Here is a 55,051-nt window from a genome sequence, read left to right on the forward strand (position 1 = left end):
ATCCGGCGCTGACGGGGTATAATCCGCGCCCTTTCGCCGGACGCGTATAGGGCAGTAGCTCAATTGGTAGAGCGGCGGTCTCCAAAACCGCAGGTTGGGGGTTCGAGACCCTCCTGCCCTGCCATCCGACGGTTGGCTGGCCCTGACACTGGATCTCAATGAGTTCGAACGAAACAACATCCGGTTCTGCGCTGGATAACGTGCTGATTTTGCTTGCCGTTCTTGTGCTCGGCGGCGCCATCGGCGCGTTCTACTATTTTGAAACGCAGTTCAACGTTGCGATCCGAGTGGGTGGGCTGCTGCTCGCCATCGGCGCAGCCGTGGGCATTCTGATGCAGACCCGGGCGGGTCGCACCATGTGGGCCTACGTGCGCGGCTCGCGTGTCGAGCTCCGTAAGGTGGTATGGCCGACGCGCCGCGAAAGCATTCAGACCACGCTGCTGATTCTCGTCGTTGTGCTAATCCTCGGTGCCTTTCTTTATGGCGTTGATGCCGTCCTGCTGTGGGGCGTCAAGGCTCTCACCGGCCGGGGGGCCTAAGCCATGAGCAAGAAATGGTACGTGGTTCACGCCTATTCTCAGTATGAGAATCATGTTCGCAAAGCGCTGATCGATCGCATCGAGCGCGCTGGCTTGACCGATTTCTTCGGCGACATTCTGGTCCCGACCGAAGAGGTGGTCGAGATTCGCGAAGGTCAGAAGCGCACAACCGAGCGCAAGTTCTTCCCGGGTTACGTTCTGGTCCAGATGGAGATGAACGACGAGACCTGGCATCTGGTGAAGTCAGTGCCGAAGGTGCTCGGGTTCATTGGCGGCACCAGCGACCGCCCGGCTCCGATCTCCGATCGCGAGGCTGACCAGATTTTGAACCGTGTCGAAGAGAGCGTCGACAAGCCCAAGCCAAAGACATTGTTCGAGGCGGGCGAAGGTGTCCGCGTGACCGACGGGCCGTTTGCCGATTTCAACGGTGTGGTCGAAGAAGTCAACTACGAGAAGAACCGCTTGCGGGTCTCCGTGCTGATCTTTGGCCGCTCCACGCCGGTCGAATTGGAATTCGGGCAGGTCGAAAAAGCTTAAGCGGTTAGCCGTGAGCGCAGGTCAGGACGATTCGATGGTCCTGGTCTTTGTGATTCGCGGGTGACCTTAATCCCGGGGAGGCAGCGGCGCTGCCGATTGGACCCGCCTTGAAAAAGAGGTAGAACACCATGGCCAAGAAGATTACGGCCTACATCAAGCTGCAGGTACCTGCAGGTAAGGCAAACCCGTCTCCGCCGGTCGGTCCTGCACTGGGCCAGCATGGCGTGAACATCATGGAATTCTGCAAGGCGTTTAACGCCCAGACGCAGAGCGTCGAGCCAGGCTTGCCGACGCCCGTGGTGATCACGGTTTACGCCGATCGCAGCTTCACCTTCATCACGAAGACGCCGCCTGCATCGATCCTGATCAAGAAAGCCGTCGGCATCAAGTCTGGCAGCCCGACCCCGAACACCAAGAAGGTCGGCAAGATCACGCGCGAGCAGCTTGAAGAGATTGCCAAGACCAAGTGGCCGGATCTCAACGCAGCTGACATGGACGCAGCGGTCCGCACGATCGCCGGTTCGGCGCGTGCGATGGGCATTGAGTCGGAGGGCGTTTAAGTCATGGCGAAACTGACCAAGAAGCGCAAGCTCATTCTCGATAAGGTCGAGCCGGGCAAGGTGTATCCCCTGGATGACGCGCTGGATATCCTGCGCGAACTGGCAACTGCCCGTTTCAGCGAATCCGTGGATGTGTCCGTCAACCTGGGCATTGATGCGCGTAAGTCTGACCAGGCTGTGCGTGGATCGACGATTCTCCCGAGCGGAACCGGTAAAGACGTTCGCGTCGCCGTGTTCACGCAGGGTGCCAACGCCGAAGCCGCCAAGGAAGCCGGTGCCGATGCCGTCGGCATGGACGACCTGGCCGAAGCGATGAAGGGTGGCGAGATGAACTACGACGTGGTCATCGCCAGCCCCGATGCCATGCGCGTTGTCGGTGCCCTGGGCCCGGTGTTGGGTCCGCGTGGCCTGATGCCGAACCCGAAGACCGGTACCGTGACGCCGGATGTGGCGACTGCGGTGAAGAATGCCAAGTCGGGTCAGGCGCGTTACCGCACCGATAAGGCGGGCATTATTCACTGCGCCATTGGTTCGGTGAAGTTCGATAACGCCGCGTTGACGGAGAACCTGAAGGCGCTGATGCGTGACTTGCGCAAGGCCAAGCCCTCGGCGTCCAAGGGCGTGTACTTCAAGAAGGTCACCCTGTCGACGACCATGGGTCCCGGCGTGGCGATCGATCATTCGGGTCTGTCCGACTGATCCAGTTAGAACGGTCCCGGCGGGCAGCCCGCCGGGATCGACCAATTTTGATGGCGACACCTGCAGAAGTCGTGCAGGTGGATCCGTCAAAGACCGTGACGTGTCCCTGTAACGGGACTTAATGGGGAGACCCGGCGCACGCAGACGGTGTTGCCTGACGCTAGTGATAGCGGAAAGGCCACCGAACGGGTTGCGAAGTCTGCAACCCATTAGGGCCGACACCACAACCGTGGTGTCGGGAGTTCGATGCAACCAGGAGTGTGTTCCAAGTGGCACTAAGACTGGAAGACAAAAAGGCCCTGGTCGCAGAGGTCAACGAGGTTGCCAGCAAGGCGTTTTCCGCCGTGGTGGCAGAGTACCGTGGACTGACTGCCGGTGAGATGGACGAACTGCGCAAGAACGCCCGTGAGGGTGGTTCGTACTTGCGTGTCGTCAAGAACACCTTGGCAAAGCGCGCGTTGGCAGGCACTGAGTTTGAGTGCCTCAACGACACGCTGGTCGGCCCGCTGGTATTGGGTTTCTCGCTGGAAGATCCGGGTGCCGCCGCGCGCGTCATCAAGGACTTCAGCAAGGGACACGACAAGCTCAAGGTCACGGCGGTTTCCGTCGGCGGCCAGAGCCTGCCGGCCTCTGATCTCGCCCGTTTGGCGGACCTGCCCACTCGCGAGCAAGCCCTCGGCATGCTGGCTGGTGTTCTCCAGGCTCCGATTGCGAAGTTCGTTCGTACCCTGGCCGAGCCGCAGGCGAAGCTGGCACGTACGTTCGCAGCTGTTCGCGATGCCAAACAGGCTGCCTGAGCCTTTTCACGACCCACTAGTATCAACGTTTTAGGTAACGACAATGGCAGTTAGCAAAGAAGACATCCTCGAAACCATTGCCAACATGTCCGTGATGGATGTGGTGGAACTGATTTCCGCGATGGAAGAAAAGTTCGGCGTGTCCGCCGCCGCCCCGGTTGCCGTGGCCGCTGGCCCGGCTGCTGGTGGTGACGCCGCCGCTGAGGAAGAAAAGGACGAGTTCGACGTCGTCATGACCAGCTTCGGTGACAACAAGGTCGGCGCCATTAAGGCTGTCCGTGCCATCACCGGTCTTGGCCTCAAGGAAGCCAAGGAAATGGTTGAAGGCGCTCCGGCGACCGTCAAGGAAGGCGCGTCCAAGGACGAAGCCGAAACCATCAAGAAGCAGCTGGAAGAAGCTGGCGCCAAGGTCGAGCTCAAGTAGTGAGTTTGACGCCAAGCGTCATGGCCACTTCGAGCTTCGCTTCGATAGTTGGTCAGTCTGCGATTGGCTAGGCCCTCGGTCTAGTGGTCGTAGCCGGCAAAGGCTGGTGGCCTTAGGGTCACCGGCCTTTCGCCGTTGAATTTCATCCGTTGCGCATGGCGCGTAGCGGATGCGGCGGGGCAGGTGGTCTGCCCGGCTGCAAAGAGGTGACCACGCAAAGCGGTTTGTGTGGCACAACCGGGTCCGTTAGTCGAGGTAACGCATGGCTTACTCGTTCACCGAGAAGAAGCGAATTCGCAAGGATTTCCGCAAGCTGGAATCCACGCTGGAAGTCCCCTTCCTGCTCGCGACGCTGATCGATTCCTATCGTCAGTTCCTGCAGGTTGAACTGCCGCCGGAGCAGCGGCAGGCCACCGGGCTGCACGCAGCCTTTAATTCCATCTTCCCGATGACGAGCTATTCGGGCAGTGCTGCGCTCGAGTATGTGAGCTATCGGCTCGGCAACCCTGTGTTTGATGAGCAGGAATGCCGTATCCGTGGCATGACCTATTCCGCGCCGCTGCGCGTGGTCGTTCGCCTGGTCATCTACGATAAGGATTCCAAGACGAAGACCGTCAAGGATGTCCGTGAGCAAGAGGTCTACATGGGCGAACTGCCGCTCATGACCGACCACGGCACGTTCATCATTAACGGCACGGAGCGCGTGATTGTCTCGCAGCTGCACCGTTCGCCGGGCGTGTTCTTCGATCACGACAAGGGCAAGTCCCACAGCTCGGGCAAGTTGCTCTACTCCGCACGGGTCATTCCGTACCGTGGCTCCTGGCTGGACTTCGAGTTCGATCCGAAGGACAACCTGTACGTTCGGATCGACCGTCGTCGTAAGCTGCCAGCCACGATCCTGTTCCGTGCGCTGGGTTACGACAACCAGCAGATGCTGGAGATCTTCCACGAAACAGCGCTGTTCCACCTGTCGAAAGATGGCGCTGAGCTGGAGCTGGTGCCTGAGCGTCTGCGTGGCGAAACCGCCGCGTTTGATATCAAGGCCGGCAAGGAAGTGATCGTCGAGGAAGGCCGTCGCATCACGGCGCGCCACATCAAGCTGCTCAAGGATGCAGGCGTCGATCGTCTGGAAGTCCCCGAGGAGTATCTGATCGGTCGCACCGTGGCCCGTCACGTCATCGATCCGGAAACCGGTGAGGTGCTGGTCGAGGCCAATGCCGAGATCATTCCGGAGACGCTGGAGACCCTGCGTGGTGCCGGCGTGACCGACCTGCCGGTGCTGTACACCAACGAAATCGACAACGGTCCGTATATCTCCACGACGCTGCGGGTGGATCCGTCTTCCACGCAGCTTGAAGCATTGGTGGAAATCTACCGGATGATGCGTCCGGGTGAGCCGCCGACCAAGGATGCGGCCGAGAGCCTGTTCGACAACCTGTTCTTCAACCCCGAGCGCTACGACATCTCCGCCGTTGGCCGGATGAAGTTCAACCGCCGTTTGGGGCGCGACGAAGTCACCGGCTCGCCGGTGCTGTATGACGCGCAGTACTTCGAGGGCAAGAAGGACCAGTTCTCCAAGGATCTGGCCGAACAGCTGGGCAACACCTCCGATGTCATCGACGTGGCCAAGGAGATCATTGCCATCCGTAATGGCAAGGGTCAGACGGATGACATCGACCACCTGGGTAACCGTCGTATTCGTTCGGTGGGTGAGATGGCCGAAAACGCGTTCCGCACGGGCTTGGTCCGTGTCGAGCGTGCTGTGCGCGAGCGTCTGGCGTTGGCCGAATCTGAAGGCCTGATGCCGCAGGAGCTGATCAACGCCAAGCCGGTTGCGGCGGCGATCAAGGAGTTCTTCGGCTCCTCACAGCTCTCCCAGTTCATGGATCAGAACAATCCGCTGTCGGAAGTCACGCATAAGCGTCGCGTGTCGGCCCTCGGCCCGGGTGGTCTGACCCGCGAACGTGCAGGCTTTGAAGTCCGCGACGTGCACCCGACCCACTACGGTCGTATTTGCCCGATTGAAACGCCGGAAGGCCCGAACATCGGTCTGATCAACTCCTTGGCCGTGTATGCGCGGACCAACGAATACGGCTTCCTCGAAACGCCTTACCGCAAGGTCGTCGACGGCGTGGTGACGGATGAGATCGAGTATCTATCGGCCATTGAAGAAGGTCGTTACGTCATCGCCCAGGCGAACTCGATTCTGAGCGAGGACAAGACGTTTGTTGCGGATCTGGTGTCTTGCCGATTCCAGAATGAGTTCACGCTCATGGCGCCCGAGAAGGTCCAGTACCTGGACGTCTCGCCGCGTCAGATCGTGTCGGTCGCCGCGGCATTGATTCCGTTCCTTGAGCATGACGACGCCAACCGCGCGCTCATGGGCTCGAACATGCAACGCCAAGCCGTTCCGTGTCTGCGTGCAGAGAAGCCGCTGGTCGGCACCGGTATCGAGCGCCGTGTGGCCGTTGACTCCGGCGTGGCCATCACCGCGCGTCGTGGCGGTGTGGTCGATAAGGTCGATGCGTCGCGCATCGTGATTCGTGTGAATGATGACGAAACCATCCCGGGCGAACCGGGTGTCGACATCTACAACATGATCAAGTACCAGCGTTCCAACCAGAACACCTGCATCAACCAGCGTCCGCTGGTGAAGCCGGGTGACAAGCTGGAGCGTGGCGATGTGGTGGCCGACGGCCCATCAACCGACCTGGGCGAGCTGGCGTTGGGCCAGAACCTGCAGGTCGCGTTCATGCCGTGGAATGGTTACAACTTCGAGGACTCCATCCTCGTCTCCGAGCGCCTGGTCGAGGAAGACCGCTTCACCTCGATTCATATCGAGGAGCTGACCTGCGTTGCCCGTGAGACCAAGCTTGGGCCCGAGGAGATCACCGAGGATATCCCGAACGTCAACGAAGCCGCGCTGCGTAAGTTGGATCAGGCCGGCGTTGTGCACATCGGCGCCGAGGTCAAGGGTGGCGACATTCTGGTCGGCAAGGTGACGCCCAAGGGCGAGACCCAGCTGACACCGGAAGAAAAGCTGCTGCGCGCCATCTTCGGCGAGAAAGCCTCCGACGTGAAGGACACGTCCCTGCGTGTGCCGCCGAGCGTCGACGGCACGGTGATCGACGTCCGCGTCTTCACCCGAGAGGGCGTGGACAAGGATTCGCGTGCACTGTCGATCGAAGCCGAAGAGCTGGCGCAGGTTCGTAAGGATCTGAATGACCAACTGCGAATCTTCGAGGACGACATCTACGCCCGTATCCGTACCACGCTGGTCGGTGCCAAGGCAGATGGTGGCCCCTCCAAGCTGAAGAAGGGTTCCGAGATCACCGAGGCCTACCTGGACGGTCTGGAGCGCGAGAAGTGGTTTGACATTCGCCTGGCCGATGAAGACGCCCAGGCGCAGCTGGAATCGGCTGCCAAGCAGGTCGAGGAACAGCGTGTCGAATTCGACAAGCGTTTCGAGTCCAAGAAGACCAAGATCACGGCGGGCGATGAACTGGCCCCGGGCGTGCTCAAGATGGTCAAGGTCTACCTGGCTGTGAAGCGTCGCATCCAGCCGGGTGACAAGATGGCCGGCCGTCACGGTAACAAGGGTGTGATCTCGCAGATCGTGCCGGTTGAGGACATGCCGTTTGGTGAAGATGGCACGCCGGTCGATATCGTGCTGAACCCGCTGGGCGTGCCCTCGCGCATGAACATCGGTCAGATCCTGGAAACCCACCTGGGTTGGGCAGCCAAGGGTGTCGGCCTGAAGATCGGTCGCATGCTTGAGGCGGCCAACGCCACCCAGGAACTGCGTAAGTTCCTCGGCGAGGTTTATGCCAGCAAGGGCGCTCAGATCGTGGACATGGACGAGTTCACGGACGAGGAAGTCCTGCAGATGGCCAAGAACCTGTCCAAGGGTGTTCCTACTGCCACGCCGGTGTTCGACGGTGCGGCCGAAGAGGAAATCAAGGACCTGCTCAAGTTGGCTGATCTCCCTGAAACAGGGCAGTGCAAGCTGATCGACGGGCGGACCGGTGATGCATTCGCTCGACCGGTAACGGTGGGTTACATGTACATGCTCAAGCTCAACCACCTGGTGGATGACAAGATGCATGCCCGGTCCACCGGTCCGTACTCGCTGGTCACACAGCAGCCGCTGGGTGGTAAGGCGCAGTTCGGTGGTCAGCGCTTTGGGGAGATGGAGGTCTGGGCACTGGAAGCCTACGGTGCCGCCTATACCCTGCAGGAAATGCTGACGGTGAAGTCCGACGACACCACCGGCCGTACGCGGATGTACAAGAACATCGTGGACGGCGACCACCGCATGGAGGCCGGCATGCCCGAGTCCTTCAACGTGTTGGTCAAGGAAATCCGGTCGCTGGGCCTCAACATCGAGCTGGAAGAGGACAACTGATGGAAGGCCGGGCCTGCAGTTTTGACTGCGGGTCCGGCGTCCCCGGTACCCAAAGATGGTCAGCCGGGTCGTTGCTCAGAGTCACTGAGTCCGATCCAGAGCGATTGCTAACCACAGTTGTGGAGCTGTTATGAAAGATTTGCTGAGTCTGCTTCGCCAACCCGATCAGATGGACGATTTCGACGCCATCAAGATCGGCCTGTCATCTCCCGAGACCATTCGTTCCTGGTCGTTCGGTGAGGTCAAGAAGCCTGAAACTATCAACTACCGCACGTTCAAGCCGGAGCGTGACGGGCTGTTCTGCGCCAAGATCTTTGGTCCGATCAAGGACTACGAATGCTTGTGCGGTAAGTACAAGCGACTGAAGCATCGCGGTGTGATCTGCGAAAAGTGCGGTGTTGAAGTCACGCTGGCCAAGGTGCGTCGCGAACGCATGGGGCATATCGAACTGGCATCGCCAGTTGCCCACATCTGGTTCCTCAAGTCGCTGCCGTCGCGGATCGGCCTGCTGCTGGATATGCCGTTGCGGGCCATCGAGCGTGTGCTGTACTTCGAGGCGCATGTTGTGATCGATCCCGGCCTGACTCCCATGGAGCGGGGCCAGATCTTGACCGAAGAGGAATACCTCACGGCGGTCGAGGAGCATGGCGATGAGTTCACGGCGAAGATGGGTGCGGAAGCCGTGCTGGATCTGCTGGGTGGAATCGATCTGCCGACCGAAGCCGCCAAGCTGCGCGAAGACATCAGCGCCACCGGTTCCGAGACCAAGATCAAACGTTTGGGCAAGCGCCTGAAGCTGATCGAATCCTTCATCGCCTCGGCCAACAAGCCTGAGTGGATGATTCTTGACGTGCTGCCGGTGCTGCCGCCGGATCTGCGTCCGCTGGTGCCGTTGGATGGCGGCCGGTTTGCGACCTCGGATCTCAACGATCTGTACCGTCGTGTGATCAACCGGAACAACCGTCTCAAGCGTCTGCTTGAGCTGGCCGCGCCGGACATCATCGTGCGCAACGAAAAGCGCATGCTGCAGGAGTCGGTTGACGCGCTCATCGACAACGGTCGTCGCGGTCGTGCCATCACGGGCTCGAACAAGCGTCCGCTGAAATCCTTGGCCGACATGATCAAGGGCAAGCAAGGCCGCTTCCGTCAGAACCTGCTGGGTAAGCGTGTCGACTACTCGGGCCGTTCGGTCATCGTGGTTGGCCCGACGCTCAAGCTGCAGCAGTGTGGTCTGCCGAAGAAGATGGCGCTGGAGCTGTTCAAGCCATTTGTGTTCTCGCGTCTGCAGCGGTTGGAGATGGCTTCGACCATCAAGGCCGCCAAGAAGATGGTGGAGCGCGAAGAAGCAGAGGTCTGGGACATCCTGGAAGACTGCATTCGCGAACACCCGGTCATGCTGAACCGTGCGCCGACGCTGCATCGACTCGGCATCCAGGCTTTTGAGCCGGTGTTGATCGAAGGTAAGGCCATCCAGCTGCATCCGCTGGTTTGCACCGCCTTCAACGCCGACTTCGATGGCGACCAGATGGCCGTGCACGTCCCGCTGTCGCTGGAAGCCCAGCTCGAAGCGCGCGTGCTGATGATGTCGACCAACAACATCCTGTCGCCAGCCAACGGTGACCCGATCATCGTGCCGTCGCAGGACGTGGTGCTGGGTCTGTACTGGATGAGCCGCGAGCGCATCAACGCCAAGGGCGAGGGCATGACCTTTGCCGACCCGGCTGAAGTCCGTCGCGCCTTTGACCATGGCATCGTCGACCTGCAGGCCAAGATCAAGGTCCGCATGGATGACTGGATCGATCAGGAAGACGGCACCGTCAAAGCCAAGCGCCACGTGGTCGACACCACGGCGGGCCGTGCGCTGCTGTCCGAGATTCTTCCGGAGGGCATGCCCTTCGAGATGATCAATAAGGCGATGACCAAGAAGGCCATCTCCGCGGTCATCAATGCCTGCTACCGTCGTTGTGGCACCAAGGAATCCGTGGTCTTCGCCGACCAGCTGATGTACACGGGCTTCTCGATGTCCACGAAGGCCGGTATCTCCATCGCTGTGGGTGACATGATCATCCCCGAGGAGAAAGAGGTCATCCTCGGTAAGGCTGCCGACGAGGTGAAGGCGATTGATGACGAGTACACCTCGGGTCTGGTGACCGGGGGTGAGCGTTACAACCGCGTGGTTGACGTTTGGTCGCGTGCCAACGAGCAGGTGGCGCGCGCGATGATGGACAAGATCGGTAACGACATCGTGACCGATAGCGAGGGCAACGAGGTCAAGACCCCGTCCTTCAACTCCATCTTCATGATGGCCGATTCTGGCGCCCGTGGTTCAGCGGCTCAGATTCGTCAGCTGGCAGGGATGCGTGGCCTGATGGCCAAGCCGGATGGGTCCATCATCGAAACGCCGATTACGGCGAACTTCCGTGAAGGCCTGAACATCCTGCAGTACTTCATCTCGACTCACGGAGCACGTAAGGGTCTGGCTGATACGGCGCTGAAGACCGCAAACTCGGGCTACCTGACCCGTCGCCTGGTCGACGTCGCCCAGGATGTGGTCGTGACTGAGCAGGATTGCGGCACCGAGCATGGTGTCATCATGACGCCGCTGGTCGAAGGCGGCGATGTTGTCGAGCCGCTGAGCGAGCGCGTGCTGGGTCGTACGGTCGCGCGCGACGTGATCGATCCGTCCAACAACGAAGTGATTGCGGCTGCCGGTACGCTGCTTGATGAGCGTTGGGTCGACTTGCTGGAAGCCAAGTCCGTGGATGAGGTCATCGTCCGCTCGGCCATCACCTGCCAGACGGAGTTCGGCGTGTGTGCGTCCTGCTACGGCCGTGATCTGGCCCGTGGTCACCGCGTGAACATTGGTGAATCGGTCGGCGTCATCGCCGCCCAGTCCATCGGTGAGCCGGGTACCCAGCTGACCATGCGGACCTTCCACGTGGGCGGTGCTGCGTCGCGAGCCGCTGCCACCGACGGTGTGGAAGCCAAGTTCGACGGTAAGGCCAAGCTGCACAACATCAAGACGGTACAGCATGCCGACGGTCATCTGGTCGCCGTGTCGCGATCGGGCGAGGTGGGCGTGATGGACGCACATGGTCGCGAGCGTGAGCGCTACAAGATTCCGTACGGCGCCACCATTCTCGTGGATGAGGGCGACGCGGTGGAATCCGGTGCCCAGCTGGCCAAGTGGGACCCGCATACCCATCCGATCGTGACCGAGCTGGCGGGGACGGTGAAGTTCGCCGATTTCGAAGACGGGTTGACCGTCCAGCGCGAGGTCGACGAAATGACCGGCATCTCCACGCTGGTGGTAACGGATCCCAAGTCGCGTGGTTCCGCCGGTAAGGACCTGCGTCCGATGATTCAGCTCATCGGAGAAGACGGTGAGCCGATGGTGTTCCCGGGAACCGACATCCCGGCCCAGTACTCGCTGCCGCCGAAGGCCATTGTGGTCGTCGAAGACGGCCAGCAGGTCGTGATCGGTGACGTGCTGTCGCGCATTCCGCAGGAAGCGTCCAAGTCTCGCGACATTACTGGTGGTCTGCCGCGTGTGGCCGACCTGTTCGAAGCGCGTAAGCCGAAGGATCCGGCGGTGCTGGCAGAAGCCACAGGCACCATTCGCTTCGGCCAGGGCACCAAGGGCAAGCAGCGCATCAAGATCGTCACCAGTGGCGGCGACGAAGTCGACATGCTGGTGCCGAAGTGGCAGCAGATCAACGTGTTCGAAGGTGAGCACGTCGAGAAGGGTGAAGTGATTTCCGATGGCGAACCCAGCGGACACGACATCCTGCGTCTGCGCGGCGTTGCGGCCCTGTCGGATTACCTGGTGAAGGAGATCCAGGACGTTTATCGCCTGCAGGGTGTGGCCATCAACGACAAGCACATCGAGGTGATCATTCGCCAGATGCTGCGCAAGGTTGAGGTGGCCGATCCGGGTGAGACGAAACTGCTCCAGGGCGAGCAGCTCGAGCTCTCCACAGTGCTCGACGCGAACCGCAAGGCGGAATCCGAAGACATGGTGGCGGCCAAGTACGAGCGTCTGCTCTTGGGCATTACCAAGGCCAGCCTGTCGACGGAGTCGTTCATCTCGGCAGCTTCGTTCCAGGAGACCACGCGAGTACTCACCGAAGCTTCGGTGCGTGGTGCACGCGACGACCTGCGCGGGCTGAAGGAAAACGTCATCGTCGGCCGCCTGATTCCGGCTGGTACCGGATTGGCACATCACAAGGCTCGCCGTGACCGCCGCAACCTGGTCATGGGCTTTGAAGATGCTGCGGCTGTCGAGGCGGCAGAGGCGGAAGCCGCTGCAGCAGCAGCCAGTGCCGACTCCGGCGACTCGGAGGGTGAACAGGCCTAATGGGCCGGGCTGCCGACGACGCGTTCTGCGCCCGTCGGCAGCCCAAGCAAAACGGGCGTTTTCGTCTTGACACTCAATGGGTGTCTCTGTACGATTCGCGCCCTCTCGAAGACGGGACGGAGACTCCGTTCCGTCAATTTTTTGGCCTTTTTTCGGACATCCAGACTGTGCCAACGATTAATCAGCTAGTGCGCAAAGGGCGGAAAGAGAAGCCCGTTAAGAACGCGGTTCCGGCCCTTCAGGCCAGCCCGCAGAAACGTGGCGTCTGCACGCGCGTATACACCACAACCCCGAAGAAGCCGAACTCGGCGCTGCGTAAAGTCGCGCGTGTTCGCCTGACCAACGGGTTCGAAGTGACCAGCTACATCGGTGGTGAAGGTCATAACCTGCAGGAACACTCGGTCGTGCTGATTCGCGGCGGTCGTGTAAAGGACTTGCCGGGTGTTCGCTACCACACCGTGCGCGGTGCGCTGGACACCAGTGGTGTCGAGGCGCGTCGTCAGGGTCGTTCCAAGTACGGCGCCAAGCGTCCGAAGAACTAAGGAGTCAGGCGCATGTCACGTCGTCGTACCCCCGAAAAACGGGTCATCCTTCCGGATCCGAAGTACAAGAGCGAGCTGCTGTCCAAGTTCATCAACATGATTATGGTTGATGGCAAGAAGTCGACGGCGGAAAGCATTGTTTATGGCGCATTGGATCAGCTGAATAACGCTGAGCCGATGGGTGTGCTCGAGCAGGCGCTGGAGAATGTGCGTCCGCTGGTCGAGGTTAAGTCTCGTCGCGTTGGTGGTGCGACTTACCAGGTGCCTGTCGAAGTGCGTGCCATCCGTCGTAACACCCTGGCAATGCGCTGGCTAATCGACGCGGCGCGGCGCCGTGGCGAAAAAGACATGGCCTCCCGCCTCGCGGGTGAATTGTCGGATGCCTCCGAGAGTCGTGGTGCAGCCGTCAAGAAGCGTGAAGACACGCATCGCATGGCCGAAGCCAACCGCGCGTTCTCGCACTTCCGCTGGTAGTCGGCTGAGCGCGATCTGCTCCCATGGCTAGAAAGCACCCCATCGGTCGGTACCGTAACTTCGGCATCATGGCGCATATTGATGCCGGCAAGACCACCACGACCGAGCGCATCCTGTTTTACACGGGTGTGTCTCACAAGATGGGTGAAGTCCATGATGGCGCAGCCACCATGGACTGGATGGAGCAAGAGCAAGAGCGCGGCATCACGATTACCTCGGCAGCCACGACTTGCTTCTGGCAGGGGATGGAGAAGCAGTTCGAGGAGCACCGGCTCAACATTATCGATACGCCGGGGCATGTCGATTTCACCATCGAAGTTGAGCGCTCGCTGCGTGTATTAGATAGCGCGGTTTGCGTGCTTGACGCGAATGCCGGCGTGGAGCCGCAGACGGAGACGGTCTGGCGGCAGGCGAATAAGTACCGCGTGCCTCGGCTGGTGTTCGTCAACAAAATGGACAAGATCGGTGCCGACTACGGGCGTTGCCTGTCGATGCTCAAGGAGCGTCTTGGCGCGGTGGCGGTGCCGATTCAGCTGCCGATAGGCGCTGAAGACCATTTCGAAGGTGTCGTCGACCTTCTGCGCATGCAGGCGATCTACTGGAATCAGGAAGACCTCGGCATGACGTTCGAGGAGCGTCCGATTCCGGATGCGCTGCAGGCGCAGGCGCAGGCTGCGCGGGAAGCCTTGGTTGAGGCCGCGGCAGAAGCGGACGAAGAGTTGATGGACAAGTACCTGGAAACAGGTGACTTGTCGCTTGATGAGATCAAGCGGGGTTTGCGGGCGCGAGTGATCGCGACCGATATTGTGCTGACGCTCTGTGGTACCGCGTTTAAGAACAAGGGTGTCCAGGCGCTGCTGGATGCGGTGGTCGAGTTTATGCCATCGCCGGTCGAAGTGCCGGCGATCAAGGGCGTCGATCCCGATGATGAAAGCAAGGTGATCGTTCGGGAGTCCACCGACGATGCGCCGTTTTCTGGGCTGGCGTTCAAGATTGCGACGGATCCCTATGTTGGGACGTTGACCTTTGTTCGGGTGTATTCGGGCGTGTTGTCCTCGGGCGATACCGTGTACAACCCGATCGAGCGGAAGAAGGAGCGTATCGGCCGTTTGTTGCAGATGCACTCCAATTCACGAGAAGAATTGAAGGAAGTCCGTGCTGGCGATATCTGTGCCATCGTGGGCCTGAAAAATGTAACCACCGGAACCACGCTGTGCAGCATGGATCAGCCGGTGATTCTTGAGCGGATGGATTTTCCGGACCCGGTGATCTCGATCGCCGTCGAGCCGAAGACCAAGGCCGACCAGGAAAAAATGGGCGTTGCCTTGGGCAAGCTGGCGCAGGAAGACCCTTCATTCCGAGTGCATACGGATGAAGAGTCGGGTCAGACGATTATCTCCGGGATGGGTGAGTTGCATCTGGAGATCATCGTCGACCGCATGCGACGCGAGTTCAACGTGGAGTCCAACGTCGGGCGGCCGCAGGTGGCCTACCGGGAGACCATCCGCAAGACGGTCGAGCAGGAAGGTAAGTTTGTTCGTCAGTCCGGCGGGCGGGGCCAGTACGGCCATGTTTGGATTCGGTTGGAACCGCGTGAAGCGGGTGCCGGTTTCGAGTTCGTGAACGAAATCGTGGGTGGCGTCGTGCCGCGGGAATTCATTCCGGCGGTAGGCAAAGGGGTCGAAGAAGCGCTGCAAAATGGCGTGGTTCTCGGGTATCCCGTCGTCGACGTGAAGGCCACCTTGTTTGATGGTTCGTATCACGAGGTTGACTCCAGCGAAACGGCGTTTAAGATTGCCGCCTCCATGGCCCTCCGTGACGGTGCAGCCAAGGCCGATCCGGTCTTGCTGGAGCCGATCATGGCGGTCAGCGTGGTGACGCCCGAAGAATACATGGGTGACGTGATGGGTGATTTGAACCGTCGTCGCGGACTCGTGCAAGGGATGGAAGAAACGCCATCCGGTAAAACCGTATCGGCAGAAGTGCCGTTATCCGAGATGTTCGGATATGCGACCGATCTCCGCTCCATGAGTCAGGGTCGGGCGACTTACACCATGCAGTTTAAGAAGTACTCAGAAGCACCTTCGAATGTGACCGAAGGTCTGAAGAAAGCTTCGTAATCTCTACTATCAGATTCGAGAAAGAAGGGACCGACTCATGTCGAAGGAAAAGTTCGAGCGTACCAAGCCGCACGTGAACGTCGGCACCATCGGTCACGTTGACCATGGTAAGACCACGTTGACCGCGGCATTGACGATTTGCCAGGCCAAGAAGTTTGGCGGTGAGCAGCGTGCATACGATCAGATCGATAACGCGCCGGAAGAAAAGGCTCGCGGTATCACGATCGCCACGGCTCACGTGGAATATGAGTCGGATGCGCGCCACTACGCCCACGTGGATTGCCCGGGGCACGCTGACTACGTCAAGAACATGATCACCGGTGCTGCGCAGATGGATGGCGCGATCCTGGTCGTGTCCGCTGCTGACGGCCCGATGCCGCAGACCCGTGAGCACATCCTGCTGGCTCGCCAGGTTGGCGTGCCGTACATCGTCGTGTTCCTGAACAAGGCCGACATGGTCGATGATCCGGAGCTGCTTGAGCTCGTCGAAATGGAAGTCCGCGAACTGCTGGACGCCTACGAGTTCCCGGGTGACGACACCCCGATCATCACCGGTTCGGCCCTGAAGGCCGTTGAGGGCGATGAGTCCGAAATCGGTTCGCAGGCAATTGACAAGCTGATTGCTGCTCTGGACGAGTACATTCCGGAGCCGGAGCGTGCCATTGACGGTACCTTCCTGATGCCTGTGGAAGACGTGTTCTCGATCTCCGGTCGCGGCACCGTGGCAACGGGTCGTGTTGAGCGCGGCATTGTTAAGGTCGGTGAAGAAATTGAAATCGTCGGCATCAAGGCGACCGCCAAGACGACGGTGACCGGCGTGGAAATGTTCCGCAAGCTGCTGGACGAAGGTCGTGCAGGCGACAACGTCGGTGTGCTGCTTCGTGGCACCAAGCGTGAAGAAATCGAGCGTGGCCAGGTGCTGGCCAAGCCGGGTTCGATCACGCCGCACACCAAGTTCGAGGCCGAGGTCTACATCCTGAAGAAGGAAGAGGGTGGTCGTCATACCCCGTTCTTCCAGGGTTATCGCCCGCAGTTCTACTTCCGTACCACTGACGTCACCGGTGCTTGCACCCTGGCTGAAGGTACCGAGATGGTCATGCCGGGTGACAACGTCAACCTGAACGTTGAGCTGATTGCTCCGATCGCCATGGAAGACGGCCTGCGCTTCGCTATTCGCGAAGGTGGTCGTACCGTTGGTGCCGGCGTCGTCGTCAAGATCATCGAGTAAGGAGGCGTTGCCGGAAACCTAACGCCGGAAGCCGAGTGTAAACGCGGGCCACCAATGCGGTGGCCCGCGGTTTTCGGTTCACGGGTTTAGCCAACGTCAACGATGTAAAGCACCATGGCTCAGAATCAAAACATTCGTATTCGTCTCAAGGCTTTCGATCATCGACTGATCGACAAGTCCGCTCGTGAGATCGTGGAAACTGCCAAGCGCACCGGCGCCATGGTTCGTGGTCCGATCCCCTTGCCTACTCGCAAGGAAAAATTTACAATACTCATCTCGCCGCATGTGAATAAGGATGCGCGCGATCAGTATGAAGTCCGCACCCACAAGCGCCTTATGGAGATTGTGGACCCCACCGAGAAAACGGTCGACGCGCTGATGAAGCTCGACCTCGCGGCGGGTGTGGATGTGCAAATCAAGCTGAACTAATGCTTTGGCCTTCGGGCTAAGCAGGTACAGCACGCCCGGGCGATCCGGGTGAGGGCGCGGCAAGCGCCCGTTTCAAGCGCCACGGCGCTTGATTCGGCTTGCTGAAGAGGTATCGAGTACGTCGCCTAGGCGAAACGGCTCGGGTTCCAGGCGAGTTGAGCTTGAAGTCGAAACTGCTCCGGCAGCAAAGCTTCACGTAACAGATCATTGAGCGTGTGTTCGCAAATGGCGGGCAGGCGCTCGTGTCGCTCTAATTGTTTGTTGGGCGTGCGGCTCTGGTCGTGCGCACTGCTGAGGAAACGGCAATGTCTTTCGGACTGGTCGGAAAAAAACGAGGCATGACGCGCCTGTTCACCGAAGCTGGTGCTTCCGTGCCCGTCACCGTGATTGAGGTTGAGCCGAATCGGATCACCCAGATCAAGCGCGATGACGTGGACGGATACACGGCTGTGCAGGTGACTGTGGGTACGCGTCGTGCCAGCCGGGTGACCAAGGCGATGGCTGGTCACTTTAAGAAGGCGGGCACCGAAGCCGGTCGAGGCGTCTGGGAATTCCGTGCCAGCACGGAGCAGCTGGACGGGCTCGAGCCGGGTGGCGAAATCAAGGTTGACCAGTTTGAAGCTGGCCAAACTGTAGACGTCACTGGCGTGTCCATTGGTAAAGGCTTCGCGGGCACGATTAAGCGTCACAATTTTCATCACCAGCGCAATACGCACGGTAACTCGCTTTCGCATCGCGCGCCGGGTTCCATCGGCCAGAACCAGACCCCGGGTCGCGTGTTCAAGGGCAAGAAGATGGCCGGCCAGATGGGCAACAAGCGTGTCACCGTCCAGAACCTTGAAGTGGTTCGCGTCGATGCCGAGCGGAATTTGCTGATGATCAAAGGTGGCATCCCCGGCGCGACCGGTGTCGATGTCTTGGTTCGCCCGGCGGTGAAGGGCTAAGCATGGATCTTCAAATTCATAATGGCTCGACCGTGTCCGTCTCGGATGCCGTGTTCGGGGCCGAGTTTAATGAATCGCTGGTTCACCAGGTGGTTGTTGCGTATCTCGCAGGCGGCCGCGCTGGAACCAAGGCTCAGAAAGGGCGCTCCGACGTTCGTGGCGGCGGGCGTAAGCCTTGGCGCCAGAAGGGTACGGGCCGTGCACGTGCCGGCACCATTCGCAGCCCGATCTTCACCGGTGGCGGTAAGGTCTTCGCGGCGACGCCGCGGGATTTCTCGCAGAAAGTGAACCGCAAGATGTACCGCGGCGGTCTGCGCGCCATTCTGTCGGAGCTGCAGCGCCAGGAACGACTGATTGTCGTGGATGACCTGTCGCTGGAGGCGCCTAAGACGAAGGCGCTGATCGGCAAGCTGGCCGAGTTGAATGCGCCGCGTGCATTGGTCGTGCTGAATGAAGTCAGCGAATCGCTTTATCTGGCCTCGCGCAATATTCCTTATGTCGATGTCATCGACACGGCTGCATTGAATCCTGCTGCCCTGGTGGGCGCGGACAAAGTGGTCATCAGTGTGGCTGCCATCGAGCGTGTTCAGGAGTGGCTGGCATGAATCAGGAACGTCTGATGAACATTCTCCGCGCACCGATTGTGTCGGAGAAAAGCACCAACGTGGCCGAGCGTCACAACCAGGCGGTGTTCGAAGTTGCGACTGACGCGACCAAGATCGAGATCAAGCAGGCGGTTGAGTTGCTGTTCAAGGTTGAAGTCGACTCGGTGCGCACGGTGGTCGTCAAGGGCAAGCGCAAGCGTTTTGGCCGTGTCGAAGGGCGCCGTAAAGACACCAAGAAGGCCTATGTCCAGTTGGGCGAAGGTCAAGAAATCGACTTCGTCGGCCTGAGCTAAGCGGAGCGGATCCATGGCATTGAAGAAAGCGAAGCCGACGTCAGCCGGGCGACGATTTGTCGTTCAGGTGCATAACGCCGACCTCCACAAAGGTCAGCCGCATGCGGCGTTGGTCGAAAAGAAAACCAAGTCGGGTGGGCGTAATAACGCCGGTCGTATCACCACGCGGCACCGCGGCGGTGGTCACAAGCAGCGTTATCGCATCATCGACTTCAGGCGGAACAAGGATGGCGTCCCGGGTCGTGTTGAGCGACTGGAATACGATCCCAACCGCTCCGCTCACATCGCGCTGATTCTGTTCGCTGACGGTGAGCGTCGCTACATTATCGCTCCGAAGAACCTGTCCGTCGGTGACAAGGTTCAGTCGGGCTTTGATGCGCCGATCAAGCCGGGCAATGCCCTGCCGCTGCGCAATATCCCGGTCGGTACCCAGGTGCACTGCATCGAGATGCGCCCTGGCAAGGGTGCGCAGATTGCACGGAGCGCCGGCGGTACGGCGCAGCTGGTGGCGCGTGAAGGTGAATACGCCACGCTGCGGCTGCGCTCCGGTGAAATGCGCAAGGTGCATTCTGCCTGCCGCGCCACGATCGGCGAGGTGGGTAACTCGGAACACAGCCTGCGCTCTCTGGGCAAGGCTGGCGCAACGCGCTGGAAGGGCATCCGCCCGACCGTGCGTGGTGTTGCGATGAACCCGGTGGATCATCCGCATGGTGGTGGTGAAGGCCGCACCTCGGGTGGTCGTCATCCTGTGTCGCCTTGGGGTGTGAAGACCAAGGGCAAGAAGACACGTAAGAACAAGCGGACGGACGCCATGATTGTGCGCCGTCGTAACAAGCGCTAGGAGGTTAGGCCGTGCCGCGCTCATTAAAGAAGGGCCCGTTTGTTGACGGGCATCTGGCCAAGAAAGTGGCCGCGACGCAAGACGCCCGCGTCAAGCGTCCGATCAAGACCTGGTCACGCCGTTCAATGGTGACGCCAGACATGGTCGGCCTGACGATTGCTGTCCACAACGGCCGCCAGCACGTGCCGGTGTTCGTGACGGACAACATGGTGGGTCACAAGCTCGGAGAATTTTCGCCGACGCGGACCTTCAAGGGGCATCTCGCTGACAGGAAGGCGAAGTAAGATGCAAACGCAAGCCACTCTCCGTTACGCACGACTCTCACCGCAGAAGGCCGCCCTGGTCGCCGATCAGGTGCGCGGATTGCCGGTCGAGAAGGCGCTGAACCTGCTGGCCTACAGCCCGAAGAAGGCCGCTCACATCATTCGCAAGGTGCTCGAATCTGCGATTGCCAACGCCGAGAACAACGACGGCGCCGATGTGGATGAGCTGAAGGTGTCGGCCATCTGGGTCAACCAGGCGCCGGTGTTCAAGCGCGTCAAGCCGCGTGCACGTGGCCGGGCAGACCGGATCACCAAGCGCAATAGCCATATCACTGTCCAGGTTGGGGACGAGTAATCATGGGTCAGAAAGTACATCCCGTCGGTTTTCGCCTCGGCATCACGAGTGAGTGGAAGTCGCGTTGGTATGCCGAGCGCAAGGCCTACGCCGACACGCTCGCGACCGATCTCGAAGTGCGTGATTTCCTTAAGAAGAAGCTGTCGCACGCATCGGTGAGCCGCATCCAGATCGACCGTCCTGCTCGGACCGCGCGAATCACGATTCACACGGCACGACCGGGCATCGTGATTGGTAAGAAGGGCGAGGACATTGAACGTCTGCGCACCGAGTGTGCCCGCATGATGAACGTGCCGGTTCACGTCAACGTCGAAGAGATTCGCAAGCCAGAGCTGGACGCCACGCTGGTCGCTGAGTCTGTCGCACAGCAGCTGGAACGTCGAATCATGTTCCGGCGTGCGATGAAGCGCGCGGTTGGTAATGCCATGCGTCTGGGTGCCGGTGGTATCCGGATCCAGGTGGGTGGTCGTCTCAACGGCGCGGAAATCGCACGGACCGAGTGGTATCGCGAAGGCCGTGTGCCGCTGCACACGCTGCGCGCAGATGTGGATTACGGTACAGCCGAAGCCCACACGACCTACGGTGTCATCGGCATCAAGGTCTGGGTGTTCAAGGGCGAAGTGTTCAACAAGCCGGACGAATCGACCAACGAGTCGGCGGCTGCGTAACAAGGAACCGACGTCATGATGCAACCGAAACGGACGAAGTTCCGGAAACAGCACAAGGGTCGCAACCGTGGGTTGGCGATCAACGGCAACAAGGTGAGCTTCGGCGAATACGGCCTCAAGGCTGTGGGTCGCGGACGTATCACCGCCCGCCAGATCGAGGCCGCTCGCCGCGCCATGACCCGCCACGTCAAGCGTGGCGGCAAGATCTGGATCCGGATTTTCCCGGATGTGCCGGTCACGAAGAAGCCCATCGAAGTGCGTATGGGTAAGGGTAAGGGCAATGTCGAGTACTGGGTCGCGAAGATTCAGCCAGGCAAAATGCTCTATGAAATGGAAGGGGTGCCGGAAGACATCGCACGTGAGGCGTTTCGCCTGGCGGCTGCGAAACTGCCCGTGCAAACCCAGTTTGTCTCTCGGACGGTGCTCTGATCATGAAGGCTGCTGAATACAACAAATCGTTGGCTGCCAAGAGCGACGCCGAGTTGCAGGACGAGTTGCTCTCGCTGGCGCGTGAGCATTTCAACCTGCGCATGCAGATGGCGACTGGTCAGCTGACCCAGGTCCATCAGATTCGTGAAGTGAAGCGGAACATTGCGCGGGTCAAGACCGCGATCAGTGCCCGCTCCATTCTTGAGCAGGCTGGTTAGTGATGACTGAAGCGACACAGAACAAGGTCGAACACGCTGCGGTAGGCCGTGTGGTCTCCGATAAGGGTGACAAGACCATCACGGTGCTGATTGAGCGTCGTGAAAAGCATCCGCTGTACGGCAAGTACATCCGTCGCAGCACCAAGATTCACGCGCACGACGCTGACAACACAGCGAAGTCGGGTGATCTGGTGCGCGTGGTGTCCTGTCGTCCGATCTCCAAGCAGAAGACCTGGCGACTTGTTGAAGTCGTCGAGTCGGCTGTCGTCGTCTAACGAGGCGCAAGCGATGATTCAGACAGAAAGTATGCTGAATGCCGCTGACAACAGCGGCGCCCGTCGCGTGATGTGCGTGAAGGTGCTCGGCGGTTCTCACCGTCGCTACGCCCAGATCGGCGACATCATCAAGGTGACGGTTAAAGACGCCATCCCTCGCGGCAAGGTCAAGAAAGGTGAGGTGCACAACGCGGTTGTGGTTCGCACCCGTCGTGGCGTTCGTCGCCCCGATGGCTCTGTGATCCGCTTTGATACCAACGCAGCCGTGTTGCTGAACCAGAAGCTCGAGCCGATTGGCACGCGCATCTTCGGCCCTGTGACCCGCGAACTGCGCGAAAAGTACATGCGCATCATCTCGCTCGCTCCGGAGGTGCTGTGATGCAGCGTTTAAAAACAGGTGACGACGTCATTGTCATTGCCGGCAAGGACAAGGGTCGTCGCGGCTCGGTGTCCCGCATCGTGTCCGAAGACCGCATTGTGGTCGAGGGCATCAACATGGCGAAGAAGCACGTCAAGCCGAACCCGAATGCGGGTGTGGCCGGCGGCATCGTCGAGCAGGAAATGCCGATTCACGTATCCAACGTGATGCTCTACAACCCCGAAACGGGCAAGGGTGATCGCGTCGGCTTCCGCTGGGTCGGAGAAGGTGATGCGCGCCAGAAGGAGCGCTTCTTCAAGTCAACCGACAAGGCCGTTGAGGTCTAACGAGAGACGGTCATGACTACACTGGCAAGTCGATACAACGAGACGATCCGCCCCGAGCTGATGAAGAAGCTCGACTGCGGTGTCATGGAAGCTCCTCGCTTGGTCAAGATCACCCTGAACATGGGCCTGGGCGAAGCGGTTGCTGACAAGAAAATCATGGAGCATGCGGTTGCAGACATGGCGAAAATTGCCGGTCAAAAGCCGATCGTGACGTATGCACGTAAATCTGTCGCCGGTTTTAAGATCCGCGAGGGTTGGCCAATCGGTGCCAAGGTGACGCTGCGTCGTGCGCACATGTATGAGTTTCTTGAGCGCCTGGTACACGTGGCCTTGCCGCGTATCCGTGACTTCCGAGGCTTGAATCCCAAGTCCTTTGATGGTCGCGGTAACTACACCATGGGTGTGAACGAACAGATCATCTTCCCCGAAATCGAGTACGACAAGGTCGACGCGCTTCGGGGCATGGATATCACCATTACGACAACGGCTCGGAACGATGAAGAAGGTCGAGCGCTGCTCGATGCGTTCGAGTTCCCATTCCGCAATTAAGGACGGTTAGGACCTTATGGCGAAGAAGAGCATGATCGCGCGTGAAGTCAAGCGCGCAAAACTGGTCGAGAAGTACGCTGAGAAGCGGGCCGCACTCAAGGCCAAGATCAGTGATCCAGAGACCAGTTTCGAGGAGCGGTATGCCGCTGTGCAGGCATTGCAGGCACTCCCTCGCGACGCGAGCCCCGTGCGCATGCGGAATCGTTGCAATGTCACGGGACGGCCGCGCGGTTATTACCGCAAGTTCGGTCTTGCTCGGAACAAGCTGCGTCAGGCAGCAATGAACGGCGAAGTCCCCGGACTCGTCAAGTCTAGTTGGTAAACGGGATATCGGTGTTGCTATGAGCATGACTGATCCGATCTCCGACATGCTGACCCGCATCCGCAACGGCCAGGCCGCGCGGAAAAAGGAAGTTCGCATGCCGGCGTCGAAAGTGAAAAAAGCGATCGCTGAAGTGTTGAAAGAAGAAGGCTTTATTGCCGACTTCAATAGCACCGAGGTGGATGGAAAGCCGACCCTGGTTGTCGCGCTCAAGTACTTCGAGGGCAAGGGTGTCATCGAGCATTTGCAGCGTGTCAGCAAGCCGTCACTGCGGATCTACCGCGGTAAGGACAGCTTGCCGGAAGTGCTGGGTGGGCTGGGTATTGCCATTGTGTCGACCTCCGCTGGGGTGATCTCCGATCGCCGTGCGCGTGAGCTCGGCCAGGGTGGCGAAGTGCTTTGCACGGTGGCCTGATATGAGTCGCGTAGCCAAGAATCCAATCACTCTGCCGGCTGGTGTCGAAGTCAAATTCGCAGATGGCCGCGTCATGGTGAAAGGCAAGAACGGCCAGCTGGATATGGATGTTCCCGCCGGTATCGAGCTGTCCGTCGAAGACGGGCTGGTTCGAGTGTCCGACGAATCCATTGCCCAGAACACGTCGATGTCCGGCACCATGCGTGCGCTCGTCAACAACATGGTTGTGGGCGTGAGCACCGGGTTTGAGCGTCGTCTGCAGCTCGTCGGCGTGGGTTACCGCGCACAGGCGCAGGGCAACAAGCTCAACCTGGCCCTGGGCTTTTCGCATCCCATTGATTACCCGGTGCCGGAAGGCATCACGATCGAAACGCCGTCCCAGACGGAGATCGTAGTTAAGGGTGCGAACAAGCAGGTCGTTGGACAAGTGGCCGCTGAAATCCGCGCGTTCCGTCCGCCCGAGCCTTACAAGGGCAAGGGCGTGCGTTACTCGGATGAGCGGGTCCTTCGGAAAGAAGCGAAGAAGAAGTAAGCCATGGCCGACAAGACAAAACGCATTCGCCGCGCCCGCAAGACGCGCGCAAAGATCTCCGAGCTGCGCGTGCCGCGCCTGTGCGTCCATCGCACGCCGCGCCACATCTACGCTCAGATCATTGCAGCCGAAGGCGGCAAGACGCTGGCATCCGCTTCGACCATCGACAAGTCGGTTCGCGACGACGTCAATGGCCACGGCGGCAACATCGAAGCTGCGGCGCTGGTTGGCCGTACCGTGGCCGAACGTGCCAAGGCGGCCGGTATCGAAACCGTTGCCTTTGATCGTTCCGGCTTCCGCTACCACGGCCGGGTCAAAGCGCTCGCCGACGCCGCTCGCGAGGGCGGCCTCAAGTTCTAGGGCACTGAGATGGCAAGAAACGACAACAACAACGGGCAGGGTGATCTGCTCGAGAAGCTGGTCACGGTTAACCGTGTCGCCAAGGTGGTCAAGGGCGGTCGGCAGTTTGGTTTTACTGCATTGACCGTAGTTGGCGACGGCGATGGGCGCGTGGGCTTTGGCTATGGCAAGGCACGCGAAGTGCCGCTCGCCATTCAGAAGGCTATGGAGCAGGCACGCAAGAACATGGTGTCTGTCCCGCTGACGTCCGGCACGTTGCAGCACCCAATTCAGGGTCGCCACGGCGCGACGCGCGTGATCATGCGTCCGGCGTCTGATGGTACGGGTGTCATCGCCGGCGGTGCGATGCGTGCCGTCTTTGAAGTGGCCGGTGTTCAGAACGTGCTGGCAAAGAGCTATGGCTCACGTAACCCCGTGAACCTGGTTCGTGCCACTGTCAATGCCCTGACCAACATGCATGACCCGGAATACATCGCGGCCAAGCGTGGCAAGGCCGTCGAAGAGATTCGCGCGTAAGCGGAGCACCACCTGATGAGCAGCGAAAAGACTATCCGCGTGACCCTAGTGAGAAGCCTGAGCGGGCGTCTCAAGGCACACCAGGCCTGCGCACGCGGCCTGGGACTCCGTCGCATGCACCAGACCGTCGACGTCATCACGACGCCGGAAAACATGGGCATGGTTCGCAAGATCGACTACTTGCTTCGCGTTGAAGAAGCGGTTGAGGGCTAAGCAAATGCAGCTGAACGATCTCAAGCCGGCCCAAGGGTCGAAGAAACTCCGTAATCGCGTTGGTCGAGGTCATTCCTCGGGTAACGGCAAGACCTGTGGCCGCGGTATCAAGGGTCAGAAGTCTCGTAGTGGCGGCATGCCCAAGCCCGGTTTCGAGGGTGGTCAGATGCCGTTGCAGCGCCGTCTGCCGAAGCGCGGTTTCCGGTCGCGGACCTCTCCGTTGGTGGCCGAACTGCGTCTGGATACGCTGGACAAGAGCGGTCTGGATACGGTCGATTTGGCCAGCCTGAAAGCGGCCGGCCTGCTCAATGGCAACACGATTGATTGCAAGATCATCGGATCGGGCGAGATCACTCGTGCCGTGAAGATTGTGGGTCTTCGCACGACGGCAAGTGCCGCGAAGGCGATCGAAGCAGCTGGCGGTAGCGTCGGAAGCGAATAATGGCTCGACAAGGTGCCAATCCAGCCGCCGGCGGCATGATGCCGGACCTGTCCAAGCTTGGAGAGGTCCGCAGTCGCCTGCTGTTTCTGCTTGGAGCATTGATCGTTTACCGCATCGGATCGTTTATTCCGGTGCCTGGTATCGATCCTCAGCAGCTCGCAGCGCTCTTTGAAGCTCAGCGTGGAACCATCCTGGACATGTTCAACATGTTTTCGGGTGGCGCGCTGGAGCGTCTCAGCCTGTTCGCGCTCGGCATCATGCCGTACATCTCGGCGAGCATCATCATTCAGCTCATGACCGCGGTATACGAGCCGTTGAAAGAGTTGAAGAAGGAAGGCGAGGCCGGTCGACGCAAAATCACGCAGTACACGCGCTACGGCACCTTGGGGCTGGCGACGTTCCAGTCCATTGGTGCGGCGGTGGCCTTGCAGAACAGCGGAGTGGCGATCAACCCGGGCATGCCGTTTATCTTTACGGCAGCGGTTTCCTTGGTCACCGGCACCATCTTCTTGATGTGGTTGGGCGAGCAGGTAACGGAGCGCGGGATTGGCAACGGTATTTCGATGATCATCTTTGCGAGCATCGTTGCCGGTTTACCCACGGCGTTGGGTGCAACAGCTCAGCTGGTCAGCGAAGGCTCGATGGCGTCTTGGCAAGTCGTACTGCTGTTTGCTCTGGCGATTGGGGTGACGTGGTTCGTGGTGTTTGTTGAGCGCGCTCAGCGCCGGATTCCGGTGCACCATGCGCGTCGGCAGCAAGGCCGCAAAATGTTTGCAGCGCAGACGCAGCACCTGCCCTTGAAGCTGAATATGAGTGGTGTGATTCCGCCGATCTTCGCATCGTCGATCATCCTGTTCCCAGCGTCGATCGTGCGGTTCTTTGGCGAAGGGGGCCCCGGCTTCCTGCAGTCCATCGCCAATGCGCTGTCGCCTGGTCAGCCGCTGTATGTGCTGTTGTACGCGTTGATGATCGTGTTCTTCTGCTTCTTCTACACGGCACTGGTCTTTGACTCACGCGAGACCGCTGACAACCTGAAGAAGTCGGGCGCGTTTATTCCAGGCGTGCGTCCAGGGGCGCAAACAGCCCGCTACATAGACAACGTGTTGACGAAACTCACGGTGGCTGGGGCGGCGTACATCACGCTGGTCTGTCTGCTGCCCGAGTTCCTGATTCTTGAGTGGAATGTGCCGTTCTACTTTGGCGGTACCAGCCTGCTCATCATCGTGGTTGTGGTCATGGATTTCATGGCGCAGCTGCAAGCACATCTGATGTCCCACCAGTACGAGGGACTGATGAAGAAAGCGAATTTGCGGGCACCGGGCGGTGCCGGCGTGACACGGTAACAAGAGGATCGACGCATGAAAGTTCGAGCGTCTGTTAAGAAGATCTGCCGCAACTGCAAGATCATTCGTCGGCACGGTACCGTGCGCGTGATTTGCACGGACCCGCGGCATAAGCAGCGTCAGGGTTGATCGATGGAAGGTGCCGCCAATCAGCTGCACCTTGTCATCAGTCAAGTTTTTCGGTAAATTCGCGCGCCTTTTTCGGGCCGCGCAGGCAGTTCACAGGAGTTAGAGCATGGCGCGTATTGCAGGCGTCAACGTACCAGCCAACAAGCATGCAGTGATCGCACTGCAGGCGATTTATGGCATCGGCCCGACTCGCGCCAAGGCGATTTGTGACGAGGCCGGTGTGGCACCGGACGTCAAAGTCAAAGAGCTGGCCGAGCCGGAAATTGACGGGCTGCGTGCAGCCGTAGCCAAGTTCACGGTCGAAGGTGATCTTCGTCGTGAAATCAGCATGAACATCAAGCGCTTGATGGATCTGGGCTGCTACCGCGGGATTCGCCATCGTCGCGGCCTGCCGGTTCATGGTCAGCGCACTCGTACCAACGCACGCACCCGTAAGGGCCCGCGTCGTCCGATTCGTAAGTAGGTTAGTCAGACATGGCCAAGGCTCAAGCGCGTCCGCGGAAGCGGGTCAAAAAGAATATTGCAGACGGCATTGCGCACGTCCACGCAACATTCAATAACACCATCATCACGATCACCGATCGCCAGGGCAATGCGTTGTCCTGGGCGACCGCTGGTGGCAGCGGCTTCAAGGGCTCTCGCAAGTCCACGCCGTTCGCTGCGCAGATCGCCGCCGAAAAAGCGGGCAACGCTGCCGCCGAACACGGGGTCAAGAACCTCGAAGTTCGCGTGAAGGGCCCTGGGCCGGGTCGCGAGTCGGCCGTGCGGGCGTTGAACAACGTCGGCTTCCGCATCACCAATATCGCAGACGTCACGCCGATTCCGCATAACGGCTGCCGTCCTCCGAAGAAGCGTCGGGTTTAAGACATGGCGAAGTACACAGGACCCAAGTGCAAGCAGTCGCGTCGTTCCGGAACGGATTTGTTCCTGAAGGGGCGCGGTCGCTCGATTGAAACCAAGTGCCGCATTGACACGCCGCCTGGCATGCACGGCAGCCGCCGTCAGCGCCTGTCGGACTATGCGCTGCAGTTGCACGAGAAGCAGAAGCTCAAGCACATGTATGGTGTGCTGGAACGTCAGTTCCGCAACTACTACAAGAAGGCTGCGTCCCAGAAGGGCTCGACCGGCCTGCTGTTGCTCCAGATGCTGGAATGCCGCCTGGACAACGTCGTGTATCGCATGGGCTTTGGATCGACCCGCGCCGAAGCGCGTCAGCTGGTCAACCACAAGTGCATCGTTGTGAACGGCCAGGTCGTGAATATTCCCTCTTTCCAGGTGAGCCCTGGGGATGTGGTGGAAATTCGCGAGAAGGCACGCAAGCAGACGCGGATTCAGGCCGCGCTTGAAGTCGCTTCTCAGCTCGGTTTCCCCGAGTGGATGGAAGTTGACGAAAAGAAGCTCACCGGTACGTTTAAGACGCGTCCTGATCGTGATCAGATCCTGCCGGACATCAACGAGAATCTCGTCGTCGAGCTCTACTCGAAGTAATACATCTTGGTGTCGGCGTCAGGTCATGGCGCCGCGCCCCATAGTCGGGCCCTCGGGCCCGCTTTGTGTTGGTTAGTGAGGTACGTTACCTATGACCGGTCCCTCAAAAGACTTGCTGAAACCTCGTCGTGTAGACGTCGATCAGGTTTCTGACACGCGCGCCCGCGTGGCGATCGAGCCGCTGGAGCGTGGCTACGGCCACACGTTGGGTAATGCGCTGCGCCGCATCTTGCTGTCTTCAATCCCCGGTGCGGCGATTGTGGAAGCAGAAATCGAAGGTGTGCTGCACGAGTACACCACCATCGAGGGTGTCCAGGAAGATGTCATGGACATCCTGCTGAACCTCAAGGGCGTTGCCGTGCGATTGAACGCACGCGAAACGGCCGAGCTTCGTCTGTCCAAGGACGGCGAGGGTGTTGTGACCGCAGGTGACATCACGATTGATCACGATGTCGAGATCGTGAATCCGGATCACGTGATCGCGAACCTCACCGGCGGTAAGCTTTCGATGGTGCTCAAGATTGCGTCCGGTCGTGGCTATCAGCCGGCTGCCAGCGTAGCCAAGGTCAGTGAAGAAGAAGGGTCCGGTGTCGGTCGCCTTCGTCTCGATGCCTCGTTCTCTCCGGTGCGTCGCGTCAGCTACGCGGTTGAACGTGCCCGTGTGGAGCAGCGAACCGATCTGGACAAGCTGATTCTGGATATCGAAACCAACGGCAGTGTTGATGCCGGTGATGCCGTGCAGACGGCTGCGCAGATCCTGCGTGACCAGGTGGCGGTGTTTGTTGATCTGGATGCCGAAGCTGCCGCAGCGGTCGAGGAGCCTCAGGAAGTCATCAATCCGATGCTGCTGAAGCCGATTGATGAGTTGGATCTGACGGTGCGCTCGGCGAACTGCCTGAAGGCAGAGAACGTGTACTTTATTGGTGACCTGGTGCAGCGCACCGAGACGGAACTGATGAAGACGCCGAACCTCGGCAAGAAGTCACTGAACGAGATCAAGGAAGTGCTGGAAGGCCACGGCCTGGGTCTGGGTATGGAACTGGACAGCTGGACGCCCCCGAAAGTGGGCGCCGGCGAGTCGGCCTAGTAGGCCGGGACTGGAGATAGAGAGCCATGCGGCATCGTAACGCTGGAACCAATTTCGGACGTGAGCAGGGTCATCGCAAGTCGATGATGCAGAACCTGGCTAACTCGCTGTTCGAGCATGAAATGATTCGCACCACCTTGCCCAAGGCCAAGGAACTGCGTCGTTTCGCTGAACCGCTGATCACGCGGGCCAAGGAAGACTCCGTGCACAACCGCCGGATCACTTTCGACCGCCTGCGTGACAAGAAGACCGTCGGCAAGCTGTTCACCGATCTCGGCCCGCGCTACAAGGAGCGCCCGGGGGGCTACATCCGCATTCTCAAGTGCGGTTTCCGTCCCGGCGACAACGCGCCGATGGCCTACGTAGAACTGGTCGATCGTCCCGTCGGAGCATCAGAAGGCGAGACAGACGCCTCCTAAGCAAGGCGTTAACAAGGCATAATGACATCGGGCGCTTCGGCGCCCGATGTCGTTTCTGGGGGCGCAGTGTAGTGCGTCCCCATCAGGGGAGGCTGGTTTGGAAACCATTGCTGTTGTCGGCCTAGGCTATGTCGGGCTGCCGCTGGCGCTCGCGTTTGGGCAGCTGACGCGAACCATTGGTATTGACACCGACGTTGCGCGCATAAAGGCGCTCGAATCAGGTCAGGATCCGACCGGGGAATCACCCTCAAACGCGTTTGAAGCCGCGCAGCATGTCGTGTTTACGGGTGACGCGGGGCTGCTGCGCGATGCAGACTTCGTGATCATTACCGTCCCCACACCGGTTACAGACGCGCGACAGCCCGATTTAGGGCCATTAAAAAGCGCGGCTAGCAGTGTGGGACAGCATTTAAAGAAAGGCGCAGTGGTTGTCCTGGAGTCCACGGTCTACCCCGGACTTACAGATGAAGTGCTGGCTCCGCTGATCGAGCAGGCGTCTGGCCTTAAACGCGGTGAAGATTTCAAACTCGCCTACTCGCCAGAGCGGATTAATCCCGGAGATCGGGAGCATTCACTTCGTACGACAGTCAAGGTGGTTTCGGCGGAAGATCCACAAACGCTCGATCGGGTGGCCGCCCTCTACGAACGAGTCGTGGAGGCGGGGGTGTATCGCGCCAAATCGATCAAGGTTGCGGAGGCCGCCAAGGTCATCGAGAACACCCAGCGGGATCTAAATATTGCGCTCATGAATGAGCTGGCGATTATTTTTCATCGTCTGGGAATCGATACGCTCGATGTCCTAGAAACAGCCGGCACTAAGTGGAATTTCTTACCGTTCAGGCCTGGGCTGGTCGGGGGGCATTGTATAGGCGTTGATCCGTATTATCTGACGTACAAGGCGGAGACGGTCGGTTATCACCCTGAGGTGATTCTCGCCGGCCGCCGCATCAACGATACGTTTGGTCAATACGTTGCTTCTAGACTCGTTAAGCAATTGATTCGAGCAGGTTTTGTGGTCCAGGGCGCGCGCGTCGCAGTCTTGGGAATAGCCTTCAAGGCGGACTGTCCGGATACACGTAATTCTCGGGTGTTCGACATTCTTTCAGAGTTGAGTGAGTACGGTATTCAACCCTTGGTTGTCGATCCGGTGGTGGATGCGCAAAAGCTTTCCTCGGAGTTTGGTGTGTCCCTCGTTGGGCTTGAAGACCTTACTGACGTTGCCGGGACGCTTGTGGCCGTTGGTCATCGTGATTTCAGTGAGATCGACACGCCGAGCTTGGAAGCTTGGCTATTACCCGGCGGAGTCGTTTTAGATTTACCGGGCTTACTTCCGAATGTCGCCGAAGGGGGGCTGCATGTCGAGCGGCTCTAGGTGTCGTGATCCTCAGGCTGGCAGCCGAGGGATTCGATGAAGGTTCTTGCTGACATCGGACATCCGGCACATGTTCACTTTTATAAGAATGCTTGGAAGTGTTTGATCGAAGCAGGCCATGAAGTCGTGGTCAGCAGTCGGGCAAAAGAATGCGCAGTCGACCTACTCGATGCCTTGGGCGTGGAGCATCGGTGTCTTTCGCGACAGAACGACGGGCGACCCCAGGGAATGGGTCGGGAGTACGTCTCTCGTTTGCGGAACCTTGTGGGGCTAGTCCACGCTGAACGGCCCGACGTACTGACGGGTGTAGGAGGCATTTTTGCTGCGCATGCGGGCGTCTTGTGCCGCCGACCGTCCGTGGTGTTCTACGACACCGAAAACGCGACCTTGCAGAACGCACTGACCTATCCAGTCGCCACCCGCCTGTATGTGCCTGATTGCTACAAGGGGTGGACGCCGAATCGTAGAACCGTGCGTTACCCGGGGTATCATGAGCTGGCCTACCTGCGTCCGAAATATTTCGTACCCAATCGTGAGCTGGCGTTGCTGCACTGCGGTTTAGCTCCTTTTGGGGATACGTTTCTGGTTCGAGTTGTATCTTGGCAAGCCAACCATGATCTCGGTGAGAAAGGCTGGTCCGAAACCACGCTACGAGCGGTGGTCCATAAGCTTGAAGAACTTGGCCGGGTCGTCATTTCTACAGAAACGCCCCTACCTCCAGACTTGGCACGCTACGTGTACCAAGGACCTCCGGAACACCTACATCATCTGCTGGCGTTTTGTCGCGCGTGTATAGGCGAAAGCGCAACGTTGGTTTCCGAGAGCGCAGTACTTGGAGTACCGGCTCTGTATGCAGCGGAGACATCGCGTGGCTATCTGGAAGACCTCCAGGATCAATACGGACTTGTTACGGTATTGCGTTCAACTGAGCCGAAGGCCGTTTGTCAGGGAATTAGCCGCATGTTGGATGCTCCGCTCAGCGACGTCCGGGATCGACATGCGCGCCTGCTTGAAAACAGCTGCGATGTAACAGAAACGATCTATGGCGCTCTCACCGCCGAGACGTTGTGACAGATACCAACCAGAGCGGCAGTGGCCTCATTTCAGCCGCCAAGTTGCGCAGAGTAATCGATGAAGTGCTGCAGGCCGTCGCAGAGCGCGGGTACCGTGACCCTGACTTCCAATTAGTGGTCAGGCTCTTTCTATTCGAGTCGTTGCGGCGCAAGGGAGAACAAAAAAGATTGCCCGTCATGACGGCCTGTCGATTTGGGCTAGAGCAGCTAATTTTCTTGTTGCCCAATCTAGTGCGAATGTGGGGTGCCAGTCCCGCTCACCTGGTCGTGGTGCCGGCTTCTCATCGTGTCGGGCAACCTGTTCGCACCCGGGGAGTCAGCAAGCACGCCGATAGCGTGGTGTCAGCATTGCTACTTAGATCCAATCAGGTGATGGTTTTTGAAACTGGAGTGGGGCCCGCATCGTATCGGGGTCCAAGTGGCGAGAGGGTTGTCAATATCAGTTTGGTCGTCTGGATCCTGCAGCGCCTTATAGGGGTGTTCAGCCGGACTTCGAAGGCACCCGCCGAGTTAGTGGTGCATGCGCTTGAACAACTCAATGCGCGCCCAGACCGCGTGAGCAAAAAGCGGTTCTCCCGCCGGCTTCAGCGCCATTTGGATCGTTCCAAATGGCTGATCCGAATTTACTCGCGTCTCCTGCGACTAGAGCCTCACTGTCAGGTAGTGACTATTGTCTACTACACCCTGGATGCGATGGCGGTCACTGCAGTCGCGCGGCGGATTGGCTGTCGTACCGTCGAGTACCAGCACGGGATTCAGAATGACGACCATCCGATGTATGCATTGGGGCAGGTGCCGGCCAATCTGGGTAAGGCGGCGACCCTTCCAAGAGCGTTTCATGTATGGGACGACGTGGCCGGCCGCCGTGCAATGCGCTGGATGTCGAACTATCCAAATGCCGGGTTCCGGTGCCAGGTCATAGGCAATCTCTGGCTGGAGCAGGTGATCGGGACTGATAGGGACCGGGACGTGGCCGGCGCATCCAGACGCATTCTCGTTGCCCTTCAGGAATGGCCGATGACTTTCAACATGGGTCTGATCGCAGCGCTGGAGTGCCTGGACGCAGCGACTGAGGTCATCATACGGCCGCACCCGCGCGATTCTGTTGCTTTAGAGGCAATTCGAAGCACCTTCGCGCAAGCGTCCTTTTCGGGCACGTTTGTAATACAGCTGCCGGGGGATGCGGCCATTGAGGCTGCGCTCGCTCGCAGTTCGCTGTGTATCACGGGGTTTTCCACTGTGGGGGTCGAGGCGCTTCGATTGGGAAGCTACTGCCTGTTTACGCACCCGAACGCAAAAAATGGCCTAGCAGACTACATAGACGGGTCACGTTGTTTTTACGCTGATTCGGAGGCAGGTATTCGCTCCGTGCTTATGAGCTGGCAGCAGGCAATGCGCACCCAACAGGCCGCAGGAGTTCAGGTATGACCATAAGCGATCTGCCCCGGCAGACTTGGTGTCTGAGAACTCGTCCGGCGCGGTTCATGCTCGAGCAGGCGGCGACCGTTCGAGCCGCTGCAACCCGATTTGCAGATGGCCAAGTTAATACAGTATTCGCAGTCAACGAGGCGGGTGCCTGTGTCGGCAGTTTCAGTCGTGGCGATCTGATTCGCGCAGTCGCTGCTGATGTCCCCGCGGATGCCACTATCCGGTGGAATGCTTCCTTCGAACGTCTTCACATCGGAGACGATTATGCTCAGCACCTAGCCAAGTTCGACAAGCAACTAGGTAATGTGATTCCCGTTCTGGATCACCACGGACGTTGTCGACGCGTGTTCGAACGCACACGTGAAAGCGGTTTAGAGATCGCGGGCAAACGATATGTCCCGGGTGGAAAGCCCCTGGTGATTGCCGAAATCGGGAACAATCACAACGGTTCACCTGATACGGCACGCCAACTCGTCGATGCTGCGGCCGCTGCAGGTGCGGATGCAGTCAAGTTCCAGGCGCGTAGTTTGTCTGAACTCTACGTGTCGCTTGACGAGGCCTACCTTCGCGAGACGGACTACGCGACGGCATACACAATTCGGCAGCTTGCTCGATTCAACCTGTCGCATGAGCAGCTCTCGGGGTTGATGGACTACGCACGTCAGCTCGGCTTGGCCGCTATCTGTACCCCGTTTGACGAACCCAGTTTGGAATGGCTGCTCGATTATGAGCCCGACGGGCTCAAGATTGCATCGGCTGATTTTTCGAATCTCAGCCTGCACCGCAAGCTCATCGATGCCGATATGCCCGTGTTGATGTCCACAGGCATGAACACGGTCAGTGATATTGAATACGTTGCCGGTCTGTTACGCCGTGCCTACGTCGACTGCACGTTTCTTCATACCAACTCAACTTACCCAACGGCCTTCTCTGATGTCCAATTGGACTTCGTGGATACCCTGCGCCGTCTCTCTCCTAGTGGATTGGTCGGCTACTCCGGGCACGAGCGCGGTACTCATATACCGTTGATCGCAGCGAGCCGTGGCTGCGTGGTCATCGAGAAGCATCTCACGCTCGATCGATCTCAAGAGGGGATGGACCACTCGGCTTCATTGCTGCCACAGGAGCTCGCACAATTATGTGCTCAACTGAGCGATGCCGCCGAAGCTCTTCAGGGGGATAGCGGTCTCACGCGCAGGGTCTCTCAGGGGGAGGTGCTCAATGCCGTGGCGTTGGAAAAAGGGATTTATTTAGCGTGCGACAAGCGTGCGGGCGAGCTGGTCCAGCCTGGAGATGTGATCGTGCGTTCGCCGCGTGTGGGCCTTTCGCCGCTCGAGTGGGAGAGGGACTTATCCGGTCGGCCGTTGACCCGGGATCGAGCCCGTCACGCTCCTCTGATGGCGGCTGATTTCAGTGGCTTGGCGGCAGGGCGGGGTATGCGTCCGGAATTTCTAGGTCGCTTCGGTCTGCCCGTCCGGCAGCGAGACGCCGTAGCGGTGCAGGACCGTTTTGCTCCTGCATTTGTGGAGTATCACCTGTTCGCAACAGACCTCGAGGAGCCGGCAGCTCAAGTTGCGCAAGTACTCCGTGGCCGCGACGTCGCATTCCACGCACCTGAACAGTTCGCTCATGAGTTTGTGTTGGATCTGGTGTCAGACGATCCGGAGGTGCGTGCCCGATCAGAGCACCTGCTACTTGAGACCGTGACATGGTGCCTGCGTGTAGCGGAGGCCGCCCGAAGTGATCAGCGACCGTATCTGATCGTCAACGTTGGAGGAGCCGTTGGGCGTAGTCAGGCTTCTGGCCATGTGCCACCGCTCAATCGTGTGGAAGCTTTTGACCGGGTCGTTGCTGCACGCAACAGGTTATGGGATGCAGGTGTTCATATGCTGCCGCAGACGATGCCTCCTTTCCCATGGCATTTTGGTGGCCAGGGGCGACATCGGTTGTTTGTTTCGCCAGATGATCTAATGGCGATTCAGAGTCATGGTCGCGTGGAATTCTGTCTGGACCTCAGCCACTCGTACCTAGCCTGCGATTACCTTCATCGAGATTTCTACGATGATCTCGACCAGATTGCGGATGTGGTCGGATACTGTCATGTCGCGGATGCGAGGCCGCCGAACGGTGAGGGGTTGCAGATCGGCGACGGACAAATTGACATGCGTAGGGTGAACACAGCGCTCGGGCTGTCCGGAGGGCAGCGGCCCTGGATCGCCGAAGTTTGGAATGGCCACATGAACGATATGGAAGGATTTGGGATCGCGCTGGATCGATTGACGGAGGCTTTCAGTGCACAAGCTTAGTGTCGTTGTTCCCGCTCGAAGCGGGTCCAAGCGCCTGGAAGGGAAGAATGTCCGGCCGTTGGCTGGTGAACCGCTCGTTTTCCATACATTGCGAGCCTGCCTTGGGCACGACGCAGTGGAGCACGTGATCTTCACGACGGACTCTCAAGACTATCTTGATCTCGTCAACTCGACCTTCGGGAACCATGTGACGACCGTGCTTCGCCCTGCAGCCACTGCGGGTGACACATCCAAGGTGACGGATGAAATTCATCGATTGCTGTCTGCTTCACCAGAACTATTCCCCGGTGATTGGTTCGGTGTGTGTTTGCCGACTGCGCCTTTGCGGACGCAAGCAGTCATGCGTCGTGCACTGGCGCAATGGCAGGCGTCCGGGCAAGCATTGTTTTCCGCTATGCCCTACGAGTTCCCCATTCAGTTCGCATTCAGGGTGGCGCGGGGCGGTGATTGGGAGCCTGTCTTCGGTGATGCCAGTCCCATGGTGACTGGGCAGACCCGTTCACAGGACATTGAGACGCTCTACCGGCCGAATGGAGCAATCTATTTCCAACGAATTGACGAATTCTTGCAGGCAGGCACGTTCTATAGCGGTGCTAGGCCGTTTCTAATGAGCGTCGAGGAAAGTTTGGACGTCGATACTGATCTGGATTTCACTATGGCGGAGCTGGTGCTGGAGCGCATGCGATGAATCGACTTCATGGCATTGCATTCTCGATCCCGATGTTCTTTCGTGCGGACGAAGCCATCGACTGGGCGGCGCTTGAGGGGTATCTCGACCGAATCGTTCCTAATGCCGGCGTTGCCTGCCTGTACGCCATGGCATTCAACACCCGCTATCTGCAATTGTCCGTGGATGAGATCCACTCCGTGAACCGGCTGACCTGCGAGGCAGCGCGGAGCAAAGGCATTCCTGCGATCGTAGGGCATCCGATTGGCCAACGACAGGCCGATCTTGAGCGATTCTGCGAGCGAGCCGCGCGTGACTATCAGCCGGACGCGATTTCCGTGCTATTTCCAGAGCGTTACTTCGGTGAGGATGCGCCTGTGCTGTCGTATCTGGAGGCGCCAATTCGCGCGGGTCTGCCGTGTTTTATTCATCAGATGAAACTGGTCAGCGGATTCGACGGCAGCCTCGTGGACTGGCCGGGGCGCTTGCTCGACCAGGCGCTTGGCCTGCCAGGGGTCGTCGGGATGAAGGAGGATTCCAAGGACGACGCGCTCGCACGTAGCCTGTTGGCACGCTACGGTGAGACGCACAATATTGTTATTGCGGGTGGGGGCAAACGACGGGCTGCTGAACTGGCAGAAACGGGACGGCTTCGGAGTTGGCTGAATGGGTCGCTAATGTTGGACTCAAGGCCCGCCGCATCAATCTACGAAGCGATAATCGGGCAAGACACACCGACAGTGCAGCGTTATTTGCAGAACATCGAGCGCCCGTATTTTGACGAGGTCGTGGGGCCTCTCGGGTGGCACGTTGCACATAAACTGGCACTGGAAGTGGCCGGGTATGGTTTGCGCTATGAGCGGTTGCCCATGACGACTGCAACAGTCGCGGACTGTGCTCGACAGGTGCAGATCATCCAGCGTGTGCTTGAGGCGTTGAGAGACTTCTCCGTTCCAGAATGACAGCGAGTGTCCTCTCAAGCGAGGTCGAGAGCGCTCTGGAAGGTCGGGTCATCATGCTGGGTGACTCGCATGTCAGGGCATTTGCGACTCACGCGGCCGTTATTCCAATCTTCCTCGGTCCGGGGAAACAACTAAATTTCCTTTCCGAAGCTAATGCCATCTCCACTCGCAGGCGTGTTGAGAGAGCCATCTGCTGCTGTCCAGTCACAGCCCAGCCGGTGGTGTCGTTTGGCGAAGCGGTTTGCAGATACCTGTTGGGTCGCGGGTGGCACCTTGAACGTGTGGGTCACACTCCAGCTCGTGTAGAGGCCACGCTGATGAGTGAGGCTAGGCAGTTGGTTGACCTGCTGTCCTCACTGGCCAACGACCACGACCGGGGGATCGACCTTTTACTGCCGCCTGCCTCATTGCGGCGCCAGCAAACTGAGCTACATAGAACGTTTAACGATTACGTGAAGCACGCTTGCAGAAACACGCGCCTCCGGGCACTTGATCCTTTCGTTATGGGCGACTGGGGACAGACAGGGCCGCGTGACTGGTACATTGATGCGATTCATTGCGGGGATCGCTTCGCTGAGATGGCGACACGCAACTTTTGGGCTGAGAAGGCCTGGCCCGCGATTCACGCTGACGCTGATCTATGGCCTGCCGAGCTTCCTGGCTGCGACTGGTTGGAGCCTGATTCGCTTTTTCGCTGCTATCGACTACGTGAATGGGGTGAGGGCTTGCCGACAGGCTTTCGTGAGCGTTTCGTTCGTAGGTGGAGACGGGTGTTCAGGGTTTAGTGATGTCACTCTCTACGGCGGACGTCTGCAAATCTGTAATGGGATCTTTGGCATGACCGGCGTGGTTGAATGCGCGCCGGATGACTACACGGTTGAACCCGAAGCCGCCACGGTGGTTTCGTGTCTGAGATCATCAGGCGTAGCTGTGCTCAGGCGGCCTGATGCCATAGGAGATTGTGCGGCACGGTTCGACGCGCTGATTCAACGCCTGGTCGCACGGGCAGGGTCGCTCGGGCCGCATCAACTTCAGTACCACCCGCATCCCGCCAACCCGACTGGGCAGGTGTTGCGGGTGCATGACCTGGGTCTGCTAGAAGACGAGCAGGTCTATAACCAGTTGGCGTCACAAATCGAATTGTTCTCCGAAGTGTGCCGGCTTTACCTAGGGGAGCCCGTTAGGTGCCCCTCATCTGTTTTCCTGACCTCAGACGAGGCTTCTCCAGATGTCCTGCTCCCGTGGCATTTTGATCGGCAGCACAGTCTCAAACTCTACGTTCTTGCGTCTGCAGTCGGGGAGGGTGATGGCGGGCTGTTGGTGTCGCCTGGCACCCATCTCTGGGGGCGTGCGTTGGCGGACCGTCATGTCCTGTTAGGGGGGCAGCTCGGTGCGCTAAGCAACGATGTGCCGCCTGCGTTAGTGCAACAACAGTACAAATTTACCGGAATGCCCGGTGACATGATCATTTTTGATTCCGACTGCTTTCACATGGCGCAGCAGGTCCGGCCTGGCCAGGTTCGACGCGTTGTTCGTCTCCATGCACATCGTCTTCCCGTTCACAAATACGCTGATGCGGTTAGCGGCGCCGGCATGGTCGCGGGATTTCTGCTCCGGCTGCTGCGTCCATGGCTTCGTAAGCGAGTGCGACAGTTGGGTCCGGCGGCGCAGCCCGCATTCGTCAGGACTCGGCCGGCCAACCGGCGAACCGCCACTCTCCACAGCGGCGGGGCGAAGTGACATGAGGTCTGCGTCTGCATGCTCAGGATTCCCGGCAAAATTGGGTGTGTGCATGTGAAACAGGTGGTTCTCTTGCTCCTAATTGCTGGGCTGGGCAAGGGGCTGTCAGTTATTTCAATCCCGTTGTTCGCGTTAGTGCTGTCAGCATCGGAGATGGGGGCGGCCACCGTATTCATCTCAGCGCTGCTTGTGATTGCCGGTTCGATTGGGTTTGGTGCCAACACTCTGGTCATGCGCGAACGAGCTCACCTCTCGGCGATAGCCTATGCGGCGTTTTTGGCTCATGTTGCAAGTTTCGTGATGCTGGTGTGGATTGGGGTCGGGTCGGTTCTTCAGGTCTTGCTCCCTGGATTTCTTTTGCAGTTTGGCTTTTCACTGCAGGCATCGGTGTTCGTCCTGGTCGGGGCGCTTTTTTCGGCTTTAGTGGAGCTCGCGCAGAAAGCATCTCTGGCGCGTGAAGAGATTCGAAGGTTCGGTTTGGTGGAGGTCGCTCGCAGCGTCCTGCTTCTTGTTGCTGCGTTCGCATTGATTGGACTTGGTGTCGAGCCGTTAGTTGGGCGAACCGTTGGCTATGTTCTGGCGCTGGGTATCACGGCGGTTATTGCACTGCGCCATCTCGGGGCCAGGTGGCCTCGACGGGGGCAATGGAGCGCCACGACATTCCGGCGGATCATTTCCTTCTCCTTGCGCAGCACCCCGCAGGTGGTTGCCCAGTGGATTCGCTTGGGTCTTGACCGAATCCTACTGGCCTATGTCATTGGTGTAACAGAACTGGGCGTCTACACGGTGGCGTTCGCACTGTCTTCTGGCGTTCTTGTCGTTACAACCGCGCTGAACAATCACTTTACGCCCAAGTCCCTCGGGCTCTATCAGAGTGGGAACTGCACTAAGGTGCGCGACCTAAGACGTTGGCTACTGCTGGCGGCGATTGCCGCAGCGACTCTGACCTACGTAGCAGGCACGCTGATTTATCGGTACCTGACCGGGGCAGAGTACGGTGGGGGTATGGTCTATTTGCCGATTCTGCTGGTTTCACACTGGCTCCACTTCGCTTATCTCTTGCACGCGAAATACTTCGTGCACGCAGATCGTGTTGGGCGACTTGGTATGCTGAATCTGTTGAGCGTGGGCACTTATGTGGTGCTTCTCTTGCTACTGCCGGATCGGGTCGAAGCGGGTGCGGCCTGGGCGCATGCAGGCGGTAGCCTCTGTCTATGCATACCGGTGCTGATCGCCTGCAATCGAGGCGAAGCGCGGATGCGACAGCGTATTCTCGGCTAGTGATTAATGCTCAGTATTTCCATCGCTACCTTGCCGAGTGCCCCGAATCGACGTTCGTTCATCGCAGCGCAGATGATTCGGTACTCGACCCCAGCTGTGGCTACAAATTCCTGGAATGCACGGTACTCTTCGCTCGTGAATCCGGGGTAATTGCAATATTCGTCGAATAGCAGAATGCTTCCCGGCCGCAGGCGCGGTTCGATCAGTTCTAATATCTGTCGTGCTGATTCGTAAATGTCGGTGTCGATATGCGCGAAACGCACTGGCTCATCCGGCACAGTTTTGAGCATGGCGGGCAAAGTCTCCTCAATCCAGCCGGCATGGAGCGTGACGTTTGCTTGCGTTGGCGGTAGCCGGCCGCCCAGATCAAAACGACCTTTTGAGAAATACCGTGCCCAGAAGCCATTTCCGCTAGGCAGGCCCTCGAAACTGTCAAAGCCGTGAAAGGTCTGGCTCGGAAGCTGCTCAGCAAAAAAGTTGATGGACCGCCCCCGGAATACTCCGAATTCAAGGTTCAGTCCGTCGGCCGGATTGGAGCGAAGACGTTCAGCACAGTGTCGTCGTGCCAGCCATTGGTCTTCGAAGACTACGGCGCCGTCGCGCACACATCGCTGTGCAATGTCTTCGCTGATTCTGCGTTCGACGAGGGTAATGAGCGCGGTATCAGCACTCGTTACTTCGCGCCGAATCAGCTGGCTCAGCCGGCGTAGCGTGCGAACCAATGCCTTCATGTCTGATTTATCCGCAGTCGCCGTCGCTGCGTTTGGACGACAGGTAAGTCAATGTGGTGATCTGCTCGGAGACAAGCCCGATCAGGAAAATCACCACGGATGTAGTCAGGAGCAGGGCGCCAAAATTTGTAAAACGGCCGTCCGTCAGGAAGGTGTAAAAATAATATGAGACACCACCGGCGAAGAACGACATGGCTGCTGGAAAGAAAACTTTGAGCGGTGAGTAGAGTACGGCGATACGGAAGATAATCAGAAGAAAACGCCCCCCGTCCTTCCAGATATTGATGTGGCTGCCGCTCTCATCTCGGCGACGCGCGACATCAATTTCATTGAACGCCACGCTATAGCCGCTGCGATAAAACGCCATGGTTGAAGTGGTTGGATAAGAAAACCCGTTGGGCAACAGCGCCAAAACTTCCAGAAACATCTGACGTTTCACCAGTCGAAATCCCGAGGTGAGGTCGAGTACTGGCTGTCCCACAATCCAGGAGGCGAGGCGGTTGTACACGGCGTTGCCCAGATGGCGCATCCCGCTTGCCTGACCGCTACGGCGTCGAGCACCTACAACAAGGTCGTAGCCTTCATTGACCCGGTCCAAAAGCGCGCTCAGGGCTTGAGGGTCATGTTGGCCGTCGCCATCCAGCATGGCGAGCAGATTGCTTTTCGCATGCCGGGCGCCCGATTTGATCGCGGCACCGTTGCCCTTGGAATAGGCGTGGCTCACGACAGTGGCACCTGCTTCATCGGCAAGTGCCGCCGTCTGGTCCGTGGAGCCGTCGTCCACGACGATCACCTCTGCGACGCCCAACGCGAGAGCTGCTTTGACCACAGCCCCGATGGTTGCGGCTTCATTCTTGGCGGGGATGATGCAACTGATGTCGCTAGTAGACCACTTTTCGGTTGTCGGGCGCTCTCTTTCACTCACTGGGTTGGCTCTCTGGTGCTACGGCGTCTGGATTCGCTGTCTTAAATTGTGCATTTACGTTCTCGAGTAGTGCTCTTTTCTCGGCAAACGTTCTGGAGAGGTTGGGCCGCAGTGGATTTCGGTGCTTGAGCTCAAGCTCCTCCGTGCGCTCAAGCCATGCGAGCGCGGATGGAATGTGTCCGACTGTGAGCCAGAATTCAGTTAGGGCAAATGCTGTACCTGCCGATGGGTGGAGTTCGTAGGCCCGGTGCAGGTTGTCCCGGGCGCGTTCCAGCTCACCACTCCTCAACAATTCTCGTGCATTGAGTCTCAGCAGCTTGGCATTTCGCTTGCCGGGACTGGACAGGCGCGGTGTCATGCTCGGGCTGGCTTCCAGGAGATCGTACAAGCCGGGCAGCAGCTCAGGGCAGGGTATGGACCGAATGGATGCTATCAGCTGGGTCGCTGTCGGCCCGACACCGTCAGTTAGTGCCAGGTTCTCAGGGGATAAGGCAAGCGTCCCTAGATCGTATCGATGGGGCAGTCCAGCCTTGCACGTGATATCCACCGACATCATTGCGAGACTCACATCGCGGGGGGGTGGCGTGTCGAACTCGCTATCCAGTATGTCCAGTGCTTGTTCGCGCTGGAAGAAGTGTTCCATCCAACGAACGAGGCTACGTGTCGCGCGTGGAGAATCCGGGTGCTCCGTAGCCATGAGCAGCACCAATTCATCAGCCTTGCCCCAAGGCTTGGCCAGCAGATAGAGCTGGGCGCCTGCGAACAGGGATAGACCGGACAATGCGGCTGCGGATAGGGCGCGCGGGTGGTCTGTTCCCTTGGTGATTAATGCGTCGATGCCGAATACCGCAGCTGCCAACGGTCCGAGCATGGGCAGATAATTTCGATGATCGAAGTACAGTTCCAGGGGGATCGTTGTTGATTCGAGCAAGTGCCCGCCGAAGAACCAGAGCGCCGCGAACAGGATGATCGGTTGCTGCGCTCTAATCCGCCAGGCCACACCGATCAACAGGGTCCAAGTGATCAGGCTAAACGTCACAGCTGGGTCTAGCAGGGACGTCCGGATAACTTGGTCATCCTGGAAGACGCCTATTCCGAAGGTTCTAAACGACAGGATCCGATAAAGGTACTCAAGCAGAATCACCGGTTGCGTTAGCAGTCGTTCCTGGAGGCTGAACGCTCGGTGCTTGTAGCCATCCACCCAGTTCGGCAGATAAGCCACATACAAGACCAGCAGGGCCGCCGGCAGAAAGATGAACAACCATCGCCATGCCCTGAAGCTGGTCGAGCCTCGTTTGGCACCGGAGAACAGCGTCAGCTCAAGAACGGCCAGCAAAACGACTAACAGAATCCCATTTTCTTTGCTGAACGTGGCCAGCAGTACGAATGCGCCGGTCGAGAACGCAAGTAGGGCTGTGCGCTTCCAAGAGGAATGCGCGCTCGCGGGTCGGAGGTAAAGATAGGCCAGCAGACCGCAGAGCGTGAATAGGGCGGACAGCTGGGTCATCCGCTGGATGACATACATCGTAGTAGAGAGGTTGAACGGGTGCAGCAGCCAGATTGACGCCAGAGAGAGCGCGAGCCAGGCCGCACGCGATTCCGATCGGCCGAAGTGTTCGAAAATTCTTCGAAAAACAGCAAAGACGAGCACCCCGCAAAGCAAATGGAGCATTAGATTGGTCCATTTAAACTGGGTCGCGGTGCTGGGCCACGCGTTGTCATCGACGAGCAGGCTGGCCCTTGCGATGGGTCGGTTGGTGGCACCCGCAACGGGTACGAAGAGGTGTTCTCTAAGGTCTTCAGCGGTTTCTATGCCACCTTGCATCGTCCCGATGTTGTGGAAGTCATCGAGAAGGAAGGGGCCTGGCAATGCAGGTGAGTAGGCAGCTGTGGTCGCGACCAGAATCGCGAGCAGTAGTCCGCTCAGCAGTGCCTGAGTTGCGTGCTTACTGTTCAAGTTCATTGAGGCCTGAATAAAAAAACCCTCGGCAGCTGACGCCGCCGAGGGTTTGCAGTTAGCTGAGTAACTTAGCTACGGCAGTTGGCAGGGCGGTACTTCTGGTCAAGCGTTCCGCCGGTGCAGTCCATGGTCAGGCCGTTGGATGTGCCTGAATACTGCATGATCAGCGTGTCGCCGTTCGCATCGCCACCCAGGTTGGCCAGCGTATACGTCATCGTGGCGCCGGTACCGTTCGTTGCGAACGCAATCGCCGATACGTAGTCACTCTGGGCCGTGCTGGTGTTGACGCCAGCGATGGTGGTGCTGGACGGCATGTTGCCCGTTGAGATGAAGTACTCGCCGATATTGGTCTTTGCGTTGCCCGCCAAGCCCATGACCTCGCTCACTTTCGCGCGGATGGTGTAGTCCTGGTAGGCCGGAATGGCGATGGCGGCGAGGATGCCGATGATCGCCACGACGATCATCAGTTCGATCAGCGTGAAGCCTTGCTGTTTCTTCTGCATTGGTGATTTCTCCCAAGGAAAGTATTGATGCACAGCGGCATCAAGCCGCCTATCTCCGTGCACGCAGGGACGGTGCCATGCTGGGGGGAGGGGCGACGGTCATAAAATCAAAGAGTTAGAGGCATGCCCTCCGTCGCAGTCCTGCGCGATGCGTCAGCGACTGACAATTTCTGTCAGCAATCGATCGTCTGTGTGCCATCCGGTGTCGCCACCAAAATCCGGTGCGCAGGTGTCAGTGCAAAGGTGCCGCAGGTGACGACGCCAGGTTCAGCCGTCAGGGTTTGTTCGAAGGCGACCGGGTCTTTGATGGTGAGGCCTTGGGTGTCGATGATCCGGTTGCCGTTGTCGGTCAGGAAATCTTTGCGGGTTGTGGGGCGGCCGCCGCGCTTGCGCAGCGAGCGCGTGATCAGTGCTTCAGCCATGGGAATGATTTCAACGGGTAGGGGGAAGGCACCGAGCCGGTCGACCAGCTTGGATTGGTCCACGATGCAGACGAACCGGTCACTGGCTGACGCGATGATCTTCTCCCGGGTCAGCGCCCCACCGCCGCCTTTGGTCATACAGCCCTGGGGTGTGACTTCGTCTGCGCCGTCGATGTAGACCGGGATGTGCTCTACGGCGTTGAGTTCGAGTACGGGGATGCCGATGGCATTGAGCCGTTCGGTGCTGGCTTCGGAGGATGAGACCGCGCCGGGGATGTCGTCACGGCGTTCGGCGAGCAATTCGATGAGAAAGTTCACAGTCGAGCCGGTGCCCACGCCCAGGATGGCGCCGGGCACGATTTCATCCAGGGCGGCGCGCGCGACGGCGCGTTTCATGTCGTCTTGATTCATGTCGAACTCGGTTGTGGACGGGGGCCAAACAGGGCGGTGCCGATGCGGACCATGGTGGCGCCAGCCGCGATGGCGGTTTCGAGGTCCGCGCTCATGCCTAGCGATAGTGTATCGACCCCGGGAGTCAACGCACGCAGCTGGTTCATCAGTGCTGCCATCGCCGGATACGCATCGCTGTCTCCGGGTGCGGGTATGGCCATTAGGCCGCGTAATCGCAATCCGGGCTTGTCCAGCACTTGCGTTGCAAACGCGCTAACACGGTCTGGCCTGAGGCCTGATTTGCTGTCTTCTTGACTGATATTGACCTGCAGCAGAACGTTCAGAGCGGGTCGACCGGCCGGCCGTTGATCACTGAGGCGCTGGGCGATTTTTTCGCGGTCCAGGCTCTGAACCCAGTCGAAGTGCTGGGCGATGGCGGCGGTTTTGTTGGACTGGATGGGGCCGATGAAATGCCAGGCGACCCGATGAGCCGGATCGACTGGCAGGTGCGCCGCCGCATCCTGCCAGTAGTTTTCGCCGACATGGGCCAGCCCGGCATCGATGAGCTGGCGCAGGCCTTCGATCGGCTGGGCCTTGGCTGCACCGACCAGCGTCACGCTGCCGGGATCTCGGCCGGCGGCGTGCTCGGCCTTCGCGACTCTTTCACATATCTGTCGATACGCTGCGAGCACATCAAATGACTTGGTTGCCGGGGTCATGCGATGTCGATACTTTGAGTCCAATTCATTCTGACATCAGGCGCGGGGAGCACCGATGGATATTGCGCAGCTACTGGCTTTTGGGGTCAAGCAGGGATCGTCCGATCTGCACTTGTCTGCGGGCATGGAGCCCATGATTCGCGTGGATGGTGACGTTAAACGGATCAATCTGCCAGCGCTCGAGCATAAGCAAGTGCACGAGATGATCTACGACATCATGAACGACAAGCAGCGCAAGGATTACGACGAGCTGCTGGAGACCGACTTTTCTTTCGAAATCCCCGACCTGGCGCGTTTTCGTGTCAACGCATTCAATACGCATCGCGGTGCAGCCGCGGTGTTTCGCACCATCCCGTCTGACATCCTGTCGCTGGAAGACCTCAACGCGCCGGGCATTTTCAAGGATATCGCCGACCAACCGCGTGGTGTGGTGCTGGTGACGGGGCCCACGGGGTCCGGCAAGTCCACGACGTTGGCCGCGATGGTCAATCACAAGAACGAGAGCGAGTACGGTCACATCCTCACGATTGAAGACCCCATCGAATTCGTCCACAAGCCGAAAAAATGCCTGATCAACCAGCGTGAGGTACATCGCGACACCCTGGGCTTCAACGAGGCATTGCGCTCGGCGCTGCGCGAAGATCCGGATGTCATCCTCGTGGGCGAAATGCGTGACCTGGAAACCATCCGGCTGGCCTTGTCTGCGGCGGAGACGGGCCACTTGGTGTTCGGCACCCTGCATACCAGTTCGGCGGCCAAGACCATCGACCGTGTGGTTGATGTGTTTCCGGCGGCAGAAAAAGACATGATCCGGGCCATGCTGTCCGAGTCCCTCAAGGCTGTGATTTCGCAGACACTACTGAAGAAGCAGGGTGGGGGGCGTGTGGCGGCCCACGAGATCATGATCGGCAACCCGGCCATCCGAAACCTCATCCGCGAGAACAAGGTCGCGCAGATGTATTCGGCGATTCAGACGGGCGCTCGCGACGGCATGATTACCCTGGACCAGTCGCTCAAGATTCTGGTGCGTGAGGGCAAGGTGTCCAAGCAGGAAGCCCGCCGCCGCGCCGTGAAAAAAGAAGATTTCATGTAATCGACGGGCGCTGCCCTTCAAACCACCGGAGCCACCGATGGAACGCGATCAAGCCGCGAAACTGATGCAGGAACTGCTGCGCCTGATGAAGCAAAAAGGGGCATCGGATCTGTTCATCACCGCCGGTTTCCCACCTGCGATGAAGGTCGATGGACAGATGACGCCGGTGATGGACAAGCCGTTGTCTCCCGAGAATTCAGCGATGATCGTCCGCGCGATCATGAACGACCGCCAGGTCAAGGATTTCGAGGAGACCAACGAATGCAATTTCGCCATCTCGCCGCCTCAGATCGGTCGATTCCGCGTCAACGCCTTCGTGCAGCAGGGCCGTGCAGGTGCGGTGCTGCGAACCATCGAAACCGAGATCCCCGATTTCGACAAACTGAACCTGCCCGAGGTGCTCAAGGATGTGGTCATGTCCAAACGCGGGCTGGTGCTGATGGTCGGGGGGACCGGTAGCGGTAAGTCGACATCACTGGCCGCGATGCTGGGTCTGCGCAACAAGGAAACCAAGGGCCACATCATCACCATTGAAGACCCGGTGGAGTACGTTCACCCCCACCTGGGCTGCATCATTACCCAGCGTGAGGTCGGAGTGGACACCGACAGCTGGGAAGCCGCGCTTAAGAACACGCTGCGTCAGGCGCCTGACGTGATTCTGATCGGTGAGATTCGCGCCAAGGAGACGATGGAATACGCCATCAACTTTGCCGAAACCGGTCACCTTTGCATGTCCACACTGCATGCCAACTCGTCCAACCAGGCACTGGATCGCATCATCAACTTCTTCCCGGATGAAAAGCGCGAGCAGTTGCTCATGGATTTATCGCTGAATCTGCGCGGCATCATCAGTCAGCGCCTGGTGCGCCGCGAAGGCGGTGGGCGAGCCGCTGCCATGGAGATCATGCTCAACACGCCACTGATTTCCGATCTCGTCTTCAAGGGCGAAGTCCACAAGATCAAGGAAGTCATGGCCAAGAGTCGGGAACAGGGCATGCAAACCTTCGACCAGCATTTGTTCGATCTCTACGAGGCCGGCACCATCAGCCTGGAAGAGGCCCTGCGTAACGCCGACTCCAAGAACGAGCTGCGGCTGCGCGTCAAGCTTGAAAGCAAGCGGGCTGAAAAGAACCTGGACGATGGCTTGTCGGGCATCTCGATGATGGATGACGATGACGCCTTGATCGCCAGCCAGAAATCGGGTGGGCAGTAATGTCAGAGGCCTCACAACTGCCGGGCATCGTCCCGTACCTCAAGCTCGCTGTAGAAAAGCAGGCGTCTGATCTGTTCTTCACCACCGGCTCGCCGGTGATGATCAAGATCAATGGCGAGATGCACGCAGTGGGCAAGACCGAAATGACCTCCGGTCAGATCCGCGAGCTGGCCAACGGCATCCTCACGCCCGAACAGCGCGAGGAATTCGCCGAGGAACTGGAGCTGGATTTCGCCACGCAGGCCGGCGGGTTGGGACGCTTCCGCGTCAATCTATTCCATCAGCGCGGTCGGCCGGCCATGGTGCTGCGCTACGTTCGCAATACCGTGCCCACACTGGACGAACTGGGCCTGCCCGAAACGCTTAAGGACCTTATTCTCGAAAAGCGCGGCATGCTGCTCATGGTCGGGGCCACCGGCTCCGGCAAGTCAACGACGCTGGCAGCGATGATCAATCACCGCAACGAGAATGCCTCGGGCCACATTCTCACGGTGGAGGACCCGATCGAATTCCTGCATCCGAACAAGCGTTCGATCATCAATCAGCGCGAGTTGGGGCAAGACACCAAGAGTTACGACCGGGCGCTGCACAGTGCCCTGCGCGAGGCGCCGGATGTCATTCTGATCGGTGAGATTCGTTCCCGCGAGACCATGGAATCCTGCGTGCAGTTGGCCGGTACCGGCCACCTGGCCATCTCAACACTGCACGCCAATAACGCCTACCAGACGCTGCAGCGCATCATCAACATGTACCCCGATTACCTGCGCGGGCAGTTGTACATGGATTTGGCGCTGAATCTGCGCGCGGTGATTTCCCAACGCCTGGTACGGCGTAAGGCCGGGGGACGGGTGGCTGCGCTGGAGGTCATGGTCGTGACGCCTTACATCGCCGATCTGATTCTCCGTGGTGAAGTCGATGGCGTACGCGAGGCCATGGCCGAGTCGTCGGATTCGCGCATGCAGACCTTCGACGACGCGCTGTATGCGCTATACCAGGCTGACGAAATCTCGATGGAGGAAGCCCTGTCCAACGCGGATTCACGGGCCAATCTCGAAACACGAATCAACTTCGGCAGCTAACCCCAACCGGCAGCCCAAACGAACATCGCCCCGCGGCAGGGCGGGGCGATGTTGAGTCTTTGGCGGTGCGATGGACCCGCGGTCAGGCGGCGTCGCGTTCCTCGTCAGTCGGTGTTGGATCGACGACCGTGTCATCGAAGTCCAGGTCTTCGGCGTCTGCAGTCTCGGCCGAAGGTAGCTTAAAGCCGGCGACAGACTCACGCAGTTTGACGGACAGGGCATTCAGGTTGGACACGGCTGATGCCGTCGTGTCCGAGGCCACCTGCGTCTGTCCTGCAATGTCCTGAATAACCTGGATGCGGCCGGCCAGGTCGGTGGCGGACTCGGTCTGTGTGCGGGCGTCGTTGGAGATGTCCGAGATCAGGCGCGACAGGTCGGTCGAGGATGCCTCGATGCGGTCCAGCGCCTCACCGGCGGCCTCGGACAGCTGGGCATTGCTCACCACGTTGGTGGTGCTGCGCTCCATCGACACGATGGCTTCGTTGGTGTCGGCCTGAATCGTCTTGACCAGGGTTTCGATCTGCCGGGTTGCGTTACCAGCACGCTCGGCCAGCCGCTGCACTTCCTCTGCCACCACCGCGAACCCGCGACCCGCCTCGCCGGCCATGGCCGCCTGGATCGACGCGTTGAGCGCCAGGGTGTTGGTTTGTTCGGCGATGTCATTAATGAACTCGATGATGTTGCCGATTTCCTGCGACGATTCACCCAGGCGCTTGATGCGTTTTGCAGTTTCCTGAATCTGGTCTCGCAGGGCGGTCATCCCGTCCACGGTTCGACGGACCGTCTCGGAACCGGTGTGCGCGGTTTCAACCGAGGCTTGGGCGTCCTGGGCGAGTTCATCAGCGCGATGCGACACCTGCTGCATGGACTGCGACATGGCGCCAATGGCTTGCGAGACGCTGTTGATCTCATCGGCCTGGCGACGTGATGCCGCGTTGAGCTGCTGCGTCACTGCTTCCGTGCCGGAGGCTGACTGTGTGATCTCATCCGAGGTGGCGGTAATCGTACCCACCAGGCTACGCAGCGTATCGATGGTGTAGTTGATCGAGTCGGCGATCGCGCCAGTGAAATCCTCGGTCACCGTGACATCTACGGTCAGGTCACCATCGGCCAGCGTGGTGATCTCGTCCAGCAGACGCAAAATGGCTTCCTGCTGCGCGGCATCCGCTTCTTCCAGCTCGCGGGCACGGGCACGGGCCTGGCGCAGCAGCACGGTCACGAAGATGACCAGCAGAATCACGGTAATGCCACCGAGCACGTAGCCGTGCAGCGCCTCGAGCTGACGACCATCCCGGTAGTCGAGGAAGGACTGCTGAACGTTGTTTTCGGCCGTGAACTTCACGTTGTTGCGCAGGCGGGAGATCTCGGCCGCAGCGCTCTGCACCACGGCCAGTTCCGTGGCTTCTTCGGTGATCGTGGTCACGCTCTCGCGGATTTGCTGCATGCCCGCCAGCGCATCCGCCACAGCGGCATCGACGGTTTCGATCCGGGCTGGCTGGAAGCCCAGGCCTTCTCCGCTGAGGAGCTGCCGCAGCTGTGCGCTCAGGGCGTCCACGTTCGCGGCCAGCTCGGTCGCCAGCGTGTCGGCATCATAGCCCTGCTGGCTGACCGCAGCGGCCTGCACCGGCAGTTGGTTGACCTGGACGAGCAAGTCCGCGGTCAGCGTGATCTGTTCTGCCGGCGCACTTCTCGTGGCCAGGGTGCTGATGGCGGATTCGAGGGGAGCGGTGACCTCGGGGGCCAGATTCTCGATGGCAGCGGCTTCCTGCTGTATCAGCACATAAGCGGCGCGTCGATCCAGAATCTCGTCGATGGCGTCCGACATCGGCTGGAACTCGGCCTCCAGGGCGTCGATGTTCTCCTGCAACGGCGCCGGAGCCGGGGGCAGGTTGATGAACTCATCGCCCTCGCGCATGGCGTAAATGTTGTCTTCGAAGGTCAGACGCAGGCCTTCCATGTTGCGCGTGTCTGGTGGCAGTCCACGCGTAATATCGTCAGCCAGCCGTGCGATGTTCTCGGCCACTGAACTCGAGTCGACGGACAGGGCGATGTAGTCGCGATCCCACTGCGCGACCTGGTCCACGCGGTAAAGAATGAACAGCGCGGCGGCGATGGATGTCATCGCCAGCAGTAGCAGCAGAATTGCTAGTCGGGTTCCCCGAACCCGCTTGGCTCCCTCAGCCATGATGTCTCTCCCGTAGCGGCGTTCAGGCGCTGATGACGCCGTTCACCTTGGTTATCAGTTCCGATTCTTTGACCGGCTTGACGATGTATTCGCGGGCGCCCTGGCGCATGGCCCACAGCTTGTCCGTCTCCTGGGACTTGCTGCTAATCACCACGATCGGAATATTCGACGTCTCGGCACCGCGAGACAGGGTGCGTGTGGCCTGGAAGCCATTCATGCCCGGCATGACCACATCCATGACGATGACATCCGGCTTTTCGACGCCGGCCTTTTCAATGGCAGATTCGCCAGTCAATGCTTCGACGACCTCAAAGCCGTTCTTTTCCAGCATTTTGCGAAGGTTCGCAATGTCAGTCGGCGAGTCGTCAACCAAAAGTACGCGCGGCATGGTTCCCCCACTTGTCGTATGCAGTGTTAATGGCTTGGTGGCCCAAGCATCTGGTGTCTTCAGCCGGCGCATGCGATCTGGCGAACGCGCGAATTCCGGTCAGAGACGCTAGTTCAAATCGAACGATTCGATTCCCCGCAGTCATCATACAAGAACATGACGGGCAATTCGGTTTCTCAGACGAGCGCAACGGGCTGACCGTCGCGCCAGACCTCGGCCACCGTCCATTGCAGCTCCAGGCCTTGCATCGGCGTTCCGTATCCGGCGCTGCGCATGGCTTTGGGGTCGACCTGGTGATCCAGCGGCTTGAGTAGAACGCCATGGGCTGGCGACCCCGGCGCGGTCGCCACAGGTTCGAGCCCGAGGATGCGGGAGGGGGCATCGACCAGCAGCTCGACGACTCGGCGCAGTCCCCAACTGTTCTGCTGAGCCAGTGTGGCCATTGCCGGAACGAGTTGCTCAATTGTGGAGCCACCCGGCGCCGTCAGTGGATACGGGTCCGTCTTGGCGTTTTCGTCTTGTGGTGCATGGTCTGAGCACACGGCGTCCACGGTGCCGTCGCCCACCGCGGCGATGAGCGCCTGGCGGTCGACGTCGGTTCGCAGCGGGGGATCCAGCCGGTAGGCGGGGTCCAGTCCATCCAGGACCTGATCGGTTAGGAAGAGGTGGTGGGCGGCCACGTCGCAGGTCACCAACACGCCATCGTGTTTGGCCGCGCGGATCAGGGACAATGCACGGGCTGTGGTTAATCGGCCCAGGTGAAGCCGGCAGCCTGTGTCACGCGCCAATTCCAGCGCGATCGCCGTGCCGATGGCCTCTGCACTTGCGGGGATGCCGGTGAGCCCCGCGCGCATGGCCGGGCGTCCTGCATGGGCGACACCTTGGCCCGCCAGACTGGCCTCGACGGGGTCCAGATGCACCGTGCAGCCGATGCCGGCGGCATATTGCAGGGCCTGTCGCAGCAGCATGACATCCGGCAGTCGCCGGGGCTGGGCGACGCCGACGCAGCCGGCGGCGAGTAAGGCCTCCAGATCGGAGAGCGCCTGTCCGGCAAGACCTTCTGTCAATGCGCCAAGCAGGTGTACCGACGCCTCCGCATCGCGGGCGCGATCGCCGATCCAGTCGACGACCGCCGGTTGGTCCACCACCGGTTGACTATCCGGCGGCACGCACAGGCTGCCGACACCCGCGCGGACCGCAGCAGTGGTTTCGCTGCTCAGGGTGGCTTTGTGTGTGGCGCCCGGCTCGCGGACACGCGCGCACAAATCCACGGCCAGTGGTAGCCACCAGCCGCCGTCGGTATCGATGATTTCCGCGCCTGCGGCGTCGGCCGGGGGCGCGGCGAACTGACCGTCGATGATCCACAGTTCCGAGGCCGGGTCATCGTGGCGCGTCAGGTTTTGCAGGCAGCGGATAACGCTCATGACTGGTGGGCCCCGATGATCATGGCCATGACCGCCATACGAATGGCCACGCCGTGACTGACCTGCTCCAGAATGACGGACTGCTTGCCATAGGCCACAGGCGCCGCAATCTCAACGCCGCGGTTGATGGGGCCTGGGTGCATGAGCAGGGCGTCTGGCTTGGCGTAGCCGAGCGTGTGTTCATTGAGTCCAAAGCCGCGATGAAAGGCCGAGCCTGCTGGTAGATAGTGGCCTGACATGCGCTCGCGCTGCAGCCGCAGCAGCATGACGACATCGGCATCGGCCAGGCCGCTGCGCAGGTCGTGATGAACCGACACGCCCAGGGCATCCAGCTCCGGAGGCACCAAGGTCTTGGGGCCGACCACCCGAATGTCCTGAGTGCCCAGTGCCTGGAGGGCGTGAATGTCCGACCGGGCCACGCGTGAATGCAGCACGTCGCCGACAATGGCCACGCTGAGGCCGGCAACATCCGGCTTGTGGCGGCGGATGGTGAAGACATCCAGCAGACCCTGAGTCGGGTGCGCATGGCGACCATCGCCGCCGTTGAGTATGGCCACGCCGGGTGCGGCATGACGGGCAAAGAACTCGGCCGCTCCGCTTTCGCCATGCCGAATCACGAACATGTCCACATGCATGGATTCCAGCGTCTTAAGCGTGTCGAGCAGGGT

Annotated in this window: 61 protein-coding genes and 1 tRNA gene (1 of these 62 running past the window's edge); 52 read left to right on the forward strand and 10 right to left on the reverse strand. The window is 59.5% G+C overall.

The genetic code is table 11. The features are described from left to right. Positions 1 to 48: 48 nt before the first annotated feature. From DEH80_RS12625 to DEH80_RS12865, 49 genes are all read left to right on the forward strand, one after another. A tRNA-Trp gene (locus tag DEH80_RS12625) sits at positions 49 to 124 on the forward strand. Between the two features lie 34 nt (positions 125 to 158). Continuing rightward, a complete protein-coding gene (gene secE / locus DEH80_RS12630; protein WP_109720864.1) occupies positions 159 to 539 on the forward strand; it encodes a preprotein translocase subunit SecE in 381 nt (126 codons plus the stop codon). A gap of 3 nt (positions 540 to 542) precedes the next feature. Further along, on the forward strand, positions 543 to 1,076 hold the full coding sequence (nusG, locus tag DEH80_RS12635; RefSeq protein ID WP_109720865.1) for a transcription termination/antitermination protein NusG: 534 nt from the start codon (positions 543 to 545) through the stop codon (positions 1,074 to 1,076). A gap of 128 nt (positions 1,077 to 1,204) precedes the next feature. After that, positions 1,205 to 1,636 carry a 50S ribosomal protein L11 gene (gene rplK / locus DEH80_RS12640; protein ID WP_109720866.1) on the forward strand — a complete coding sequence of 144 codons (432 nt, stop codon included), beginning with the start codon at positions 1,205 to 1,207 and terminating at the stop codon, positions 1,634 to 1,636. Positions 1,637 to 1,639: 3 nt separating this feature from the next. Beyond that, a complete protein-coding gene (gene rplA / locus DEH80_RS12645; protein WP_109720867.1) occupies positions 1,640 to 2,335 on the forward strand; it encodes a 50S ribosomal protein L1 in 696 nt (231 codons plus the stop codon). 269 nt (positions 2,336 to 2,604) lie between these two features. Then, complete coding sequence (gene rplJ / locus DEH80_RS12650; RefSeq protein ID WP_109720868.1) at positions 2,605 to 3,132, forward strand: 50S ribosomal protein L10; 528 nt, start codon at positions 2,605 to 2,607, stop codon at positions 3,130 to 3,132. 43 nt (positions 3,133 to 3,175) lie between these two features. Continuing rightward, positions 3,176 to 3,556, forward strand: coding sequence for a 50S ribosomal protein L7/L12 (rplL, locus tag DEH80_RS12655; RefSeq protein WP_109720869.1), 381 nt, complete (start codon positions 3,176 to 3,178; stop codon positions 3,554 to 3,556). A gap of 262 nt (positions 3,557 to 3,818) precedes the next feature. Next, on the forward strand, positions 3,819 to 7,961 hold the full coding sequence (rpoB, locus tag DEH80_RS12660; protein ID WP_109720870.1) for a DNA-directed RNA polymerase subunit beta: 4,143 nt from the start codon (positions 3,819 to 3,821) through the stop codon (positions 7,959 to 7,961). Between the two features lie 130 nt (positions 7,962 to 8,091). Beyond that, positions 8,092 to 12,318, forward strand: coding sequence for a DNA-directed RNA polymerase subunit beta' (gene rpoC / locus DEH80_RS12665; protein ID WP_109720871.1), 4,227 nt, complete (start codon positions 8,092 to 8,094; stop codon positions 12,316 to 12,318). Positions 12,319 to 12,485: 167 nt separating this feature from the next. Continuing rightward, on the forward strand, positions 12,486 to 12,860 hold the full coding sequence (gene rpsL / locus DEH80_RS12670; protein ID WP_109720963.1) for a 30S ribosomal protein S12: 375 nt from the start codon (positions 12,486 to 12,488) through the stop codon (positions 12,858 to 12,860). Between the two features lie 12 nt (positions 12,861 to 12,872). Further along, positions 12,873 to 13,334 (forward strand): 30S ribosomal protein S7, encoded by a 462-nt coding sequence (gene rpsG / locus DEH80_RS12675; protein WP_109720872.1) that lies wholly within the window; start codon positions 12,873 to 12,875, stop codon positions 13,332 to 13,334. 23 nt (positions 13,335 to 13,357) lie between these two features. After that, positions 13,358 to 15,454 (forward strand): elongation factor G, encoded by a 2,097-nt coding sequence (gene fusA, locus DEH80_RS12680; protein ID WP_109720873.1) that lies wholly within the window; start codon positions 13,358 to 13,360, stop codon positions 15,452 to 15,454. A 37-nt stretch (positions 15,455 to 15,491) separates the two neighbouring features. Next, positions 15,492 to 16,682: an elongation factor Tu gene (tuf, locus tag DEH80_RS12685; RefSeq protein ID WP_109720874.1), complete on the forward strand. Its 1,191-nt coding sequence runs from the start codon at positions 15,492 to 15,494 to the stop codon at positions 16,680 to 16,682. A gap of 114 nt (positions 16,683 to 16,796) precedes the next feature. Next, positions 16,797 to 17,111, forward strand: a complete 315-nt coding sequence (gene rpsJ / locus DEH80_RS12690) for a 30S ribosomal protein S10 (RefSeq protein WP_109720875.1) — start codon at positions 16,797 to 16,799, stop codon at positions 17,109 to 17,111. 305 nt (positions 17,112 to 17,416) lie between these two features. Beyond that, on the forward strand, positions 17,417 to 18,055 hold the full coding sequence (gene rplC, locus DEH80_RS12695; RefSeq protein ID WP_109720964.1) for a 50S ribosomal protein L3: 639 nt from the start codon (positions 17,417 to 17,419) through the stop codon (positions 18,053 to 18,055). Between the two features lie 2 nt (positions 18,056 to 18,057). Further along, a complete protein-coding gene (rplD, locus tag DEH80_RS12700; RefSeq protein ID WP_109720876.1) occupies positions 18,058 to 18,660 on the forward strand; it encodes a 50S ribosomal protein L4 in 603 nt (200 codons plus the stop codon). Further along, a complete protein-coding gene (gene rplW, locus DEH80_RS12705; RefSeq protein ID WP_109720877.1) occupies positions 18,657 to 18,953 on the forward strand; it encodes a 50S ribosomal protein L23 in 297 nt (98 codons plus the stop codon). Before rplD ends, rplW begins: the two co-directional genes overlap by 4 nt. A gap of 13 nt (positions 18,954 to 18,966) precedes the next feature. Then, positions 18,967 to 19,794, forward strand: a complete 828-nt coding sequence (gene rplB, locus DEH80_RS12710; protein WP_109720878.1) for a 50S ribosomal protein L2 — start codon at positions 18,967 to 18,969, stop codon at positions 19,792 to 19,794. 11 nt (positions 19,795 to 19,805) lie between these two features. Next, positions 19,806 to 20,078 carry a 30S ribosomal protein S19 gene (rpsS, locus tag DEH80_RS12715; RefSeq protein WP_109720879.1) on the forward strand — a complete coding sequence of 91 codons (273 nt, stop codon included), beginning with the start codon at positions 19,806 to 19,808 and terminating at the stop codon, positions 20,076 to 20,078. A gap of 1 nt (position 20,079) precedes the next feature. Continuing rightward, entirely contained in the window at positions 20,080 to 20,412 is a 333-nt protein-coding gene (rplV, locus tag DEH80_RS12720; protein ID WP_109720880.1) for a 50S ribosomal protein L22, read from the forward strand. Positions 20,413 to 20,414: 2 nt separating this feature from the next. Then, positions 20,415 to 21,080 (forward strand): 30S ribosomal protein S3, encoded by a 666-nt coding sequence (gene rpsC, locus DEH80_RS12725; RefSeq protein WP_109720881.1) that lies wholly within the window; start codon positions 20,415 to 20,417, stop codon positions 21,078 to 21,080. A 15-nt stretch (positions 21,081 to 21,095) separates the two neighbouring features. After that, complete coding sequence (gene rplP / locus DEH80_RS12730) at positions 21,096 to 21,509, forward strand: 50S ribosomal protein L16 (protein ID WP_109720882.1); 414 nt, start codon at positions 21,096 to 21,098, stop codon at positions 21,507 to 21,509. Between the two features lie 2 nt (positions 21,510 to 21,511). Then, the gene (gene rpmC, locus DEH80_RS12735) at positions 21,512 to 21,727 is read left to right on the forward strand and encodes a 50S ribosomal protein L29 (RefSeq protein ID WP_109720883.1); all 216 of its coding nucleotides are present in this window, start codon (positions 21,512 to 21,514) and stop codon (positions 21,725 to 21,727) included. Between the two features lie 2 nt (positions 21,728 to 21,729). Continuing rightward, positions 21,730 to 22,002: a 30S ribosomal protein S17 gene (rpsQ, locus tag DEH80_RS12740; RefSeq protein WP_109720884.1), complete on the forward strand. Its 273-nt coding sequence runs from the start codon at positions 21,730 to 21,732 to the stop codon at positions 22,000 to 22,002. Between the two features lie 13 nt (positions 22,003 to 22,015). Next, the gene (gene rplN / locus DEH80_RS12745; RefSeq protein WP_109720885.1) at positions 22,016 to 22,381 is read left to right on the forward strand and encodes a 50S ribosomal protein L14; all 366 of its coding nucleotides are present in this window, start codon (positions 22,016 to 22,018) and stop codon (positions 22,379 to 22,381) included. Next, the gene (rplX, locus tag DEH80_RS12750) at positions 22,381 to 22,707 is read left to right on the forward strand and encodes a 50S ribosomal protein L24 (protein ID WP_109720886.1); all 327 of its coding nucleotides are present in this window, start codon (positions 22,381 to 22,383) and stop codon (positions 22,705 to 22,707) included. The genes rplN and rplX overlap by 1 nt, the downstream gene beginning before the upstream one ends. A gap of 12 nt (positions 22,708 to 22,719) precedes the next feature. Continuing rightward, positions 22,720 to 23,256 carry a 50S ribosomal protein L5 gene (gene rplE, locus DEH80_RS12755; protein WP_109720887.1) on the forward strand — a complete coding sequence of 179 codons (537 nt, stop codon included), beginning with the start codon at positions 22,720 to 22,722 and terminating at the stop codon, positions 23,254 to 23,256. A 16-nt stretch (positions 23,257 to 23,272) separates the two neighbouring features. Next, positions 23,273 to 23,578 carry a 30S ribosomal protein S14 gene (gene rpsN, locus DEH80_RS12760; RefSeq protein WP_109720888.1) on the forward strand — a complete coding sequence of 102 codons (306 nt, stop codon included), beginning with the start codon at positions 23,273 to 23,275 and terminating at the stop codon, positions 23,576 to 23,578. Between the two features lie 19 nt (positions 23,579 to 23,597). Then, complete coding sequence (gene rpsH / locus DEH80_RS12765) at positions 23,598 to 23,993, forward strand: 30S ribosomal protein S8 (RefSeq protein ID WP_109720889.1); 396 nt, start codon at positions 23,598 to 23,600, stop codon at positions 23,991 to 23,993. 1 nt (position 23,994) lies between these two features. Next, a complete protein-coding gene (rplF, locus tag DEH80_RS12770) occupies positions 23,995 to 24,525 on the forward strand; it encodes a 50S ribosomal protein L6 (RefSeq protein WP_109720890.1) in 531 nt (176 codons plus the stop codon). A 3-nt stretch (positions 24,526 to 24,528) separates the two neighbouring features. Beyond that, complete coding sequence (gene rplR / locus DEH80_RS12775) at positions 24,529 to 24,885, forward strand: 50S ribosomal protein L18 (protein ID WP_109720891.1); 357 nt, start codon at positions 24,529 to 24,531, stop codon at positions 24,883 to 24,885. 9 nt (positions 24,886 to 24,894) lie between these two features. Continuing rightward, positions 24,895 to 25,401: a 30S ribosomal protein S5 gene (rpsE, locus tag DEH80_RS12780; RefSeq protein WP_109720892.1), complete on the forward strand. Its 507-nt coding sequence runs from the start codon at positions 24,895 to 24,897 to the stop codon at positions 25,399 to 25,401. Positions 25,402 to 25,416: 15 nt separating this feature from the next. Then, entirely contained in the window at positions 25,417 to 25,614 is a 198-nt protein-coding gene (rpmD, locus tag DEH80_RS12785) for a 50S ribosomal protein L30 (protein ID WP_109720893.1), read from the forward strand. Positions 25,615 to 25,618: 4 nt separating this feature from the next. Then, positions 25,619 to 26,056 (forward strand): 50S ribosomal protein L15, encoded by a 438-nt coding sequence (gene rplO / locus DEH80_RS12790; protein WP_109720894.1) that lies wholly within the window; start codon positions 25,619 to 25,621, stop codon positions 26,054 to 26,056. Further along, positions 26,056 to 27,399, forward strand: coding sequence for a preprotein translocase subunit SecY (gene secY, locus DEH80_RS12795; protein WP_109720895.1), 1,344 nt, complete (start codon positions 26,056 to 26,058; stop codon positions 27,397 to 27,399). The genes rplO and secY overlap by 1 nt, the downstream gene beginning before the upstream one ends. A gap of 15 nt (positions 27,400 to 27,414) precedes the next feature. Next, positions 27,415 to 27,528, forward strand: a complete 114-nt coding sequence (gene rpmJ / locus DEH80_RS12800) for a 50S ribosomal protein L36 (RefSeq protein ID WP_109720896.1) — start codon at positions 27,415 to 27,417, stop codon at positions 27,526 to 27,528. Positions 27,529 to 27,634: 106 nt separating this feature from the next. Next, positions 27,635 to 27,991, forward strand: a complete 357-nt coding sequence (gene rpsM / locus DEH80_RS12805) for a 30S ribosomal protein S13 (protein WP_109720897.1) — start codon at positions 27,635 to 27,637, stop codon at positions 27,989 to 27,991. 11 nt (positions 27,992 to 28,002) lie between these two features. Then, entirely contained in the window at positions 28,003 to 28,392 is a 390-nt protein-coding gene (gene rpsK / locus DEH80_RS12810) for a 30S ribosomal protein S11 (RefSeq protein ID WP_109720898.1), read from the forward strand. Between the two features lie 3 nt (positions 28,393 to 28,395). Then, positions 28,396 to 29,016, forward strand: a complete 621-nt coding sequence (gene rpsD, locus DEH80_RS12815) for a 30S ribosomal protein S4 (protein WP_109720899.1) — start codon at positions 28,396 to 28,398, stop codon at positions 29,014 to 29,016. Between the two features lie 91 nt (positions 29,017 to 29,107). After that, positions 29,108 to 30,103, forward strand: a complete 996-nt coding sequence (locus DEH80_RS12820) for a DNA-directed RNA polymerase subunit alpha (RefSeq protein WP_109720900.1) — start codon at positions 29,108 to 29,110, stop codon at positions 30,101 to 30,103. 26 nt (positions 30,104 to 30,129) lie between these two features. Continuing rightward, positions 30,130 to 30,522 carry a 50S ribosomal protein L17 gene (gene rplQ, locus DEH80_RS12825; RefSeq protein ID WP_109720901.1) on the forward strand — a complete coding sequence of 131 codons (393 nt, stop codon included), beginning with the start codon at positions 30,130 to 30,132 and terminating at the stop codon, positions 30,520 to 30,522. A 97-nt stretch (positions 30,523 to 30,619) separates the two neighbouring features. Beyond that, positions 30,620 to 31,894 (forward strand): nucleotide sugar dehydrogenase, encoded by a 1,275-nt coding sequence (locus DEH80_RS12830; protein WP_109720965.1) that lies wholly within the window; start codon positions 30,620 to 30,622, stop codon positions 31,892 to 31,894. A 36-nt stretch (positions 31,895 to 31,930) separates the two neighbouring features. After that, positions 31,931 to 32,965 carry a DUF354 domain-containing protein gene (locus DEH80_RS12835; RefSeq protein WP_109720902.1) on the forward strand — a complete coding sequence of 345 codons (1,035 nt, stop codon included), beginning with the start codon at positions 31,931 to 31,933 and terminating at the stop codon, positions 32,963 to 32,965. Next, positions 32,962 to 34,395: a CDP-glycerol glycerophosphotransferase family protein gene (locus tag DEH80_RS12840; protein WP_109720903.1), complete on the forward strand. Its 1,434-nt coding sequence runs from the start codon at positions 32,962 to 32,964 to the stop codon at positions 34,393 to 34,395. The genes DEH80_RS12835 and DEH80_RS12840 overlap by 4 nt, the downstream gene beginning before the upstream one ends. Next, on the forward strand, positions 34,392 to 36,701 hold the full coding sequence (locus DEH80_RS12845) for an N-acetylneuraminate synthase family protein (RefSeq protein ID WP_109720904.1): 2,310 nt from the start codon (positions 34,392 to 34,394) through the stop codon (positions 36,699 to 36,701). Before DEH80_RS12840 ends, DEH80_RS12845 begins: the two co-directional genes overlap by 4 nt. Beyond that, positions 36,688 to 37,389 (forward strand): acylneuraminate cytidylyltransferase family protein, encoded by a 702-nt coding sequence (locus tag DEH80_RS12850; protein WP_109720905.1) that lies wholly within the window; start codon positions 36,688 to 36,690, stop codon positions 37,387 to 37,389. The genes DEH80_RS12845 and DEH80_RS12850 overlap by 14 nt, the downstream gene beginning before the upstream one ends. After that, positions 37,386 to 38,330, forward strand: a complete 945-nt coding sequence (locus DEH80_RS12855; RefSeq protein WP_109720906.1) for a beta/alpha barrel domain-containing protein — start codon at positions 37,386 to 37,388, stop codon at positions 38,328 to 38,330. Before DEH80_RS12850 ends, DEH80_RS12855 begins: the two co-directional genes overlap by 4 nt. Before the next feature lie 531 nt (positions 38,331 to 38,861). Beyond that, entirely contained in the window at positions 38,862 to 40,070 is a 1,209-nt protein-coding gene (locus DEH80_RS12860) for a phytanoyl-CoA dioxygenase family protein (protein WP_133249232.1), read from the forward strand. Positions 40,071 to 40,088: 18 nt separating this feature from the next. Continuing rightward, on the forward strand, positions 40,089 to 41,351 hold the full coding sequence (locus tag DEH80_RS12865; RefSeq protein WP_109720908.1) for a lipopolysaccharide biosynthesis protein: 1,263 nt from the start codon (positions 40,089 to 40,091) through the stop codon (positions 41,349 to 41,351). Here DEH80_RS12865 and DEH80_RS12870 read toward each other — a convergent pair. The 6 genes from DEH80_RS12870 to DEH80_RS12895 form a co-directional block, all read right to left on the reverse strand. Beyond that, complete coding sequence (locus DEH80_RS12870; protein WP_109720909.1) at positions 41,348 to 42,082, reverse strand: class I SAM-dependent methyltransferase; 735 nt, start codon at positions 42,080 to 42,082, stop codon at positions 41,348 to 41,350. The genes DEH80_RS12865 and DEH80_RS12870 overlap by 4 nt on opposite strands. 7 nt (positions 42,083 to 42,089) lie before the next feature. Then, on the reverse strand, positions 42,090 to 43,007 hold the full coding sequence (locus DEH80_RS12875) for a glycosyltransferase family 2 protein (protein WP_109720910.1): 918 nt from the start codon (positions 43,005 to 43,007) through the stop codon (positions 42,090 to 42,092). Then, a complete protein-coding gene (locus DEH80_RS12880) occupies positions 43,000 to 44,964 on the reverse strand; it encodes a hypothetical protein (protein WP_133249233.1) in 1,965 nt (654 codons plus the stop codon). The genes DEH80_RS12875 and DEH80_RS12880 overlap by 8 nt, the downstream gene beginning before the upstream one ends. 71 nt (positions 44,965 to 45,035) lie before the next feature. Beyond that, positions 45,036 to 45,470, reverse strand: coding sequence for a pilin (locus DEH80_RS12885; protein ID WP_109720912.1), 435 nt, complete (start codon positions 45,468 to 45,470; stop codon positions 45,036 to 45,038). Between the two features lie 173 nt (positions 45,471 to 45,643). Continuing rightward, positions 45,644 to 46,303 (reverse strand): ribose-5-phosphate isomerase RpiA, encoded by a 660-nt coding sequence (gene rpiA, locus DEH80_RS12890; protein WP_109720913.1) that lies wholly within the window; start codon positions 46,301 to 46,303, stop codon positions 45,644 to 45,646. Then, positions 46,300 to 47,001 carry a YggS family pyridoxal phosphate-dependent enzyme gene (locus DEH80_RS12895; RefSeq protein WP_109720914.1) on the reverse strand — a complete coding sequence of 234 codons (702 nt, stop codon included), beginning with the start codon at positions 46,999 to 47,001 and terminating at the stop codon, positions 46,300 to 46,302. The genes rpiA and DEH80_RS12895 overlap by 4 nt, the downstream gene beginning before the upstream one ends. A 55-nt stretch (positions 47,002 to 47,056) precedes the next feature. Here DEH80_RS12895 and DEH80_RS12900 point away from each other — a divergent pair, with 55 nt between their 5' ends. From DEH80_RS12900 to DEH80_RS12910, 3 genes are read left to right on the forward strand one after another with little or no spacing between them, the layout of a single operon-like run. After that, positions 47,057 to 48,094, forward strand: a complete 1,038-nt coding sequence (locus DEH80_RS12900; RefSeq protein WP_109720915.1) for a type IV pilus twitching motility protein PilT — start codon at positions 47,057 to 47,059, stop codon at positions 48,092 to 48,094. Between the two features lie 37 nt (positions 48,095 to 48,131). Beyond that, a complete protein-coding gene (locus DEH80_RS12905; RefSeq protein ID WP_109720916.1) occupies positions 48,132 to 49,307 on the forward strand; it encodes a PilT/PilU family type 4a pilus ATPase in 1,176 nt (391 codons plus the stop codon). Next, positions 49,307 to 50,386, forward strand: coding sequence for a PilT/PilU family type 4a pilus ATPase (locus tag DEH80_RS12910; RefSeq protein ID WP_109720917.1), 1,080 nt, complete (start codon positions 49,307 to 49,309; stop codon positions 50,384 to 50,386). The genes DEH80_RS12905 and DEH80_RS12910 overlap by 1 nt, the downstream gene beginning before the upstream one ends. An 82-nt stretch (positions 50,387 to 50,468) precedes the next feature. Here DEH80_RS12910 and DEH80_RS12915 read toward each other — a convergent pair whose 3' ends face one another. The 4 genes from DEH80_RS12915 to DEH80_RS12930 all read right to left on the reverse strand — a co-directional run. Next, positions 50,469 to 52,571 (reverse strand): methyl-accepting chemotaxis protein, encoded by a 2,103-nt coding sequence (locus DEH80_RS12915; protein WP_109720918.1) that lies wholly within the window; start codon positions 52,569 to 52,571, stop codon positions 50,469 to 50,471. 22 nt (positions 52,572 to 52,593) lie between these two features. Further along, a complete protein-coding gene (locus DEH80_RS12920; protein ID WP_109720919.1) occupies positions 52,594 to 52,959 on the reverse strand; it encodes a response regulator in 366 nt (121 codons plus the stop codon). A 176-nt stretch (positions 52,960 to 53,135) separates the two neighbouring features. Next, positions 53,136 to 54,383, reverse strand: a complete 1,248-nt coding sequence (locus tag DEH80_RS12925) for a dihydroorotase (RefSeq protein ID WP_109720920.1) — start codon at positions 54,381 to 54,383, stop codon at positions 53,136 to 53,138. Next, positions 54,380 to 55,051, reverse strand: partial view of an aspartate carbamoyltransferase catalytic subunit gene (locus tag DEH80_RS12930; protein ID WP_109720921.1) — the 3' portion only. 294 nt of this gene lie beyond the right edge of the window; 672 of the gene's 966 nt are visible here — the last part of the coding sequence; the start codon falls outside the window, past its right edge — the gene reads right to left on this strand; its stop codon occupies positions 54,380 to 54,382. Before DEH80_RS12930 ends, DEH80_RS12925 begins: the two co-directional genes overlap by 4 nt.

It is taken from the genome of Abyssibacter profundi (assembly GCF_003151135.1).
Lineage (GTDB): Bacteria > Pseudomonadota > Gammaproteobacteria > Nevskiales > OUC007 > Abyssibacter > Abyssibacter profundi.

Excerpts from the sequence above, each read along its gene's own strand:
- secE (WP_109720864.1), top strand. The coding sequence starts at position 159 with ATGAGTTCGAACGAAACAACATCCGGTTCTGCGCTGGATAACGTGCTG.
- nusG (WP_109720865.1), top strand. The coding sequence starts at position 543 with ATGAGCAAGAAATGGTACGTGGTTCACGCCTATTCTCAGTATGAGAAT.
- rplK (WP_109720866.1), top strand. The coding sequence starts at position 1,205 with ATGGCCAAGAAGATTACGGCCTACATCAAGCTGCAGGTACCTGCAGGT.
- rplA (WP_109720867.1), top strand. The coding sequence starts at position 1,640 with ATGGCGAAACTGACCAAGAAGCGCAAGCTCATTCTCGATAAGGTCGAG.
- rplL (WP_109720869.1), top strand. The coding sequence starts at position 3,176 with ATGGCAGTTAGCAAAGAAGACATCCTCGAAACCATTGCCAACATGTCC.
- rpoB (WP_109720870.1), top strand. The coding sequence starts at position 3,819 with ATGGCTTACTCGTTCACCGAGAAGAAGCGAATTCGCAAGGATTTCCGC.
- rpoC (WP_109720871.1), top strand. The coding sequence starts at position 8,092 with ATGAAAGATTTGCTGAGTCTGCTTCGCCAACCCGATCAGATGGACGAT.
- rpsG (WP_109720872.1), top strand. The coding sequence starts at position 12,873 with ATGTCACGTCGTCGTACCCCCGAAAAACGGGTCATCCTTCCGGATCCG.
- fusA (WP_109720873.1), top strand. The coding sequence starts at position 13,358 with ATGGCTAGAAAGCACCCCATCGGTCGGTACCGTAACTTCGGCATCATG.
- tuf (WP_109720874.1), top strand. The coding sequence starts at position 15,492 with ATGTCGAAGGAAAAGTTCGAGCGTACCAAGCCGCACGTGAACGTCGGC.
- rpsJ (WP_109720875.1), top strand. The coding sequence starts at position 16,797 with ATGGCTCAGAATCAAAACATTCGTATTCGTCTCAAGGCTTTCGATCAT.
- rplC (WP_109720964.1), top strand. The coding sequence starts at position 17,417 with ATGTCTTTCGGACTGGTCGGAAAAAAACGAGGCATGACGCGCCTGTTC.
- rplD (WP_109720876.1), top strand. The coding sequence starts at position 18,058 with ATGGATCTTCAAATTCATAATGGCTCGACCGTGTCCGTCTCGGATGCC.
- rplW (WP_109720877.1), top strand. The coding sequence starts at position 18,657 with ATGAATCAGGAACGTCTGATGAACATTCTCCGCGCACCGATTGTGTCG.
- rplB (WP_109720878.1), top strand. The coding sequence starts at position 18,967 with ATGGCATTGAAGAAAGCGAAGCCGACGTCAGCCGGGCGACGATTTGTC.
- rplV (WP_109720880.1), top strand. The coding sequence starts at position 20,080 with ATGCAAACGCAAGCCACTCTCCGTTACGCACGACTCTCACCGCAGAAG.
- rpsC (WP_109720881.1), top strand. The coding sequence starts at position 20,415 with ATGGGTCAGAAAGTACATCCCGTCGGTTTTCGCCTCGGCATCACGAGT.
- rplP (WP_109720882.1), top strand. The coding sequence starts at position 21,096 with ATGATGCAACCGAAACGGACGAAGTTCCGGAAACAGCACAAGGGTCGC.
- rpmC (WP_109720883.1), top strand. The coding sequence starts at position 21,512 with ATGAAGGCTGCTGAATACAACAAATCGTTGGCTGCCAAGAGCGACGCC.
- rpsQ (WP_109720884.1), top strand. The coding sequence starts at position 21,730 with ATGACTGAAGCGACACAGAACAAGGTCGAACACGCTGCGGTAGGCCGT.
- rplN (WP_109720885.1), top strand. The coding sequence starts at position 22,016 with ATGATTCAGACAGAAAGTATGCTGAATGCCGCTGACAACAGCGGCGCC.
- rplX (WP_109720886.1), top strand. The coding sequence starts at position 22,381 with ATGCAGCGTTTAAAAACAGGTGACGACGTCATTGTCATTGCCGGCAAG.
- rplE (WP_109720887.1), top strand. The coding sequence starts at position 22,720 with ATGACTACACTGGCAAGTCGATACAACGAGACGATCCGCCCCGAGCTG.
- rpsN (WP_109720888.1), top strand. The coding sequence starts at position 23,273 with ATGGCGAAGAAGAGCATGATCGCGCGTGAAGTCAAGCGCGCAAAACTG.
- rpsH (WP_109720889.1), top strand. The coding sequence starts at position 23,598 with ATGAGCATGACTGATCCGATCTCCGACATGCTGACCCGCATCCGCAAC.
- rplF (WP_109720890.1), top strand. The coding sequence starts at position 23,995 with ATGAGTCGCGTAGCCAAGAATCCAATCACTCTGCCGGCTGGTGTCGAA.
- rplR (WP_109720891.1), top strand. The coding sequence starts at position 24,529 with ATGGCCGACAAGACAAAACGCATTCGCCGCGCCCGCAAGACGCGCGCA.
- rpsE (WP_109720892.1), top strand. The coding sequence starts at position 24,895 with ATGGCAAGAAACGACAACAACAACGGGCAGGGTGATCTGCTCGAGAAG.
- rpmD (WP_109720893.1), top strand. The coding sequence starts at position 25,417 with ATGAGCAGCGAAAAGACTATCCGCGTGACCCTAGTGAGAAGCCTGAGC.
- rplO (WP_109720894.1), top strand. The coding sequence starts at position 25,619 with ATGCAGCTGAACGATCTCAAGCCGGCCCAAGGGTCGAAGAAACTCCGT.
- secY (WP_109720895.1), top strand. The coding sequence starts at position 26,056 with ATGGCTCGACAAGGTGCCAATCCAGCCGCCGGCGGCATGATGCCGGAC.
- rpmJ (WP_109720896.1), top strand. The coding sequence starts at position 27,415 with ATGAAAGTTCGAGCGTCTGTTAAGAAGATCTGCCGCAACTGCAAGATC.
- rpsM (WP_109720897.1), top strand. The coding sequence starts at position 27,635 with ATGGCGCGTATTGCAGGCGTCAACGTACCAGCCAACAAGCATGCAGTG.
- rpsK (WP_109720898.1), top strand. The coding sequence starts at position 28,003 with ATGGCCAAGGCTCAAGCGCGTCCGCGGAAGCGGGTCAAAAAGAATATT.
- rpsD (WP_109720899.1), top strand. The coding sequence starts at position 28,396 with ATGGCGAAGTACACAGGACCCAAGTGCAAGCAGTCGCGTCGTTCCGGA.
- DEH80_RS12820 (WP_109720900.1), top strand. The coding sequence starts at position 29,108 with ATGACCGGTCCCTCAAAAGACTTGCTGAAACCTCGTCGTGTAGACGTC.
- rplQ (WP_109720901.1), top strand. The coding sequence starts at position 30,130 with ATGCGGCATCGTAACGCTGGAACCAATTTCGGACGTGAGCAGGGTCAT.
- DEH80_RS12835 (WP_109720902.1), top strand. The coding sequence starts at position 31,931 with ATGAAGGTTCTTGCTGACATCGGACATCCGGCACATGTTCACTTTTAT.
- DEH80_RS12845 (WP_109720904.1), top strand. The coding sequence starts at position 34,392 with ATGACCATAAGCGATCTGCCCCGGCAGACTTGGTGTCTGAGAACTCGT.
- DEH80_RS12855 (WP_109720906.1), top strand. The coding sequence starts at position 37,386 with ATGAATCGACTTCATGGCATTGCATTCTCGATCCCGATGTTCTTTCGT.
- DEH80_RS12865 (WP_109720908.1), top strand. The coding sequence starts at position 40,089 with ATGCTCAGGATTCCCGGCAAAATTGGGTGTGTGCATGTGAAACAGGTG.
- DEH80_RS12870 (WP_109720909.1), bottom strand. The coding sequence starts at position 42,082 with ATGAAGGCATTGGTTCGCACGCTACGCCGGCTGAGCCAGCTGATTCGG.
- DEH80_RS12885 (WP_109720912.1), bottom strand. The coding sequence starts at position 45,470 with ATGCAGAAGAAACAGCAAGGCTTCACGCTGATCGAACTGATGATCGTC.
- rpiA (WP_109720913.1), bottom strand. The coding sequence starts at position 46,303 with ATGAATCAAGACGACATGAAACGCGCCGTCGCGCGCGCCGCCCTGGAT.
- DEH80_RS12895 (WP_109720914.1), bottom strand. The coding sequence starts at position 47,001 with ATGACCCCGGCAACCAAGTCATTTGATGTGCTCGCAGCGTATCGACAG.
- DEH80_RS12900 (WP_109720915.1), top strand. The coding sequence starts at position 47,057 with ATGGATATTGCGCAGCTACTGGCTTTTGGGGTCAAGCAGGGATCGTCC.
- DEH80_RS12905 (WP_109720916.1), top strand. The coding sequence starts at position 48,132 with ATGGAACGCGATCAAGCCGCGAAACTGATGCAGGAACTGCTGCGCCTG.
- DEH80_RS12910 (WP_109720917.1), top strand. The coding sequence starts at position 49,307 with ATGTCAGAGGCCTCACAACTGCCGGGCATCGTCCCGTACCTCAAGCTC.
- DEH80_RS12915 (WP_109720918.1), bottom strand. The coding sequence starts at position 52,571 with ATGGCTGAGGGAGCCAAGCGGGTTCGGGGAACCCGACTAGCAATTCTG.
- DEH80_RS12920 (WP_109720919.1), bottom strand. The coding sequence starts at position 52,959 with ATGCCGCGCGTACTTTTGGTTGACGACTCGCCGACTGACATTGCGAAC.
- DEH80_RS12925 (WP_109720920.1), bottom strand. The coding sequence starts at position 54,383 with ATGAGCGTTATCCGCTGCCTGCAAAACCTGACGCGCCACGATGACCCG.